Annotated in this window: 53 protein-coding genes and 1 pseudogene (2 of these 54 running past the window's edge); 16 read left to right on the top strand and 38 right to left on the bottom strand. The window is 60.9% G+C overall.

Going from position 1 to position 57,029, the window contains the following annotated elements:
* The 21 genes from trbG to E0D86_RS17075 all read right to left on the bottom strand — a co-directional run.
* Positions 1-486: the 5' end (the start) of a P-type conjugative transfer protein TrbG gene (trbG, locus tag E0D86_RS17180; RefSeq protein WP_131651253.1), read on the bottom strand. It extends 507 nt beyond the left edge of the window; 486 of the gene's 993 nt are visible here — the first part of the coding sequence; its start codon is at positions 484-486; the stop codon falls past the left edge of the window.
* Positions 483-1,187, bottom strand: a complete 705-nt coding sequence (gene trbF, locus E0D86_RS17175) for a conjugal transfer protein TrbF (RefSeq protein ID WP_131651252.1) — start codon at positions 1,185-1,187, stop codon at positions 483-485. The genes trbG and trbF overlap by 4 nt, the downstream gene beginning before the upstream one ends.
* Positions 1,188-1,196: 9 nt before the next feature.
* Positions 1,197-2,381: a P-type conjugative transfer protein TrbL gene (gene trbL / locus E0D86_RS17170; protein WP_131651251.1), complete on the bottom strand. Its 1,185-nt coding sequence runs from the start codon at positions 2,379-2,381 to the stop codon at positions 1,197-1,199.
* The gene (locus tag E0D86_RS17165) at positions 2,374-2,679 is read right to left on the bottom strand and encodes a hypothetical protein (RefSeq protein ID WP_131651250.1); all 306 of its coding nucleotides are present in this window, start codon (positions 2,677-2,679) and stop codon (positions 2,374-2,376) included. The genes trbL and E0D86_RS17165 overlap by 8 nt, the downstream gene beginning before the upstream one ends.
* An 11-nt stretch (positions 2,680-2,690) precedes the next feature.
* Positions 2,691-3,422 (bottom strand): P-type conjugative transfer protein TrbJ, encoded by a 732-nt coding sequence (trbJ, locus tag E0D86_RS17160; RefSeq protein WP_131651249.1) that lies wholly within the window; start codon positions 3,420-3,422, stop codon positions 2,691-2,693.
* A complete protein-coding gene (trbE, locus tag E0D86_RS17155; protein ID WP_131651248.1) occupies positions 3,422-5,863 on the bottom strand; it encodes a conjugal transfer protein TrbE in 2,442 nt (813 codons plus the stop codon). The genes trbJ and trbE overlap by 1 nt, the downstream gene beginning before the upstream one ends.
* 16 nt (positions 5,864-5,879) lie before the next feature.
* The gene (locus E0D86_RS17150; protein WP_131651247.1) at positions 5,880-6,149 is read right to left on the bottom strand and encodes a VirB3 family type IV secretion system protein; all 270 of its coding nucleotides are present in this window, start codon (positions 6,147-6,149) and stop codon (positions 5,880-5,882) included.
* Complete coding sequence (locus E0D86_RS17145; protein WP_131651246.1) at positions 6,146-6,529, bottom strand: TrbC/VirB2 family protein; 384 nt, start codon at positions 6,527-6,529, stop codon at positions 6,146-6,148. The genes E0D86_RS17150 and E0D86_RS17145 overlap by 4 nt, the downstream gene beginning before the upstream one ends.
* Positions 6,526-7,545 (bottom strand): P-type conjugative transfer ATPase TrbB, encoded by a 1,020-nt coding sequence (gene trbB, locus E0D86_RS17140; RefSeq protein WP_131651245.1) that lies wholly within the window; start codon positions 7,543-7,545, stop codon positions 6,526-6,528. Before trbB ends, E0D86_RS17145 begins: the two co-directional genes overlap by 4 nt.
* Entirely contained in the window at positions 7,542-8,000 is a 459-nt protein-coding gene (locus E0D86_RS17135) for a CopG family transcriptional regulator (RefSeq protein ID WP_131651244.1), read from the bottom strand. Before E0D86_RS17135 ends, trbB begins: the two co-directional genes overlap by 4 nt.
* A complete protein-coding gene (locus tag E0D86_RS17130) occupies positions 7,997-9,994 on the bottom strand; it encodes a conjugal transfer protein TraG (protein ID WP_131651243.1) in 1,998 nt (665 codons plus the stop codon). The genes E0D86_RS17135 and E0D86_RS17130 overlap by 4 nt, the downstream gene beginning before the upstream one ends.
* Positions 9,995-10,207: 213 nt before the next feature.
* On the bottom strand, positions 10,208-10,468 hold the full coding sequence (locus E0D86_RS17125; RefSeq protein ID WP_131651242.1) for an EexN family lipoprotein: 261 nt from the start codon (positions 10,466-10,468) through the stop codon (positions 10,208-10,210).
* Positions 10,469-10,600: 132 nt separating this feature from the next.
* The gene (locus tag E0D86_RS17120) at positions 10,601-12,580 is read right to left on the bottom strand and encodes a relaxase/mobilization nuclease and DUF3363 domain-containing protein (protein ID WP_131651241.1); all 1,980 of its coding nucleotides are present in this window, start codon (positions 12,578-12,580) and stop codon (positions 10,601-10,603) included.
* Between the two features lie 433 nt (positions 12,581-13,013).
* Positions 13,014-13,577: a S26 family signal peptidase gene (locus E0D86_RS17115; protein ID WP_256681252.1), complete on the bottom strand. Its 564-nt coding sequence runs from the start codon at positions 13,575-13,577 to the stop codon at positions 13,014-13,016.
* A complete protein-coding gene (locus E0D86_RS17110; RefSeq protein ID WP_131651239.1) occupies positions 13,574-14,107 on the bottom strand; it encodes a DUF2840 domain-containing protein in 534 nt (177 codons plus the stop codon). The genes E0D86_RS17115 and E0D86_RS17110 overlap by 4 nt, the downstream gene beginning before the upstream one ends.
* Positions 14,104-14,355, bottom strand: a complete 252-nt coding sequence (locus E0D86_RS17105) for a chromosome partitioning protein ParB (protein ID WP_126190214.1) — start codon at positions 14,353-14,355, stop codon at positions 14,104-14,106. Before E0D86_RS17105 ends, E0D86_RS17110 begins: the two co-directional genes overlap by 4 nt.
* Positions 14,352-14,990, bottom strand: coding sequence for a ParA family partition ATPase (parA, locus tag E0D86_RS17100; RefSeq protein WP_131651238.1), 639 nt, complete (start codon positions 14,988-14,990; stop codon positions 14,352-14,354). Before parA ends, E0D86_RS17105 begins: the two co-directional genes overlap by 4 nt.
* Positions 14,991-15,231: 241 nt before the next feature.
* The gene (locus E0D86_RS17090) at positions 15,232-16,065 is read right to left on the bottom strand and encodes a replication initiator protein A (RefSeq protein ID WP_177493063.1); all 834 of its coding nucleotides are present in this window, start codon (positions 16,063-16,065) and stop codon (positions 15,232-15,234) included.
* A gap of 11 nt (positions 16,066-16,076) precedes the next feature.
* Entirely contained in the window at positions 16,077-16,370 is a 294-nt protein-coding gene (locus E0D86_RS17085) for an AlpA family transcriptional regulator (RefSeq protein WP_131651237.1), read from the bottom strand.
* A gap of 61 nt (positions 16,371-16,431) precedes the next feature.
* Positions 16,432-17,250, bottom strand: coding sequence for a DNA -binding domain-containing protein (locus E0D86_RS17080; RefSeq protein WP_131651236.1), 819 nt, complete (start codon positions 17,248-17,250; stop codon positions 16,432-16,434).
* 678 nt (positions 17,251-17,928) lie between these two features.
* Positions 17,929-18,240 (bottom strand): DUF736 domain-containing protein, encoded by a 312-nt coding sequence (locus E0D86_RS17075; protein ID WP_126190209.1) that lies wholly within the window; start codon positions 18,238-18,240, stop codon positions 17,929-17,931.
* 573 nt (positions 18,241-18,813) lie between these two features.
* Here E0D86_RS17075 and E0D86_RS17070 point away from each other — a divergent pair.
* Both E0D86_RS17070 and E0D86_RS17065 read left to right on the top strand, forming a co-directional pair.
* On the top strand, positions 18,814-20,094 hold the full coding sequence (locus E0D86_RS17070) for a hypothetical protein (RefSeq protein ID WP_131651235.1): 1,281 nt from the start codon (positions 18,814-18,816) through the stop codon (positions 20,092-20,094).
* 412 nt (positions 20,095-20,506) lie between these two features.
* Positions 20,507-20,785 carry a hypothetical protein gene (locus E0D86_RS17065; protein ID WP_131651234.1) on the top strand — a complete coding sequence of 93 codons (279 nt, stop codon included), beginning with the start codon at positions 20,507-20,509 and terminating at the stop codon, positions 20,783-20,785.
* A 516-nt stretch (positions 20,786-21,301) separates the two neighbouring features.
* Here the strand turns inward: E0D86_RS17065 and E0D86_RS17055 are convergent.
* The gene (locus tag E0D86_RS17055) at positions 21,302-22,132 is read right to left on the bottom strand and encodes a DUF932 domain-containing protein (RefSeq protein WP_131651233.1); all 831 of its coding nucleotides are present in this window, start codon (positions 22,130-22,132) and stop codon (positions 21,302-21,304) included.
* Positions 22,133-22,719: 587 nt separating this feature from the next.
* On the opposite strand from E0D86_RS17055, the gene E0D86_RS17045 reads away from it, so the two are divergent.
* On the top strand, positions 22,720-23,523 hold the full coding sequence (locus E0D86_RS17045; protein WP_131651232.1) for a hypothetical protein: 804 nt from the start codon (positions 22,720-22,722) through the stop codon (positions 23,521-23,523).
* Between the two features lie 295 nt (positions 23,524-23,818).
* The gene (locus E0D86_RS17040; protein ID WP_131651231.1) at positions 23,819-24,328 is read left to right on the top strand and encodes a ProQ/FINO family protein; all 510 of its coding nucleotides are present in this window, start codon (positions 23,819-23,821) and stop codon (positions 24,326-24,328) included.
* A gap of 67 nt (positions 24,329-24,395) precedes the next feature.
* Here the strand turns inward: E0D86_RS17040 and radC are convergent, their stop codons facing one another.
* Positions 24,396-24,905, bottom strand: coding sequence for a DNA repair protein RadC (radC, locus tag E0D86_RS17035; protein ID WP_131651230.1), 510 nt, complete (start codon positions 24,903-24,905; stop codon positions 24,396-24,398).
* 623 nt (positions 24,906-25,528) lie between these two features.
* Between radC and E0D86_RS17025 the strand changes: the two genes are divergently transcribed.
* Both E0D86_RS17025 and E0D86_RS17020 read left to right on the top strand, forming a co-directional pair.
* Positions 25,529-28,087, top strand: a complete 2,559-nt coding sequence (locus E0D86_RS17025; protein WP_131651228.1) for an AAA family ATPase — start codon at positions 25,529-25,531, stop codon at positions 28,085-28,087.
* Between the two features lie 302 nt (positions 28,088-28,389).
* Positions 28,390-28,737 (top strand): AlpA family transcriptional regulator, encoded by a 348-nt coding sequence (locus tag E0D86_RS17020; protein ID WP_131651227.1) that lies wholly within the window; start codon positions 28,390-28,392, stop codon positions 28,735-28,737.
* A gap of 20 nt (positions 28,738-28,757) precedes the next feature.
* On the opposite strand, the gene E0D86_RS17015 is transcribed toward E0D86_RS17020, so the two are convergent.
* From E0D86_RS17015 to E0D86_RS16990, 6 genes are all read right to left on the bottom strand, one after another.
* Positions 28,758-29,282 carry an AlpA family transcriptional regulator gene (locus E0D86_RS17015; protein WP_131651226.1) on the bottom strand — a complete coding sequence of 175 codons (525 nt, stop codon included), beginning with the start codon at positions 29,280-29,282 and terminating at the stop codon, positions 28,758-28,760.
* Between the two features lie 4 nt (positions 29,283-29,286).
* Positions 29,287-29,562 carry a hypothetical protein gene (locus tag E0D86_RS17010; RefSeq protein ID WP_131651225.1) on the bottom strand — a complete coding sequence of 92 codons (276 nt, stop codon included), beginning with the start codon at positions 29,560-29,562 and terminating at the stop codon, positions 29,287-29,289.
* A 60-nt stretch (positions 29,563-29,622) separates the two neighbouring features.
* Complete coding sequence (locus tag E0D86_RS17005; RefSeq protein ID WP_131651224.1) at positions 29,623-30,879, bottom strand: tyrosine-type recombinase/integrase; 1,257 nt, start codon at positions 30,877-30,879, stop codon at positions 29,623-29,625.
* Positions 30,880-31,179: 300 nt separating this feature from the next.
* Positions 31,180-32,760, bottom strand: coding sequence for a glutamine-hydrolyzing GMP synthase (guaA, locus tag E0D86_RS17000; RefSeq protein ID WP_131651223.1), 1,581 nt, complete (start codon positions 32,758-32,760; stop codon positions 31,180-31,182).
* Between the two features lie 117 nt (positions 32,761-32,877).
* On the bottom strand, positions 32,878-34,347 hold the full coding sequence (gene guaB, locus E0D86_RS16995) for an IMP dehydrogenase (RefSeq protein WP_131651222.1): 1,470 nt from the start codon (positions 34,345-34,347) through the stop codon (positions 32,878-32,880).
* Between the two features lie 126 nt (positions 34,348-34,473).
* Complete coding sequence (locus tag E0D86_RS16990) at positions 34,474-35,025, bottom strand: sugar ABC transporter ATPase (protein WP_131651221.1); 552 nt, start codon at positions 35,023-35,025, stop codon at positions 34,474-34,476.
* A 148-nt stretch (positions 35,026-35,173) separates the two neighbouring features.
* On the opposite strand from E0D86_RS16990, the gene xseA reads away from it, so the two are divergent.
* Entirely contained in the window at positions 35,174-36,550 is a 1,377-nt protein-coding gene (gene xseA, locus E0D86_RS16985; RefSeq protein WP_131651220.1) for an exodeoxyribonuclease VII large subunit, read from the top strand.
* 42 nt (positions 36,551-36,592) lie between these two features.
* Here xseA and E0D86_RS16980 read toward each other — a convergent pair whose 3' ends face one another.
* A complete protein-coding gene (locus tag E0D86_RS16980) occupies positions 36,593-38,167 on the bottom strand; it encodes a TerC family protein (protein ID WP_131651219.1) in 1,575 nt (524 codons plus the stop codon).
* A gap of 334 nt (positions 38,168-38,501) precedes the next feature.
* Here E0D86_RS16980 and E0D86_RS16975 point away from each other — a divergent pair, with 334 nt between their 5' ends.
* The 3 genes from E0D86_RS16975 (at position 38,502) to E0D86_RS16965 (ending at position 41,293) form a co-directional block, all read left to right on the top strand.
* Positions 38,502-39,326 carry a peptidoglycan DD-metalloendopeptidase family protein gene (locus tag E0D86_RS16975; RefSeq protein WP_131651218.1) on the top strand — a complete coding sequence of 275 codons (825 nt, stop codon included), beginning with the start codon at positions 38,502-38,504 and terminating at the stop codon, positions 39,324-39,326.
* Between the two features lie 24 nt (positions 39,327-39,350).
* Positions 39,351-39,893 carry a hydrolase gene (locus tag E0D86_RS16970; RefSeq protein ID WP_131651217.1) on the top strand — a complete coding sequence of 181 codons (543 nt, stop codon included), beginning with the start codon at positions 39,351-39,353 and terminating at the stop codon, positions 39,891-39,893.
* Between the two features lie 110 nt (positions 39,894-40,003).
* Complete coding sequence (locus tag E0D86_RS16965) at positions 40,004-41,293, top strand: mechanosensitive ion channel family protein (protein WP_131651216.1); 1,290 nt, start codon at positions 40,004-40,006, stop codon at positions 41,291-41,293.
* 123 nt (positions 41,294-41,416) lie between these two features.
* Here the strand turns inward: E0D86_RS16965 and E0D86_RS16960 are convergent, their stop codons facing one another.
* Both E0D86_RS16960 and E0D86_RS16955 read right to left on the bottom strand, forming a co-directional pair.
* Positions 41,417-43,519, bottom strand: a complete 2,103-nt coding sequence (locus E0D86_RS16960; RefSeq protein ID WP_131651215.1) for a TonB-dependent copper receptor — start codon at positions 43,517-43,519, stop codon at positions 41,417-41,419.
* A 53-nt stretch (positions 43,520-43,572) separates the two neighbouring features.
* Positions 43,573-43,965, bottom strand: a complete 393-nt coding sequence (locus E0D86_RS16955; RefSeq protein WP_131651214.1) for a DUF2946 domain-containing protein — start codon at positions 43,963-43,965, stop codon at positions 43,573-43,575.
* Between the two features lie 303 nt (positions 43,966-44,268).
* Here E0D86_RS16955 and leuA point away from each other — a divergent pair, with 303 nt between their 5' ends.
* From leuA to E0D86_RS16930, 5 genes and pseudogenes are all read left to right on the top strand, one after another.
* Positions 44,269-45,939, top strand: coding sequence for a 2-isopropylmalate synthase (leuA, locus tag E0D86_RS16950; RefSeq protein ID WP_131651213.1), 1,671 nt, complete (start codon positions 44,269-44,271; stop codon positions 45,937-45,939).
* 416 nt (positions 45,940-46,355) lie between these two features.
* Positions 46,356-47,411 carry an NAD(P)-dependent alcohol dehydrogenase gene (locus E0D86_RS16945; protein ID WP_131651212.1) on the top strand — a complete coding sequence of 352 codons (1,056 nt, stop codon included), beginning with the start codon at positions 46,356-46,358 and terminating at the stop codon, positions 47,409-47,411.
* 117 nt (positions 47,412-47,528) lie between these two features.
* A complete protein-coding gene (locus tag E0D86_RS16940) occupies positions 47,529-48,395 on the top strand; it encodes a carboxylate/amino acid/amine transporter (RefSeq protein ID WP_131651211.1) in 867 nt (288 codons plus the stop codon).
* Between the two features lie 86 nt (positions 48,396-48,481).
* Positions 48,482-49,207, top strand: a pseudogene (locus E0D86_RS16935) (endonuclease); the annotation flags it as partial.
* A gap of 208 nt (positions 49,208-49,415) precedes the next feature.
* The gene (locus E0D86_RS16930; protein ID WP_131651210.1) at positions 49,416-49,808 is read left to right on the top strand and encodes a DUF2784 domain-containing protein; all 393 of its coding nucleotides are present in this window, start codon (positions 49,416-49,418) and stop codon (positions 49,806-49,808) included.
* Here E0D86_RS16930 and E0D86_RS16925 read toward each other — a convergent pair.
* A complete protein-coding gene (locus E0D86_RS16925) occupies positions 49,805-50,599 on the bottom strand; it encodes an amidohydrolase (RefSeq protein WP_131651209.1) in 795 nt (264 codons plus the stop codon). The two genes, E0D86_RS16930 and E0D86_RS16925, sit on opposite strands and share 4 nt — an antisense overlap.
* A complete protein-coding gene (locus E0D86_RS16920) occupies positions 50,587-51,735 on the bottom strand; it encodes a pyridoxal phosphate-dependent aminotransferase (RefSeq protein ID WP_131651208.1) in 1,149 nt (382 codons plus the stop codon). Before E0D86_RS16920 ends, E0D86_RS16925 begins: the two co-directional genes overlap by 13 nt.
* Before the next feature lie 180 nt (positions 51,736-51,915).
* Between E0D86_RS16920 and cysE the strand changes: the two genes are divergently transcribed.
* The gene (gene cysE, locus E0D86_RS16915; protein ID WP_131651207.1) at positions 51,916-52,707 is read left to right on the top strand and encodes a serine O-acetyltransferase; all 792 of its coding nucleotides are present in this window, start codon (positions 51,916-51,918) and stop codon (positions 52,705-52,707) included.
* 44 nt (positions 52,708-52,751) lie between these two features.
* Here the strand turns inward: cysE and der are convergent, their stop codons facing one another.
* The 4 genes from der to hisS form a co-directional block, all read right to left on the bottom strand.
* The gene (gene der, locus E0D86_RS16910) at positions 52,752-54,233 is read right to left on the bottom strand and encodes a ribosome biogenesis GTPase Der (RefSeq protein ID WP_131651206.1); all 1,482 of its coding nucleotides are present in this window, start codon (positions 54,231-54,233) and stop codon (positions 52,752-52,754) included.
* A gap of 105 nt (positions 54,234-54,338) precedes the next feature.
* Positions 54,339-55,487 carry an outer membrane protein assembly factor BamB gene (gene bamB, locus E0D86_RS16905; protein ID WP_131651205.1) on the bottom strand — a complete coding sequence of 383 codons (1,149 nt, stop codon included), beginning with the start codon at positions 55,485-55,487 and terminating at the stop codon, positions 54,339-54,341.
* A gap of 4 nt (positions 55,488-55,491) precedes the next feature.
* On the bottom strand, positions 55,492-56,133 hold the full coding sequence (locus tag E0D86_RS16900) for a tetratricopeptide repeat protein (protein WP_131651204.1): 642 nt from the start codon (positions 56,131-56,133) through the stop codon (positions 55,492-55,494).
* A 40-nt stretch (positions 56,134-56,173) separates the two neighbouring features.
* On the bottom strand, positions 56,174-57,029 hold the 3' portion of the coding sequence (gene hisS, locus E0D86_RS16895) for a histidine--tRNA ligase (protein ID WP_131651203.1). It continues 428 nt past the right edge of the window; the window shows 856 of its 1,284 coding nt (coding positions 429-1,284); its start codon lies off the right edge, out of view; its stop codon occupies positions 56,174-56,176.

Raw genomic sequence — 57,029 nt, 5'->3', positions numbered from 1 at the left:
GACGCGCAACGCGTCGCCTGCACCGCTGGACGTATCGCCGACGATCCAGCGCACGGTATCGCCGGCGGCCACCGTCACCAACTCCTCTCCTTCCTGCAGCCCGATCACCGTGACTCGCCCCGGCGCGGCATATACCTGATATAGCGCCCCTTCGCTGTAGGGCCAGACTTGTATGGCATCAATGTACCCCTCGCGAGTAGGCGGCATTCGGGCCTCGCGGTTCGCTTGGGTGACGCGTCGCTTTTCATCGACCGGGTCCGGCGAGGTCTGGTTATTGGCGACACCCGATAGAGGCTTCATTTGCGCAGGCATCGGCAACACTTTCGGCACCTCGACGACTGCGATGGGCTTCGGCGGCTCGGGCAGCGGTTGCGCCTGCACGGGCTCGTCGAGCGAGATGCGCGGCGCCGGCTTGCCTTGGGTCGCACAACCGGCCAACGCCAGTACGATGGCCGACAGCGTAACCGCGGGGCAGAACAGGTTCATGGCTTTGCTCCTTCAGACGCATCCAGTTCGCGGCTCCAAGACAGCCCGTTGACGTAAATACCCAGCGGGTTTTTGCGCAGACGTTGTTCGGTGCGCGGGGTCTGCTGAACAATGGAAATCACTGCGTTCCAGCGTTCGGTGCCGGCGGACCCACCGTTGACGAAGCGCTGCTCGGTCCAGCGCACGTTGAATGAAGCATCGCTGGCCCGCACTACGCTGATCACCTGCACCGTGACAGACTCCTTGCCGACGAGGGCAAACGGATCCTTGTTGCGTGCGTAGTCGTTGAGCACGGCGGCACCGCGATCAGTGGTGTAGTTGTATGCGTCTAGCCAGTTCTGCCGAACGACAATCGGGTCAATCGACAGTGAGCGCACCAGGGTGACGAAGCGCGCCAGGTGGTAGGCCACCTGGGCATCGGATGGCCGGTAGGGCGTGGCGGCCTCGCCGACCGTCCGCACCTCGCCGCTGGTAGCGACCTCCACCACATAGGGCGTGACGATGGACTGTGCCGAGCGCCAGACCAAACCACACGCCATCAGCAGGGCAAGCGATAGGCAACCAAAGGCCATGAGGCGCCAGTTTTTCGCCTGTACGCGCGCCGAGCCAATGCGCTCATCCCAAGCCTGCCCAGCGGCTTGATATGGCGTAGCAGGTTGCGGCGTCTCGGCGTAGCGCACACGTGGTCGTTTGAAGCGCATGACTCCCCCTTATCCATCTGCATCGCGCAGGTTCGGCCCACCGCCGGAGCCACCGCCGTCACCGCCGCGTAACGTGTGCGCAACGGTGGCAGCGGCATGGCTGATTTGCTGACGCTGCTGCAGGCGCCTGGCCCAGGCAGGTTGCGCCTTGGTATTGGTGAAGGCGTTTGCGGTGTTGCTCGGTGCAGCCGCGTGACCTGCGGCTGATCCTCCGCCTGCTGTTGCAAACTGGCCTTCAAGCGAGCGCGCGCCTGCTGCGAGTTTTGCGCCGGACGCCATACGCGCCCCGGCGGCAACTGCGGTGCCTACACCGGTCGCTGCGGCGCCGACGCCCGCCGCCAGCCCGGCTGTGCCAAGGGCAGCGCCGGCCATGGCCCCAGCGCCTAATTGTGGTCCTCCGGAGATCAACCCGGTCGCGATGCCAGGGCCGAAAATTCCCAGAGCGAGTAACGCCAGTGACGCCAGTACTACGACCAGCGCGTGATCAATGGAAGGGTCATCGGGATGTAACTGGAACTCAGCGAACAGACCTGTGCCGATGCCGACGATTACGGCCAGCACCAGGACCTTGACGCCCGAGGACACCACATTGCCGAGCACCTTCTCCGCGAGAAACGCCGTCTTGTTCCACAGCGCGAACGGCACCAGCACGAACCCGGCAAGCGTGGTCAGCTTGAACTCGATCAGAGTAATGAACAGCTGCACGGCCAAGGTGAAGAAACAGACAATGACCACTAGGTAGGCCAGAAACAGGATAACGATGGGTTCGAGGTTGACGAACACTTCGGGGAAGCCGGTCAGTTTGCCGATCTGCTCGAGGATCGGCGCACCGGCATCGATACCCGCCTTCGCCAACTGCCCTGGCTGGAGAAAGGTCTCCATGTTGAGCGAGCCGGTTGCCGTCAGACCCAGCCCGGCAAAGGAGTTAAAGACGATGCCAGCCAGCCGGTTGAAGTTGCCAATGATGTAGGCGAAGGCACCGATGTAGAGCACCTTGCGGATCAGCTTCGCCATGACATCCTCGCCCTGGCCTGAGGCATGACCGAGCGCCCAGTACAGGCCGGCGATCGTCATGTCGATGGCCACTAGCGTGGCGGTCAGGTAGGCAACTTCTCCTTGCAGCAGCCCGAACCCCGAGTCGATGTAGCGGGAAAACGTATCGAGGAACCGGTCAATGACCGTGACGTCATTCATGGGCAACCCCCTGACGCGCAAGCGGCCTACGGCTCTCATCGAGATAAGCCTCAACGGGCCCATCGAATGTCGGCGGAATCGCGGGCAGTTGCCTTAGGGTTCCGAATTCGTCGGAGCCACCCTTACCGCTGAAAAAGCGGTGTCGATACACCTCGGCTGTAGCCATACTCGGCCCGCCGCCGACAGCGATGTGCAGTGCGTGCTGCGTCTCGCGCCGAATTGGATCGCCTCCCAGCCCATCCCAGTATTGGTCGCAGGCGACCAACACTCCGGTCCACAACACCAAAACATAGCGCATGGCCATCTCCGTCAGTTCCCGTAAAAACGGACGGGAAAGGGTGTATACGGCGTGCCGTCGCCCAAGAACCGGCGGCGGATTTCGCGGGCACGCTCGGTGGCTGCCGCCTGCCGAGCAAGCTCCAAAGAGGCGGCACGGTCCTGGGTAAGCTGAAGCTGCTGTGCCTGGATGGACTGTTTTGCCTGCAGCGCCAGCAGTTGGTTGGTGGCCTGCATGGCCTGCAGCGCGCCGTTGGCCGACTGGCTCTGCCCCACCAGATTGGCTAAATCCCTCTCGTCGTCGGCGAGGTTGCCCGATACCTGGGCCTGTAACCGCATGGCGGTGTGCAGCCCATCGAGCGCGTACGTCCAATGTTCATGCGCGTCCCGGTACATCTGATCACCGCTGATGGTGGTCGCGTACTCTTCCGGATACAGCCGGGCAAATTCGCTGTCGAGGTTCTGCACGTCGTAGGCCAACCCTCGTGCCTCTGCGATCAGCTGCTCGCTTTTCGCCAGTGACGCATGCAGACGGCTGAGGACGTTGTAATCGAGACTCGCCAGGTTGCGTGCCTGATTGACCAGCATTTGCGATTCGTTCTGCAGCTGCTCGACCTGGTTATTGATCTGCTCCAGCGTGCGAACCGCTGTCAGCGTGTTCTGCACCAGGTTGGTGGGGTCGATGACCGTCATGGCTGAAATTGGCTGCACTGTCAGCAACGACCATGCAACAGCGAGGGACCAGAAATGCACGCCTTTGCTCATCAAGCGTCCTCCTCCGGTTCTGTAGAAACAGCCGGCGGAGGTGCAGATGGCAGCAAGTCAGCCGCCCAGCCGAGGCCACGATGACGCAGCCAGGCGCCGACGAACCCTGGCAGGCTGGCGTCGCGAAGCATCTGATCGATTGCTTGCTGGTCCTGTGGCGACGAGGCGCCGGCAAACGCAAGCGCAACCGGCCCAAGATCGAGGTCGAACAGGCGATTGCCTGCACGGGACTGGTAGTAGTAATCGCGCTTGGGCTGAGCATTAGCGACGATCTCGATCTGCCGTGCATTTAGGCCGAAGCCTTCATAGATGCTGCGAATCTGTGGCTCGGTTGCCTGCGAATTGGGCAGAAAAATGCGGCTCGCACAGCTCTCGATGATCGCCGGGGCGATGCTTGAATCCTTGATGTCGGCCAGAGACTGGGTGGCGAAAATGACGCTGACATTCTTCTTGCGCAGGGTCTTGAGCCACTGGCGGATGCGCGCGGAGAAGATCGGGTCGTCGAGGAACAGCCAGGACTCATCGAGGATCAGCAGCGTCGGCGCGCCATCGAAGCGCTCCTCCAGACGCGCGAACAGGTAGCCCAGCACGGCCAGAACCGCGGCCTTGCTAGGCATCAGTTCCTCCATTTCGAAGCACTGCACATCGGCCGTACTTAGGTAGTCGAGGTCGGAATCGAGCAGCTTGCCGTGCGCGCCACCGAGCACATAAGGCACCAACGCCTGGCGTAGCGTGTTTGACTGCAGTAGCAGCGACAGACCGGTGAGAGTGCGCTGTTCGACAGGAGCCCCCGCGAGGCTGCCGAGTGCCGACCAGATAGCCACCTTTTCATCGGGGCCTATGGCCACTCCTTCTTGCAGCAGACGCCCTTCGACCCACTCAGCGGCCCGACTACGACTGCCCTCCTCGTTGATACGTGCGAGCGGTTGGAAGGCAATCGCGCCATTACCGCCCAGGTCGTAGTGTTCGCCGCCCAGACCCAGCACGGTCGCTCGCATCGAGCGCCCCATGTCGAAGGCAAAAATCCGTGAATCCTTGTAGCGACGGAACTGCATCGCCAGTGTGGCGAGTAAAACCGACTTGCCCATGCCGGTCGGACCGACGACCAGCGTGTGACCGACATCACCCACGTGAGTGACCAGCCTGAATGGCGTCGCACCCTCGGTACGGGTCACGATCAGGGGTGGCCCGTCGAGGTGGGCGTTGCGCTCCGGTCCGGCCCATACGGCGGACAACGGCATCAGGTGCGCGAGGTTCAACGTCGACACAACCGGCTGACGCACGTTGGCGTAGGCGTTGCCCGGGATGGACGAAAGCCACGCTTCCACTGAGTTGAGGCTTTCTGCAATGGTGACGAAGCCTCGTCCCTGGATGACGCGCTCCACCCTGCGAAGCTTCTCGTCGGCCAGGTCGGCGTCTGCATCGAGCACCGTCACGGTGGAAGTCAGGTAGCCAAAGGCAACCTGATCACTGCCCAACGCCTGGAGGGCAGCGTCCGCATCTGCCGCTTTATTACTGGCGTCGGTGTTGAGCAATGGGCTCTCCTGCTGGAACAGGGTCTCGCGCAGCAGCGCCAGCACGCTCTTGCGTTTGGCAAACCATTGGCGACGCAGGCGGCCCAGCTCCCCTTCCGCCTCGTCCTTGTCGAGACAAACAAAGCGTGTACTCCAGCGATAGGCAAAGCCCAGCCGGTTGAGGTCATCGAGGATCCCCGGCCAAGTTGAGGTCGGGAACCCACGCAGCGTAGTCACACGCAGGTGCTCATCGCCCAGCATCGGCGCCAAGCCACCTAGTAATGGTACGTCCGTCAGCAGCAAGTCGAGGTGGAACGGAACCTCCGGAACCCCGACGCGATGACGCCGCGTCGAGACGGTCGTATGCAGGTAGCTCAGCGTCTCACCATCATCCAACCAGCCGATTTGCGGCATCACGCCTGCGAGTAGGTCGAAAATGCGCTCCGTCTCGGCAATGAAAGCCGTGAGACGCTCGCGCCAGTCCACACCGGCCGTCGAGGTGTTTTCATAGATCAGCTTGGCGGCGCGGGCACGCGACTCTTCTGGAGGCAGGTACTGCAGCGTGAGGTGGTAGCAGCTCTCGAAGTGGTTGCCACCTTCTTCGAACGCCGCGCGGCGCTCCTCGTCCACCAGCCACGACAACGGCTCGGGGAAGTCCGAGTGCGGATAACTTGCCGCCTGACAACGCTCGGCTTCGACGAACATCGCCCAGCCGGTGCCGAGCCGGCGCAATGCGTTGTTCAGCCGCGCCGTGGTGGAGACCAGCTCGCTCTGCGTCGCGCTATCGAGATCAGGGCCGCGAAAGCGTGCCGTGCGTTGGAACGAACCGTCCTTGTTCAGCACGACGCCGGGCGCCACCAGCCCGGCCCAGGGCAGCCAGTCGGCGAGCAGCGCTGGGCGTTGACGGTATTCGGTGAGATTTAGCATTGCAGCGCCCTCCCTTTCACACGTCCAGCAGCGGCTTGTGCTTGAGATGCCGGGCAAACACCTGCATGAACTGTGGATCGACGCGCGCGCCCCAGACCCCCAGCGAGTGGCCAATCAGCCACAGCACCAACCCCGGCAGCCAGAGCTGCAAACCCAGCCCGACGGCCGCCGCCAGCGTGCCGTTGGCAATGGCCACGGTCCGCGGCGCCCCACCCAGCAGGATCGGCTCAGTCAGTGCTCGGTGCAGCGGCACCTCGAAGCCCGGCAAGTCGACTCCGGCGCTCATACAACCGCTCCGCCAGCGAAGCTGAAAAACGTCAGGAAAAACGACGACGCGGCGAAGGCAATACTCAGGCCGAACACAATCTGGATCAGCTTGCGGAAACCACCCGAGGTGTCACCGAATGCCAGCGCGAGGCCTGTGGCGATGATGATGATCACCGCCACGATGCGCGCGACCGGTCCCTGGATCGATTCGAGAATGGATTCGAGCGGACCTTCCCAAGGCATCGAGGAGCCGGCCGCCCTCGCCGTACCGACGGTCGTCAGCATGATGGCTGCTAGCAACAGGTCGCTCTGGACAGACGCAGCCAGGCGACGCAAGTGCGTGAGGCCCAACCTCAGGTTGGCGACCGGGCGGGAAACAGGGGCATATGCGGCTTTCATGGCAGTTCTCCAGGCGTGGTTGAGGGTAACGAAGCAGAAGCGTTTGGGACGGCATTAGAGGCGTGCTGCGCATCCGCCAGGTGATAACCCGCGCCGTCGTAACCGACCACGCAGGCGATGCTCTCGATTCGGCGAAGCCGGCCGCGCCCGGCGATGACGATCACCACGTTGACCGCCTCGGCGATCAACGCTCGAGGCGGATTTACCGCGACCTCCAGCACCAACTGTTCCAATCGCAGCAGCGCGCCCTGAGCGGAGCTGGCATGGATGGTAGCGATGCCGCCCGGATGACCGGTGCCCCAAACCTTGACGAGGTCCAGCGCCTCCCCACCGCGCACCTCTCCCACCACCACGCGGTCGGGACGCAGCCGCATCGTCGTGCGCACCAGTTCGCGCATGGACACCACGCCTTCACGGGTGCGAAGCGGTACGTGGTCGCGGGCGGCACACTGCAGTTCGATGGTGTCTTCAAGCACCAGCACCCGATCGCCAGTGCAGGCAATCTCGGCGAGCAGTGCATTGGCCAGCGTGGTTTTACCGGTACTGGTGCCGCCGGCGATCAGGATGTTTTGCCGTTCACGCACCATCTCGCGCAGCCAGGCGGCTTGGGCTGCGGTCATCATCCCGTCTGTCACGTAACGCTCCAGTGGAATCACGCCCACGGCCCGCTTGCGTAACGCGAAGGCGGGACCATGTGCCGCGGGCGGCAAGATGCCCTCAAAGCGCTCGCCGGTTTCCGGCAGCTCGGCGCTCAGCAGCGGTTTGCCGCGATGCACCTCCACGCCGACATGCGCGGCGACCAACCGGATGATGCGCTCGCCATCCGCTTCGGAGAGCTCCGCGCCGAGCGGCGCGCGCCCTGACGACAGCCGGTCCACCCACAGCGTCCGGTCAGGGTTGAGCATGACCTCGACGACATCGGGGTCTTCAAGGGCAGCTGCGATGACCGGACCCATCGCGGTGCGAAGCATGGCGATACGCCGGTCCAGCGAGACAGCCTGGCTAGCAGCACTCATCGGCCTCGCTCCCGTGTTTCGTCCGCCGCGCTATCCAAGTGCCGTCCCTCCGGGTAGAGCTCCTCCACCACGTCGCGCACCAGACTGCGGCCACGCAAGAGGTGGCGACCGAGCTGCTCGACGAACCGCTCGAAGCGCGCCTTGCCCTGCGCTTTGGCTGCCTCTTGATGCGCCTCCGGCACGGGTGTGCTGACGGTCAGGAAGTAGCGCACAAACAAGGCCAGCGTCTCGATCTCGATGGCCTGGTCGCGTTCGAGACGCTCGAACTGCCGGGACAGGCGATCCAGTCGCTTGGCGATGGCGGCCTCGCGCTGGTCTCCGGCTTCGGGCGACAGCCAGGATGCCAACGCTGCGGCGACGATGGAGGATTTGGAAACACCCTTCTTAGCGGCGAGTTCGCCCAGTCGTCGAGCATGTTCAGGTTGAATGAACAGGTTGAGGCGGTACTGGCTCATAGCTGGATACCGTCGTCGGGGTCGAGTGCAGCCTGCCGAGCAACACGTTGCATGGCAGGATCAAACTGGCGAGGCAGAACGGGCGGCGCGTCGTCGTCATCGAGCAGAGATAGATCGTTTCCGACAGGCACCTGCTCGGGATCGTAGGTAACGGGTGCGGACAGTTCGGCCTGTCGCCGCGGACCGCCCTCATCGGCGAAGCCGAATGCTAGGCTGTCGCCACCTTCCGATGGCACAGAGGCTACGGGCGATGCCAGGTTGGTCCAGTCGTCTTCGCGCCCTGGCGGAACGTCGGCGTAACGCCCCGCCACGAGGACCGGTGGAGGCAGCACACGCTGTTTGAAGTTGGCATCGTTGTAGTAGCGCAGCTTTCGAGCCTTGATTGGTGCGACGCTGGCGACCATCACCACGGCCTCGTCCGGTGGCAGTTGCATCACCTCGCCAGGCGTCAGCAGTGGCCGGGCCGTTTCCTGACGCGAGACCATCAGATGCCCCAACCATGGCGCCAGCCGATGGCCCGCGTAGTTGCGCTGTGCACGCAGCTCCGTTGCGGTACCCAGCGTCTCGGAAATGCGCTTGGCGGTGCGCTCGTCATTGGTGGCGAAGGTCACGCGCACATGGCAGTTGTCGAGGATCGAGTGGTTCTGCCCGTAGGCCTTGTCGATCTGGTTGAGCGACTGCGAGATCAGGAAGGCGCGCAAACCGTAGCCGGCCATGAAGGCCAGCGCCGACTCGAAAAAATCCAGCCGGCCCAGCGCAGGGAACTCATCGAGCATCAGTAGCAGCGTGTGACGCCGCTGTACACCGTCGCTGCCGTCGAGCGATTCGGTGAGGCGTCGACCGATCTGGTTGAGGATCAGGCGGATCAGCGGCTTGGTGCGGCTGATGTCTGAAGGAGGCACCACCAGGTACAGCGAAACCGGGTGTTCGGCAGCAATCAGATCGGCAATTCGCCAGTCGCAGCGTGAGGTTACCTGAGCCACCGTAGGATCGCGGTACAGTCCTAGGAACGACATGGCGGTGCTCAACACACCCGAGCGTTCGTTCTCGCTCTTGTTGAGCACTTCACGGGCAGCAGACGCCACCACTGGGTGGGTCTCGTCACCCAAGTGCCGCGTCGTCATCATCCGGTGCAGCGTCACCTCGAAAGGGCATTGCGGGTCGCTCAGGAAGTTGGCGACGCCACGTAAGGTCTTGTCCTCACCGGCATACAGCACGTGCAAGATAGCGCCGACCAGCAGCGCATGGGAGGTCTTCTCCCAATGATTGCGCCGCTCCAGCGCGCCTTCCGGGTCGACCAGAATATCGGCGATGTTCTGTACATCGCGGACCTCGTGCGCACCCCGGCGAACCTCCAGCAGCGGGTTATAGGCGGCCGAAAGCAAATCGGTCGGATTGAACAGCAGGCAGTGCGAAAACCGCGCGCGCCAACCGGCGGTCAGGTTCCAGTTCTCCCCCTTGATGTCATGGATCACCGCCGAGGCAGGCCAACTCAGCAAGGTAGGAACAACCAGACCGACCCCTTTGCCCGAGCGAGTCGGTGCAAAGGCAAGAACATGCTCAGGGCCTTCATGACGCAGGTAATGGTCGTCGTGCAGCCCGAGAAGCACACCGGTCGGGCGGGTGAGCCCCGCCTTACGGATGTCTTCAGGTTCGGCCCAACGCGCCGAGCCGTAAGTGGTGACCTGACGCGACTGACGGGCGCGCCATATCGACATGGCGATGGCGACGCCCACCGCGACCATGCCGCTTGCACCGGCGATCGTACCGCCGGTGTCGAACACCTCCGGCGCATAGGCACCGAAAAAAAACCACCAGTCAAACAGTCGCCAGGGGTGATAGATCGGCGTTTCGAAAAGCTCGAACCAGGGCAAACCCAAACGAGGCTGATAGCCCAGCGCAGCAGCCGTCCATTGCGTCGCGCTCCACACCCCGGCGATCACGACACCGAACACAACGGCAATTTGTCCGAACAGTACGTTGGTACCGAGCATGACGGCGCTCCCCCTTTTGCGTGCAGCACGCTTGAGCTGGCTGCGTGGGGAAGCTTCGGTGCCGTTCCGGTGCCGGTCAAAGACCGTTATCGGAACAACAATGGACCAAAATGCACCAATGAAGGCTTGGGCTAGTGGCAACGAAACGCCGCAAGCGTGAACGCGTTGCGGCGTATCGGTGGGACCGTTGGAGATTTTGCGGAGGGGTAACGCCTAGAATTTGGGCACCTCTTTCGACGGCGTATAAGGCACCCTTCCGTCCCCGATGAAGCGCCGGCGCGTTGCTTCGGCCACTCGATTGCACAAGGCATCACCGAGCTTGGCGCGGTCCAGCTTGCATTGCGGGCGCAGCTCTTCCAGCCGCGCAGGGTCGGCGGCCAGCTCGTCAACTGTCGGCAGCGGCACCTCAGGTTTCCCGGTTTCGCCGCAGGCGGTGAGTGCCAGTGCACAGAGTATCGGTGTCAGGGTTCTCATGGCTCGTTCCTCAGGGTTGCGGTTGAAAATCGAAAGGGGCAGGCCCGCTAGCCTGCGTGCGTAGGCGACCAGATAGACGGTTGCGGAGGTCGCCCGAGAGCAGCCGACAGACAGAACAGCGTGACGAGGCCTTCAAATCCCAACACCGCGGGACCTTCCAAGCTCCCAAGAAACCGAATTACCCCGTGCCGTCGCGGCAAGCTGCTGACCCAGGCGCGGCTCAATGACAGGTTTCCACGGCACCAAGCTGAACGCCTTGGCATCCTCCAACAGGGCGTAACGGCCACTGGCGAGCATGACGCTACGGCGATAGAGGCCGGCCACGCGCTGGCCTTCTTTCAGCGGCCGGTACGTCAATCCAGTTTCCGTGGCGACCTGCTCAGCTACCCGGGTGAGCTCCCGGTTACGTAGCGTCGCCAAGAGATTGCGCGACAGAACCACGCGCTGAGCCTGACGCTCGGCCAGCCCCTGCTCCACGAGGAAATCGGCGCGTTGGTGCAAGGCCTGCTTCACCTCATCGGCAAAGCCGAGGTCACCCAGCCCTCGCTCGCCGCCGATCAGTTGCTGATCGAGCCAGGTGGCACCGATCACGCGAGCTTGCCGTTCAATCGGCAGATGGGATTTCAACTGGATGACCACCCCACCCAAGCGCTTGGCGTCGTACTGGCGGCCGCGCTCGGGTAGATCGGCCGGCACTTTCCACAGTCCGTCCGCCAAACGTTCAACGATGCCCGCCCGACGCAGCGCTTCGAGTCGCCGCACATGGGCTGCGACGAGTTCCTGTGGGTCACGGTTACCGTTCGCCTGGCCCTTGGTGATCGCCAGATGATGGTCGCAACGGTACAGACCATCGCCCGCGAGTGCGGCGATGGTACGGTCCGTCTCCCGTATCTTGGCCGAGCCGCGTACGCTCACCACCGAGCCGGTCGGGTAGTTGGCCAGTTCGTCGCTCGCACTGAGGGAGACGTAGTGCGCTTTGCCATCCAGACCATCGACGACCAGATAACCTCGGTCACCGAGCTCATCGGATAAGCCTTTGGCGACCACCCGCCCTGTGACTGCAACCCCGTCCTCTTTTGGCGCGAACACGGCCAACTCGCGCGACCGTCCGCTCATGGCACGCTGCAGGGTGCGAATGATGTCGCCTCGCTCACCCAGGGTGCGCAAGGTTGTCTGCGCGTCGGCCTGAATGGACCATGTCCCGGGCCGGACCTCTTCAGCCAGTCCCATTTGCTGTAGTCGCTGGAGACGGCCAATCAGCGCCAGGCGCTGGCGTTGCAGCGGCGGCTGGTTAAAGCGTTCGATTCGCAGCGTCCGCTCAGGCCCGGCTTCCAGGCACAACGTGCGATCCAGGCTCGTCCAACGCTCCTGGTTCACCTCACGTTGCAAGGATTGCTGAAGTTCCAACTCGGTGCGGGGGCCGAGCCATTCGGTGGCCAGTTCGGCGGCCCGACGGCGGAAGCCGTGGGCGATGTAGTCGCTGGCAATGATGAGGTCCTTGCCGGTGTCATCGCGTCCTCGAACGACGAGGTGTGTATGCGGGTTGTCGGTGTTCCAGTGGTCTACCGCCACCCAGTCCAACCGCGTACCCAGGTCAGCCTCCATACGTCCCATCAGCTGTCGGGTGTAGGTGCGCAAGTCGTCAAGTTCAGCCCCGTCCTCCGGTGCGACAATGAAGCGAAAGTGATGGCGATCATCAGCACAGCGCTCCCGGAACGCGCCCAAATCAACCTCATCCGTCTGTGGTCCGTAGGCTCGGCCTGCTTCGCCGTCGCGGCCCGCGCCATCACGCTCGATATAACCCAGGTGCTTGGCCAATGATTGCGGGCTAGCCTGGCGCTGGTTGACCAGCAGGGTCTTGATGGTCACCCGGCGTGAGAACGGTGTGAGCGAGGCGCCTGCGAAGCGCGCTGCCGTGTGCCCTCGCCCCAGCCGCGAGCCGGGCCGCTGACCAGCGTACCGGCCCTTGCCACTGGCCAAAGCCGGACGGCGTACAGCCGACTTTCCGCCAGCCTTGCCAACCTGCTTGAGCACCTTGGAAACGAAGCCCTTATCGCGACTCTTCGGCGCACCAGGGCGAAGGCGAAAGTCATCATCGCGGCGGTCGGTCATGACGGTGACCTCAGCAAGCAGAGGCGAAGCCCGGCGTGTGAGGCACGCAGAAAGGCCAGCATTAGTGCGCCTTGCACGCCATATACGGCACGGCGAAGACGCAGCCGCGTGCCGCACCTCCCCCACGTGCAGACTGGCGTTGCGACCGTCCGGGTGCCGCCCCCTTTTGTCTTGCCTTCCGCCTTTGCCAGCCGCATATGCTCCAGGCGTCGGTGGTCTGTCGCAACTGTGTTGCTCGCGGCGAGGTCGCCGACGGACATCGCAACGGCCGCTAGCTGCTTATGCTCAAGGCAAGACAGCTGCACGCAGGTTGGCTGCGCCGGTTGCAATCCGTAGCGCGATGCGAACACGTCCGTGCTCGCACGACGATACGAAGGCAGGCGCAAGTCCTGCACACGACTTGAGGCGACAGGGAATAGCGAGTCGGCACGCTTCATTGTTCCGACCCCAGCCCAAGCGAATGCGCAATACCGAGCACGGCGGAGGTATCAACGGGTCCGAAATAGCGACTATCGAACGACGCCGGGTTGGTCGGACTCAGCAGAAACAGCTCACCGGGTCGAAGCCGCCGGCATCCCGACCAAGCCTGCAGGCGCCGACCCACCCTGTCTGTATGCAGCGCTACAGCCACGGCAGCGTTGTCGATGTGCACGGTGCGGTCAGCGATGCACACGTGCTGTCCTGCCACTGCGGCCACGCGCTTGAGCAAAGGGACGTCTGTCGGCAGGTAGCCGCGCTGCGCTGCAAGCGTGGCGGCGGCGTCCGGGAGGCGAATCAGCACGATGCGGCCAACAGGCCACGCGTTAGCCTGCCGTCCTGCTGGATCGATTCGATACCAGCCAACCGGCACGCTGTCCGAAGCGTTGTAGACGAACCGGGCATCGGGGCGCATGAAGGCCGACCACGCCAGTGCCGCTAGCCCACAGGCGCTAAGCGCTGCGATTACGAGGCGACCACGGCCTCGGCGAGACAGATGTGCAGTGGCATTGCTTATCACTGCAGTCCCCTCCTCGCCAGCCAGGCACCATGGCGCTCAGCGCTGTAGACGGGAATGGCCAGGCGTGCGGCGAGTCGGTTGTTCAGCATGCGCCAATACGCTGGTGACACCGTCGTCGGATCGATGCCCTGCGCCTCGATGGCATCAATCAGCGGCAGTACCGTGCGCACTGCCGGCTTGCCGATGGCGTGCAGCAGCAACCGAGCCCCTGGCACCACGCCGGCAATACGCTGCACCGCGTCCCGTTGCGTGCATCCCTGCATCACCGTCAGTTGCCAGCTGACCGTGCCGTACTCGTTGGCTTGCCAGCGAACGCGGCAGAAGATGGCGCCGGGCAGAAACACGGCTATACGCCGCATAGGGTCCAGGCGGGTAATACGCACCGGATCACCGAAGCGCAGGTAGGCCTGGATGTGCTGCGGCGCGTGGACGAGGGACACGCGTGTCAGCGGCGCCGCGTCGCTCTGCCCGCAACACATGGCGAAAACGGAGTTCGTCGCCGGCGTGGCAGTAATTGTCTGTACAGTCATCCTGTTTTCTCCGGAAATTCGCGCTCCAAGAGCCCCCGCAGCAACTCGGCCACCGTCATGTCTTGGGTGAATGCCGATACCTTGATCCGGGCGCGCAACGCCGGGGTGATGTCGAGGGTCAGGCGCGCGCTGTAGAGGTCGCGCCTGTGCACGACGTTGGCGTCCCTCTGACGAACCCAGGCTTCGGCATGCGGGTCCGCGTGAGGACGCACGCCGATGGGCGTGCGTTTGTCGCCAACTCGGGTCATGCCGACCACCCCAGCAGCTCGTCCACCAGGGCAGTGATTTCGCGCGCGGCGGCGCTGTCGGGTGCCGTCTCGCAGGCAAGACGGCCCGACGCCACACTGTCGGCGAAGACAATGCGCTGGCGAACCTCAGCACGTAGCGCCGGTATAGGCTGCTCCGCCAGCGCCTGACGCGCTTCACGGCCGATGATGGTGGTGCTGATGCGCCGGTTGATGACAAACGCTGCCGCCAGCTCAGGGCGAAAAAGCTGCGCCTCGCGGATCAGTGCGACCATTTCGTCGCTGGCCCACAGGTCATACGGGCTGGGTTGTACAGGGATGATGACGCGGTCAGCGGCCAGCAGAGCAGAGCGTGCAAGCGCCGCGATCCGGGGTGGTCCATCAATTACGACGTGATCAGCGCGGCGGGCCAGCTCAGGCGCTTCCTGGTGCAGTGTTTCACGGGCTAGTCCCACGGCACTGAACAGCCTGGGCAGGCCCTGTTGCGCGCGCCGTTGCGCCCAATCCAGCGCTGAACCCTGCGGGTCGGCGTCGAGAAGAACGACATGCTGACCGCGCAATGCGAGCTCGCCTGCGATATGTGTCGCTAGGGTGGTCTTGCCCACCCCTCCTTTCTGATTGAGCAGGGCAACGATCATGGTCGGCCCCTCCTCTCCCTGGAACGGATCAGCCCGTGCCGTCTTACGCTTGTCCACCGAAACGGCAGCCCTTTACAAAAAGTTAGAGCTTTTAAGTTAGAGAAGTTAAGGGACGCTGGAGACCTCGCCAGCCCTGGCCTACAGCGGATTTGACACGCCTGATAGCACGATAGGGACACGCCCGATAGCACGATACCCGACACGCCTGATAGCACGAGTCCGTCCACAGGTTGTACCGCGACTATCCCCGTGCCGTAGACGGCACGGGCCGGAACGTAAGCAGTTCCGTTCCGCTCTCCGGGATCCGCTCGATGCCCAGCACATAGCCCGGCAATGACTGCCGCGCCACCAGCGCACGCAAATCGCAGGCGAAGTCGTAGGGCCTCGCGGTACTGCCTGACTTGCGATGCAGATGCCTGAAATCGAATTGCCAGCCGTCCGGCTGCTTCCCACCATGCTTGCGAACCAAGCGATATAGCCAACGTTCGATCCCTCCGGTGAGCCGGAAGTAGGCGGGATCGATGGTCAACACCAGCGCTGCATCCAACACACCCGCGAAGAACCAGTCCGGCAGGATCATCTCTATGCCCAACGGCGCACCGCGAGCGTCGGCCAATTCCTTCCACTCGTTGATCCACGAGAAGCGATGCAGCCGCCGCCCGGTTGTCTCGCGAATAGACGTGGCCACCGTGGTCGACTGCAGGCGATCCAAAGCCGCCTTTAAGCGCTGATAGTCGCGCAGCGACACACCGCGCCCGATGAAGCGCAAGATCTCGTAGGGCGTCGCGCGCATCAGCCGTGACGGAGCGATGCCGGCATCGCGAGCCGCCACGATCTGGCTGGCCGCCCAGATCAGGATGTCGGCATCCCAGATTGTCGCAATGCCATATTCCTGAGTGCCCTCCACGCGCACCGTGACGCCAGCCGTGCGGAAGTCGATTGGCGTCGTACGCCGCGACTTGGATAGCGAGAAGAACGGATGTGCCATCAAGTCCTGGCTGTCGCGCGGCGCCATGTCGCCTGGCAGCGCGCGGAACAGGTCGAGCTGGGCACGCTCGTGCTCCGAGCTGGCCATACGGCCGCCAATCAACGCGCACGGCTGTCAGCCGAGTGCTGCTCGGCGTACTCGGGATCGGAGGTGGCCTCGAAACTGTGCTGGTCAGCCCAGGCATCGAGGTCGGCAATGGCATACATGACGCGGCGACCGAACTTGCGAAAGCGCGGGCCACCGCCGATCACACGTTGCTTTTCCAGCGTACGTGGCGACAGGCGAAGGTAGGTGGCCGCCTCTTCGTTCGTGAGGTAGCGCTGCGGCTGGACAGCAGCAAGTTGCATCGATGTGCCGGGCGCAGCAGCAGGCTGCACAGGAGCAGGTCGCATAAGGTAAACCTCCAGCATTCAGGATAGCCAGCCGCATTAGTGCAGCCGGATGGAGCCAGTCTCAGACAGCTGGGCTCCCCTGTTCAGGGTCGTTTTGGTGATGGTTCGGAACGGCCCTACCCTGCAGGTCGAGCCGTGCCAGACGCCGATAGTCATCGAGCATTAACCTTCGGCCTCGGCGGACCAGGCGGCGGACCTTCGAGCGCAGACTAGCGTCGGCATGCCAGCCCTGTGTTACCGCCGCAGAACCGAAGAGGCACAAGGCGACCTCGCGTAGAGAGGCACCCGCCAGGCTGGCATCCAACGCCTGCAAAGTGTGCAGTTCAAGCAAGGCGGTGGCGCTCGGCCTAGAAAAGCTCTGTGCCAGTGGCGTGGTATGGGAGCCGGCGGCCAGTTGGTTCAGCGCTTCAGTCATGACGCACGCACGAGACCCCGGTCGGCGGCCTGTGCGCATGGCGACAACGAACGCGTCGCCATCTTTCAGGCCAGGCGCCATTGCCAGCCTGATCCGGCAGCCGGAAATACTGGTGGCCACGCGTAGACACCGACCGTCATGGACTAGGCCCTTGCGGCCCGGAATGTTCCAGAAATCCAATGCTGCCGCGTCGGGCGTGGAATAAACGTCGGGGTGGAGCTGGACCAGCCCTGGATGCTCCACAAGCCAGAGCGGATGCGCGTCGCGGGCGTCCAACCCCGGATCTTCCAGCACGCGCAAACCCCAGCGGTGCGCGGCCGCAGCCCGGCGCACGCAGTCTTGCCAGTCACGCCGGTACTCCGGGTTTCTGCGCAGGTACTCCCAGGCAAGAGCATGCTCATCAAGGTGCAGAAGGTAGAGATAGGCCGCGGTGGGACACCTCTGCTCGGCGTTGCGATGAGCCATCGGCCAACCTCCCTGCTTCGAGATAGCCGCCCCTGGCTCGCAACGGAAAAACGACGGCCGCTATGCGAAGACCAATAACGCCGGAGCGCCAGCCGAACCATCTGTTCGCGACACGAAACAAGGACGTGCAGTGCTGAGCCATCCTGCATCGTTCGGGGGTTAAACAATGACCCGATAGGTCAGGCTTACGTCCGTAGAAGACAGAAACACCGATTCAGACACTGCCGGTCTGACCGCTTACGGTTAGTCACAAATACGCTTTTGCAGGGATGGGTTTGTGCACGAAACCGCCGAGCTGCCGATACGGGTTTGTGCATCGCTCCAAATGAACGAACCCGCCTACGGACGAAACCGTAAAAGAGCAAAAGCGGAAACCCGGCTTTGCATGTTTCTGTAAAGATGTAAAAAGCGCTTTGACGTTTCTGCCCGAAACGGCCACCAATACTTTCTGAAAAAGCATGGAAACATCATTGCAATAAAACGATTTTTCTCCATTCAGGCGCGACCGATCGAGCCAGGCCTGAGAAGAGCCAGCTAAGAAGCGGCCAGAATCGAGTTCGCCAGCGTGGCCGAGCTCTGGGACGGATTGCGCGCTGGATAGCATTGTTCACGACGCCGGCACGTTCGGCTGTAGTTCCGTAACAGTGCCCCGCCACAACGGGCGGGGCGATGAGGTGGTCAGGCTACCGACTTGCTGCGCGACCAGATCAAGTTGTGCGTACCGTTCTCGTCTTCTATCAGACGGGCGTAGATCGTTGCCGGAAACGAAGGATCATCCAGGGTCACGGACAGGTATGCCCGATCGGCCTGGCTGACTTTCTCCCATGCCGCGCCGATGTCGTAGCCACCGGCCGTCTGGATGCGATAGTCGGGGGCGTTTTCGCTGCTCCTGTCGTTGGGAACGAACTTGACCTTGACGTTGAGCGTCAGGGTGCGAACAGTGCCGGTGAAGCCGTCGTTCTGTGCGGTGAAAGTGCCGATGTTGGCCATGGTGATTTCTCCTTTCGGGGTACCAAGGTCGCGCCCATCGCGTCCTTGTTGTGAACCGGCAGACGGAGGTCGGGCTGGCCGCACCGCACAGCGGCCGCAACAACGTGGAGGACCGAGAGGCGCACAGAATTTGTGGGTGAGGAATCCGCACAGCGGAGGGGAAATTGTTTGCGCCGAACGGTTGCTGCCATGAAGCCCGAGGCACAGCCGTACCACCGTCAGGATTCACGACAAGCCAAGGACGCAGCGGGGCGAACTTTCCCGAAAGGAGTGCGGCCAACTCGGACCTACAGCAGGACGCTTCACCGGTTTGCTCCCTGAAGCGGGCAAAAAAGGCCTGCATCGCAGACGACAAGCGAGAGCGCCTTTGCGCACTGCAGGAACTTGCTTGAGGCGTGATGCCCATGTTGGCTGGCGGGCAAGACGAGGCCACCCCTCCTTCTTGGTTTTTTCGATGAATAATGCGACGCCCCGTCTTCGAAACAAAGGATGCAGATTAATGGCTGATTATAGGAACAGCTGGAAGCAGGAATCGAACCTGGACCCGTATAAAGCGCCCATGGTGTGAATTTAATGAATAATAACCCTAAACATGCCTTGGCAATTTGGGCCAAGCAGTACGAAATCAGCAGGGATGACATTCAGGAGAGAAAAGAGACAGCTTTAAGGTTAGCTATTGAAGGGATCGCTGACGGCTCAATAATTTCACTTGATGGCGTAATATCACCGCTTTCACAAAAAATCAAAGCGCATCATGGAGTTAGTCTCTTTGAGATGAACGGCAATTGGATCGAAACAGCACAGTATTGGACGTGCCCCTGCTGCGCACGAGGGAAGTTTCAAATTTCTAGATTGGGCGGCAAAGGACAAATCCTTGCGAAACTCGTAGAGCATCACGACCATATGTCTGATGCACTAAAAGCCGCATTCAGAAAGGTTTTCATCGAGAGCGGTACCGATAAACCTACTAGTACCGGGTTAGCGCTAATTGAGCGAATGGCACCAGCGTTTTCGGCCTACCCATCCGTTTTGATCTGCGAAGACTGCAACAACGCAGATGCTGCTGCAAAGAAGGTCATTTCGGATACAGGCCGAAAAGTTGATTGGCATTCTTTCTCCATTGGGCAGATTAGCCAGTTCATTATCGCCCGCAACCATGCCCCGCACATTATAGACAAAGTAAAAGTTCTAGAAATTTGGAATCTCGCTCGCCCTGCTTACGTTGCACGAATGAACTTAGTATACGAAGTAGCAAAAGCCGCAGTGCTACATGATTATTGGTTCGAGAGATATCAAGGGGAAACGACCCCGGTACCTACCTTATCTAACGGATTTAGCAGATTCAACGGACTAGAGCTAGTTAATGGCGAAGCGCTAGTTCATGAGATGGCAAGAAGCACCTTTAAACACAAATCTAACTACAGTAGATGGCGCTCAGGAGAACAGAGCATCGGAGACATACCACCTCCTAATTTCTTAGCAATCATACAATCACTGCCGGGATGCGCTCGTATGTGGGCTGCACTTCCGGACCAATGGAAATGCCCTATATGTGAGCGCTCCAAGTATCAGATCGTCAATTATAAAAAAGGAAAAGTTAGCTTCCATACCCACGGACCGACTCGATACAGCCCGGCCTGGAAATCTACTGGGCAAATCTGCATAGGATGCTTCAATGTAGTGACGGCTCTGAAGCGTGAACTGCAGATAGATTACGGCGTAGAGGTCAACTCTCCTTTTGACTGTATTACACCTGGCGAAATGCGAAGCATCATTCGGGCTATAGCCCATTCATCACATTTAGTGGATCCGGAAATGGCAGAAACACTCGTGACTAAATGGCAACCGCGTTAATTAAAAGCGACAGAACTGTCTTCAATATGCCTCAATCGCGAGTACGCCCCAGCATGTTTGCCCTCCCTCAACCCTCGCGCTAGACTGGCCCGGTCGCGGTAAATCCCGCGACCGGGCGTGAGAACCCGGCGTGTTTGTCCAAGGCGCGGTTGCGCCGTAGCGCACAGCCAGTGTTTGCACTGTGCTGTAGCGACGCTATGGCGGGCCGTGTGAGGCAGGTTTCGGCCTGGCCGGTTCCCTTGGACGCCGGTTCTCACCCTTGCACGGTCCGCCACCCTTGCTCGTGAGAAGGCTGGATGGCGGCTCCTTAACTGTCCAAGGAGCACCAGCAACATGCGATACGTCCTTTTTATCCCCGCGCTCCACCTCGATTCAGCAGTCCAGTGTTGTGTCACCTACTGGGAGGTGGGCAATGGCTGATCTTGAATCCAGACTTCTACCCTTCCCTCACCGCCCACGAGCGCCGTCGCCGCTTTCATCCGCTGCGTGCGCCTCTGCACGACAGCCTGTGTTGTCTGAAGCCGAGCTGCGGGCCTATATGGTCAAGGATTTACTGCAGCAGATAGGCGGACCTGATGGGTTTTATCCCCAGGACCTGCGGCTAAAGATGACGCTGTATGCCGCCGAATCGCTGCTCGATGAGATGGTGGTGCTGTATCGGCGAGCCGTATCTGGGGTGGCTTTAAGCTGAGTTAGTTGGCAGGCCGCTGTAACAGCGGCCTGCCAGCTAGCGTTTCGTTGCGGCTCGTTGGCTGGACTTCCAACACGCCTAATGTTGGCAGTTATGTTTGCTGTTCACGGACCGCTCGAGTTCTTCCTTCCTCCATGGATGTGGCTAGATGTAAAATACGGCCGCGTTACTTCGCAGCTCAAGCGAGATATTTGTGACCCTGACTGATGCGACGATCGCACTTCTTCTTACCGCCAAGCTCCACGGCACGAATGCGGCAGTAAAGGCCACTGCCAAGCGTTGCTCCCAAGCTCTCCCCCGCAGCAAACGCGACCTCATGTTTACCGTGATGAACAGTCGCGAGCCCCTGAAGCTCGTCGGGCACATCGCTCAAAACTTGGACCAATAGCGTCTTCGGTAGCAGTCGGCTGATCCGAGGTCTCGATTCAACTCTCCGTGGCGGAACACCACGCACGGTTACGACAACGTTCGAAATATATGAGGGGCCGACCGCCCGACGGCCCCTCCGGGTGGGCTTCAGGCTTTCAACTGGCGCAGGCCATCGGCCAGAAGCCACAGGGCACGGTTCAGGCGTAGGTCCTGGTCGATGCCCTGCACGGGGCGGGTACGCTGACGGCGTCCGCTATTGCTGCGCCCGACCAGACCGCCACGAATGAGGTTTTCCTGGGTTCGGTTGAACACGCTCCAGAGGTCGGCTCGGTTGTCGTCGAGACGGCGCGGGGCCAGCACCTGCCGTTCGGTGATCGGCGCCGGCTTGGCGTGATCGCCATACTTGAGAGCCAGCGCGGCACGGGCGAAGACTTCGGCCTCGCCGCCATCCAGGGTGACAGCGCGCATGGCCTCGCGCGACACCTGCGCCTGCTCGAAACCGTGCAGTACTTGGTAAGCGCCCTCTATCACCTGGGCGGCCACGTCGCCTTTATGCGGCACGCGCGCGTCCGCTACGGTGTCGCCGCAGACTAGGCCGTTCTGGCAGACGAAACGGAACATGCCGGCCAGCATCTGGTAGCTGCTGGTGCCGTCGTGCGAATTCAGCAGGATGATTTCATTGGCCTCGCCTCGGGCATCAATCTGGCTGGCATGACGCAGGCGGATCATGTGCTTGGTGAAGTCGCGCCGGTCGTCCCGGCGCACCCGGGTCTGACACACCATGAAGGGCTCGAAGCCCTCGCCGCGCAGATCCCGCAGCACAGTCGCGGTGGGAATGTAGCTGTAGCGCTCGGAGCGGCTTTCGTGCGGTGCATCGGCGAAGATGGACGGCGCCACGGCGCGAATCTGCTCATCCGACAAGGGGGATTCCGAGCGCAGCACCGGGGAGCGGTACGAGAAGTTGGAAGCAAGTTGCATGGTCGTTCTCCTGACAAGGTTTGCCGTTCAACCCCCACCGGATTCCTAGATTCGGAGCCCGCTTTCGGCTCCTCCGGTGGGGTCGGCACGAACACCTGGGCTGGCCTCGTTGCCACCGTCTTTCCTGAGTTCATCGCCCGCGACGGTCAGGAGCGCGCGGACAGGTGCCATCAAGGAAGCAAGCGCCGGGATGGTGCGGCCCGCAGGCGCAGCCGAGGACACGGCCCGGCGCGCCTTGAAGGCGCGAGGCCGCGCGCTACAGTCGCGACAAGGTGATGAAGTCAGGGAAAGACGGATTGACAGGCAATGGCCGCAGCATGGGCGGCGGCCCCACGCAAGCGCAGCGCGCAGGCCCGGAGCAGCCGGGTCGAAGGCATCAGCCGAGCACAGCGAGGGAACGATGGAAGCCCAAAGGGCGAGACTTGCGCAGCGAGGCTCGATGCACAGCACGACAGCGCGCCCGGCCATAGGCGGGGGTGCCCAAACAGCTGAAGTACCTGAGAGCCGGTCAAGCAATGTGGTTTGGGGTACCGACACACCCAACAAGGTCAAATAGGCTGAAGCGACTTCAACATAAGGGATGACACATGCCTACAGCGCAGACCATGACCCCGCAGCAAGCCTGCGAAAACATCCTGATCGGCGAAAAGCGCTACAACACCGAGCGCAGCGTTCTGCGTAGCGAGAACGCCATTATCGATCGACTGCTCACTCGCGGCCTCGAACTGAAATCAGCCTACGGCGAGCTGTACGAGAAGCTGCACTCGCGTCCGCCGGACCTCAGGGTATTGCTGGGCCTTTTGCTGAGTACCGCAGCCTTTTGGAGCCCGGAAAAGATCGCCAAGTCCCGCGACCGGCGAGACGAACTCATCGAGACCAACCGTCAAATTGGGCGAAAGGCCGCGGAGTTAGCGCAGCTGCTGGAGCAGCGTACCTGGCTGCATGAAACATCCGGTTTCAGCAGCCGCACCCACTATCACGTTTGCGATGTGATCGAGGCGGCGGCCGGGAACCACTCACTGTTCAATGCCTATGTGAAAGACCGCCTGGACGCCCTCTGCGGCCAGTTCGACCTGAAATACTGGCCCTCGCCGGATCAGCTTGTCCGAGCCCTCGCAGCGGACGCAAATAGCGCCACTCTGGAGGCGACCGATCCGCTGACCCGCGCCGCGTCTACAGGAACGCGGCCTTCGCGAACCGACTTCTTCAAGGCATTGTTTGCTGCCATTGAGGAAAACAGCACACAGAGCGGCGGACCTCTGCCCGAAGATTTTCGGCTCAGCGATGGCGCGCTCGCCTCGTTGGCGAATTGCGCGTTGGACTTGGGGCCGGATGACCTTGCGGACAGCACCTACGTAAAACGACTTCGCCAACGCCTCCGCGACAAGTGATGTGTGCCGTGGCGCAGCACAAAGATGGCCGAAGCCCCCTGCGAAGCAGGAAGAGGCATTACGGGCACGCAGTTACCCCAAACGTTCTCACGGACGCAATCAACAACGTCTAGAGTCGTACCAGCGATGCAGGCAATACATATATCCGCCCAGGCACCGCCGGTTGTGGCAGCCACAACGATCAGTAGTCAGGCGGGTCAGATGCCGCGCTCACGCACTCTTAAGCAGGCTGTGTAAAACGTTTGCATGGGATACCCTATCGCCACGAATCAACGATGAAGCTGCGAACTGAACGATGGGTTTTGAACAACTAGCAGAGCTACGAGACCGCCTACGAGCTGAAAAGGTGCAGGAAAAGACTGATGGTAAGCAGCAGCGTATGCGGAAGCCTTCTCGGAAGACAGAGCCTCGCGAGCAAGATCCTGCGGTGGAAGCAATCTGGCGGTTGCAGAAGCGTTTTCCATTGGCTTTCCCGGTCAGTCCGGCCCCCAAGGTACCGCTAAAGGAAGGGATTCTCCAAGATGCTGAGCAACACCTGGATCTGCTCGGAATAACCAAGGAACAGCTCAAGCAAGGCGTCGCTATCTGGTGCCGAGGAAGTCGCTACTGGGCATGCATGACGGAGAATGCGCCACGCATGGACCTGAATGGTCAGGCGGTTGGCGTGGTGACGGCGAACCAGGCGCTGCACGCGAAGCAGCAAGCTAAGCGGCAGCGCGGCCAAGCACGACGTAGTCAAAAAAAGCCAAAAGAGCGTATGCCGGATAAGGCCGCCGATTCTGCTGTGGAACGGGTAGCGGATTAAAAACAAGTGACTCCATGCCGCCCGCATTCGACGGCGCAGCAAAAAAGGGGGCCGAAGCCCCCTGCGGCTAGAGCAAGCCCTGCTCTGCGAACGAAACCGTTGCCTCGCCGCCCACGATGATGTGATCCAGCGTGCGTACCTCCACCAGCGCCAGCGCCTCCTTGAGGCGCTGGGTCAGCACCTTGTCCGCCTGGCTTGGCTCTGGATTTCCGCTCGGATGGTTATGCGAGAAGATCACCGCCGCAGCGTTAATCCGTAACGCCTCCTTCACCACTTCGCGCGGATACACTGAAGCCTGGTCGATCGTACCCCTGAACAACTCCACGTACTCAAGCAACCGATGTTTGCTGTCCAGGAACAGCGCCGCGAACACCTCGTGCTCGAAACCGACCAGCTTGGTACTCAGGTAATCTTTGACCACATCCGGTGCGTCAAACAGCACCCCGCGCTGGTACTTCTGATCAATCGCCTGACGCGCCACGCTCAGGATCTGGTCTACAGATGCCGGCAGGTAGCGCCCCTGTGCATCACGCACCAGCAGCATGGCATCGAACGAGGAAAAGGAAAGTTGCGACATGGTCGTGCTCCGGTTGCTCGGGCGGAATTGCCCGGAACCGGCGCCAGCACGGCGCAGCGCAGCTGTCAGGGGTCACCGACGGCCGCCAGGACGCCAGCGTGCAAAGCACGCGCCGCCCTTGACGGCGAGAACGCCGTGATACGGTAAAGGGAACAGTAAGACCGCCCCCCACTCCACCCATGCCACGGATCGAGGCAAGCGGAGCGCGCAGGCCCTCAAAGGGCCGAAGACATCTGGGATCAAAGCCGGATGACCGCGACTCGGCACGAGGCGAGGGGCGCAGCCCGCGAGCCCGACGGCGGATCGCCGGATGCCTCAAAATGGGAATCCCTCAGACAACAGAGCGAAAACGTGAGGTCGGACGGCAGAAGATCATTTAGCAGCTTTCGGCCAGAAGCAGCCTCCGACTAGGCATGTGCTTCCGACCCAAGGCAGATAATGTGGAGGAGCGCTTGATGATCATTTCCACATTTAGGCAGAGCTGGCTCGGCTAAGTGCATACTGTCGCTATGCCGCAGAAATGGATTAGAGGTGCTTTGACCACCGTCCGTGTTCAGCGGGCATAAACTAGGCTGCTCTACCGTAAAAACTCCGATGAGCACTAACGTACAGGGACGCACGCAATGGCAACGCACAACGATGCTACCGGGTATCTCCTCGCCTATCGCGATACCGTCAATGAGGTGTGGTTCCACGCCATCTGTGACCACGCAATACAGTCTAATGGGGAGCCACTCGCTGACTCGGATCTCGAAAAGCTCTGGAACTACTTTATCGGAACCGAAGCGTTCAGCCCTGTGGCTGCCAGACCTCCTCAGCTAGCTTTACCTGCCAAGGCCGCCTCGCAGACTTACCACCTAGAGCAGCTAACCGCATTCCGAGACTTCAAGCGCCTGAGTCCATCTCTTACGCTCGACTTGCCTAAGAAAGTAACTTTGATTTTCGGTAAAAATGGCGCGGGGAAGTCCAGCCTCTGCCAGGCACTGAAAGTGCTATCTAATCCCGAAAAGCCAAAAGAACTCCTTACCAACGCCAGAAGCAAAACGAAGGTACTGGCCTCGTTTGGATATAAATTCAAAGACTCACCGAGTATGCAGAACTGGAGTGAGCTAGATGGCTACGGCGTGCAAGCACAAGCACTAAAGTATTTTGACTCAACCATTGCCATTAAACACGCGACAGGCTCGTTAAACCCCGAGGCTGTCGTTGAGATCTCTGTATTCCGGCTGGAGTGCTTCGAGTACGCAAAGAGTTACATCAAGCAATTTCAACAGTTTTGCCTGACAAAAATCAACTCAACACGAAATAGCACAAATCTGGCGATCACTGCTCTTAAAAACAGGGTCATTACTTCTATCGACATTGCCACTGGCGAGTTTGCCAGCTGGGAGGCGACCAATACGAGCCCCATGTTGAGGTGGATATCAAGCATACCCGCCTACGACCCAGCTACAAAAGAAACTAGAGCCCAGCAACAGCAGCGACTCCAGCAACTTACTGCCGCTACGAGCCAAGAAGGGAAAAAATCGCTTCAAGCAGAACAATCACTGTTATCTCAGTTAGAGTCCACCCTGCGTTTATTTAAGTCAACTTGCGAAAAATATTCCCCTGCCGAAGTAGTTCTGATCACGAACACACTTCATCAAAAGCAGGCCGCAAGCATAGAGCTAGGCCGCGCTGCTTTTCCTGAAGGAACTGACCCTCAACTGCACCAGAAGTTAATTTTTGCAGCAAATAACTCGACCCCGTTGTTAACGGCGCAGTCATGCCCGCTCTGCCTTCAGGAGGTTTCGCAGACACGCAGCATGCTCTTCAAAAGCTATCATGAGTTCCTTATATCTACTCTGCATGCGGAAATCGACCAACTCAAAGCGCGCCAAGATAGATTAAATGAAGCGTATGCTGTGGTCTACAATCTTCAAAAACCAGATACTCTGATTTATACATCTCACTTTTCGCCCGAGTTCATGCTAGGCTTGAATGCCACTTTAGATCGCGTTGACCGTGCGATTCGTGAGAAAACCATAACCGATGAAATGATCGACAATTACTCGCAATACCTGCAAATCGATAACTATATCGACAAAATCTCCGAGCGCCATACGCAAATTACTTCAGCTCTCTCGCTAGCCTCCGCCGACCTTGATAAAACAGAAGCCGAAATTAAGAGGCTGCAAAATGCGATAAACTTAGACATCGTCTATGAGGCCGCCTTTAGCATTAAGGAGGATGCCGTCGAGCTATGCAATGCAGCTATTAGCTTCGAGGAGGCAGCAGAAATTGTAAACGGCTTCAACTTCACTTCCCGCCAGGCTGCGGTGACTGCAAGGATGAAGGAAGCCCACACCGAGTTGGTTTTGAATTCGTTTATCCCTCACCTTGATAACGAATATAAAAGGCTGAGCGGCTCATCTTTAGAGCAGATGGGAGTCAAACTCGCCACCCAGGGGGCGGAGGCCATCGTTACACCTAAGGTTGGTGACAGCCCAGTACATCGGGTACTCAGCGAAGGTGAACAGAAGGTGCACGCACTTGCAGTATTTATGTGCGAGGCATCGACCACGGCACATCAAGTGCTAGTTCTGGATGATCCTGTTACTAGCTTTGACTACAACTACGTATCGAACTTCTGTGAAAGACTGAGAGACTATGTAAGGGACAACCCCAGCGCCCAACTTATCATCCTTACCCATAACTGGGATTTTTTCGCCAATCTTCAGTCAACGTTTAACCGCTCAGGCTTGGATCATTGCTTGTCAGTGCAGGTGCTTGAAGACTGTTCAACAGTGTCTGAGTACGTCGAGAAATGGGATGAATTGTGCACACAGATAGAGGCGTACACTAGCTCACCCGATGAGCCCTCCAGCGCCGAGAAAGAACAACTTTCCGGCCTCCTTCGCAGGCTGATTGAGCGCATCACTAATGGCTATGTATTTAACGAACAGCGCCATCAATACAAGCACAAGGGTCTGAATATTTCGACCTTCCATCAATTTACAAAGCTTGTCCCTCTTCTGCCTCAAGAGGCTGACAAACTCAGAGATCTTTATTCAAACCTCAGTCCCACTGAGCATGATGATATTCGCAATTTTTATTCAGGAAAGTCGCGAGACCAATTTAAATCTTGGTATGACGATCTGATTGCCATGAAGGCCGCCTTACTGGCGAGGAAGCCGAAATGAAAGTAAATAGTTGCGATGTATATCTTGAGCGTTACCGAATGTAGGAGTTGGTTTTCCCTAGTCTGAGCGTCCGCTTTTGGCCGGTAGCTGCCAGTCGTGACCGGCTGCAATTGTCCGTAAGCCTTCGTGGTGGTGTTGTCCTTCGCTCGCGGGCATCAACTGAATCCCGCGACTACAAGGGCATTGCAGATGGATCTAGGTTTCGCTCCTCTACGCTGCAACAGGTTGTCTCGATAGGTACCGAACCGCACCATGCCGCTATTCCGCAGACTCCCTTAGTCAACGTGGAGCCACAATCGCCTATGCCCAGCTTACTGATTTCTAAAAACAGCGAGCCACTGCCCATTCCAGAGACAGACGGCTACGACGTGCTACCACAGTTTCCGAAGCAAAGCCCCCTACCGTTTCGGCGCACCATCCGGCGACAAGAGCTAAGACAGATCATCCCTCTGTCCGAAACGACCATCTACGAGATGGAGCGTCGTGGCGAGTTCCCTAGACGCTTTAACCTGACACCGCGTTGCGTCGTATGGGACTTAGCTGAGGTGGAGGCGTGGATCGAGGAGCGCAAGCAGGCGCCTCGTAAAGACATCAGCGGCCCGGATGTCCGCCTACGGAAAACCCGTCCGGCTCGGTCGACCTCAGATTAGGTATGCGGCCGATGCAGGCCTCAGCCAACTAGAGCTTCCAGCTCTTTAGAAGTCGAGCGAGGTAGGCGCCGAGTTTCCTTCGCCAGATTGACCTGCAAGGCCACTTGAGCCACCTCCAGAACATCCCTCGCCAGCGAATAGCTACCCTTCGCCTGCAGCCAGGCCAGCACGTCCGCCAGGTGCCAGATCGACGCACTGCCCTCGTGCACCGGTGCCGGGAAGCTGCCCGGATTGGCCAGCATCAGCTTGCGCATGTTCTGTCGCGATACACCAACCATTTCAGCCACGTCAGTGAGGCCGACCAGATCCGGAGCGACCTCTATCAGCCTGGCCGAGGGCACCGCATGGCGCACATCGGCCAGTGCACTGCGCACAGCCGCATCCGCATTCTCCGCCTCTCGAGTGAACTCCAGAGCCAGCCGACCCGGCTGGCCGATGCCGACCAGAGCATCGTCGCAGCCCGCTTCACCAAGGCGCTCGACCAGAATATCCGGGGTACGTTCGTCCTCAGCGAGTTGGTATTTCAGGGTGAAGGTGTATTCCATCGTGCTACTCCTCTGCACCGTTGGCAGTATCCTGCTGCGTACGATGCGTGGTGCAGTTGTCCACCACGCGGCGTAAGGCGCGCGCATGGTTGCTGGGGTTCTTCGGCGTACTCCACACGCTGGTGATGCAGAACTCGCCGCAGCGACATTCCTCGTCGTTATAGGGACAGTAGATCCGTCCCCAGGCGTGACTGCCGCCAACCTCGATGCGCCACCCCTGCCCTTCGGCATGTTTAAGCGCTTCTTCGATCTCTTTCTTCGGATGTGAAGGACGGGCCATGGATGGTCTCCAGTATTCGTATGATTCGACAGGTTGTCAACTGACAACCTGTCCATTCCTTTATACGGCTGCACTCAATACCGGCACGGACACATTGTCCGGCAACAGCTTCGGAAGGTGAGTCCGACCATTGATCCAGGCATCAACCATGTCTGCCCACTCTTGCAACATGTGGCGCCGCTGCTCCGCATATTCGGCCTTGTTGTAGACGGAGCGCGAGGAACGCCCGTCCTCATGCGCCAGGCACTTCTCAATCCAGTCACCGTTGAAGCCCACTTCGTTGAGTAGCGTAGAGCCAGTCCTGCGCAGGTCGTGCACCGTAAACGGCTCCAGCGGCAACCCCGCCTCCTTGGCCCGCGATGCGATCAGTTGCGTGATTCGGTTCAAGGTCGCGTGCGACATGCAACGGTGGATGTCGTAGCGAGAGGGCAGGACAAACCTCGATCCTGCAGCACACGTATGCAGTGCCACGAAGATATCCAGAGCCTGGCGCGACAGGTGAACCACGTGGGGATTGCGTCCCTTCATACGCTGCTTGGAGATCGTCCACGTGGCGTTCTCAAAATCCACCTCATTCCAAGTAGCTTCTATCAGCTCGCTTTTACGCACCAAGGTCAGCAGTACCAGGCGCAAGGCCAATCGAATGGTGGGGTACGCCGCTATAGACTCCAACTGGTGAAAAGCCAGGCGAATCTCGGTCGGGGTCAGCGCTCGGTCTTTCGGCACGAAGGTGGCGATCGATGCCGCCTTCACATCGTCGGCCGGATTCTCCACCTTCTCGCCGTGCAGGATTGCGAAAGCAAAGACCTGCTTTACGATGTCGCGAATGTGGACGGCCGTTGCCGGCGCACCACGCCCCTTCACCTTGGCGCAGAGCATGCGGAGATCGTCTGCAGTGATTTCGGTCAGGAGACGGTTCTCGAAGACCGGCAGGATGTCGCGATCAATGATGCTCTTACGCATGGATCGCGTGCTGTCGGCCATACGCGCATCAGTCAGCCATCTCTTCAGCATGTCGCCAAACGACTTGGCAGCGGTCAGTCGCCGCTTGGCTCGCTGTTTTTCCAAGGAGGGAGATATGCCCTGGCCAACCATTCGCTTGGCATCCAGCAGCTTTTCGCGCGCCATGGCCAAGGAAATCCCCGCTGGCCCATACCGTCCGATGGTCAGCGTTTCCCGGCGTCCATTGAGACGGTAATCGTAGCGAAAGGTGACGGTACCGCCGGGCGATACCGTTACGTACATCCCGTCTCGATCGGAAGCCTTGTAGGGCTTGGCTTTGGGCTTTAGTTTGCGCAGTGCAGTGTCGGTCAGCATTGAGGTTTTCCTCCTGTTCAGGACGGCTTTTACCGTCCAAGCTCAGGAGACCTGCTGATGCCGGGAAAGCCGCATGAAAGAAGCTTTCCCAATGGGAGATTTACCGTCAAAGACCGGTTTGGTCTCGATAGTAAACGGGAGGGTCTTAATCTGGCCTTCAGTTCCTACCGTCACCCTTACCGCCAGAGCGTTCTGCTACTCGGCGATAGCCACCGATAGACGCCGTGACGTATCTTCTTCTAAATCAACACGTTACAGCAACTAATCGATAGGTATCGATAGTCCTCGAAGGACCTGATATCACTCCCACTCAATCGTCGCCGGCGGCTTGCTCGATACGTCGTAGGTTACGCGGGAGATGCCTTCGATTTCGTTGATGATGCGGTTGGAGACCTTCTCCAGCAGCTCGTAGGGCAGGTGTGCCCAGCGGGCGGTCATGAAATCGATGGTTTCCACCGCGCGCAGCGCGACGACCCAGGCGTAGCGGCGGCCGTCACCGACTACACCGACCGATTTCACCGGCTGGAACACCACGAAGGCCTGGCTGGTCTTGTGGTACCAGTCGAAGTTGCGCAGCTCTTCGATAAAGATATGGTCGGCGCGGCGCAGCAGGTCGGCGTATTCCTTCTTCACCTCGCCGAGAATCCGCACGCCCAGGCCCGGGCCCGGGAAGGGATGGCGGTAGACCATGTCGTAAGGCAGGCCGAGCTCGAGGCCGATCTTGCGCACCTCATCCTTGAACAGTTCACGCAGCGGCTCGACCAGCTTGAGGTTCATTTCCTCGGGCAGGCCGCCGACGTTGTGGTGCGATTTGATCACGTGGGCCTTGCCGCTCTTGGCGCCAGCCGACTCGATCACGTCCGGGTAGATCGTGCCCTGAGCGAGGAACTGGATGTTGTCGAGCTTGCTGGCCTGGGCATCGAAGACGTCGATGAAGGTGCGACCGATGATCTTGCGCTTCTTCTCCGGGTCGGCTTCGCCAGCGAGGTTCTCCAGGAACTGCGCTTCGGCATCGGCGCGGATCACCTTGACGCCCATGTTCTGGGCGAACATGGCCATCACCTGGTCGCCTTCGTGCAGGCGCAGCAGGCCGTTGTCGACGAAGACGCAGGTCAGCTGGTCGCCGATGGCCTTGTGCAGCAGTGCGGCGACCACCGAGGAATCGACGCCGCCGGACAGGCCCAGCAGTACGTTGGCGCTGCCCACTTGGGCGCGGACCTGCTCGACCAGGTCTTCGACGATGTTCGACGGCGTCCACAGCGCCTCGCAACCGCAAATTTCCAGCAGGAAGCGCGACAGGATGCGGCCGCCCTGCTTGGTATGGGTCACTTCCGGGTGGAACTGCACGCCGTAGTAGCGGCGGGCCTCGTCACCGATCGCGGCGATCGGGCAGCTCGGCGTGCTAGCGATGATATGGAAGCCTTCCGGGATATCGGTGACCTTGTCGCCGTGGCTCATCCAGACGTCGAGGCCGAACACGCCGTCGTCGTCCATGTGGTCCTCGATGCCGTCGAACAGCTTCGACTTGCCGACCAGGTCGACCCGCGCATAGCCGAATTCACGCACATCCGAACCCTGCACCTTGCCGCCCAACTGCTCGGACATGGTCTGCATGCCATAGCAGATGCCGAACAGCGGCACGCCCAGATCGAACACCGCCTGCCGCGCGCGTGGGCTGCCCTCCTCGTGCACCGACTCGGGGCCGCCGGCGAGGATAATGCCGCGCGGGGCGAAGGCACGGATGTCCTCGTCGCTCATGTCCCAGGGATGCAGCTCGCAATAGACCCCGAGCTCGCGCACGCGGCGGGCGATCAGTTGGGTGTACTGGGAACCGAAGTCGAGGATCAGGATGCGGTGGGCGTGAATGTCGGGATGAGACATGGGGCTTTCCTTCGGAAAAAGCTTGAAGCTGAAAGCCAGAAGCTGGAAGCAGAGGCCCGAAGTCGCGACTTCAAGCTTCCAGCTTCCAGCTCCCAGCGCCTATTAATCGAGGCTGGATCAACCGACCCGGTAGTTGGGCGCCTCTTTCGTGATCTGCACGTCATGCACATGGGACTCGGCCATACCGGCACCGGTGATACGCACGAACTGCGGCCGCGAACGCATCTCGTCGACGGTGGCGCTGCCGGTATAGCCCATGGAGGCGCGCAGGCCGCCCATCAGTTGATGGATGATCGCCGACAGTGAGCCTTTGTAAGGCACGCGGCCTTCGATGCCTTCGGGTACCAGTTTCTCGGCACCGGCGGAAGAGTCCTGGAAGTAGCGGTCCGAAGAGCCCTGAGCCTGGGACATGGCGCCCAGCGAGCCCATACCGCGATAGGCCTTGTAGGAACGGCCCTGGAACAGTTCGATCTCGCCCGGAGCCTCTTCGGTGCCGGCGAACATCGAGCCCATCATCACCGCGTTGGCGCCAGCAACGATAGCCTTGGACAGGTCACCGGAAAAGCGGATGCCGCCGTCGGCGATCATCGGCACACCGGTGCCTTCCAGCGCGGCGGAAACGTTGGCGATGGCGGAAATCTGCGGCACGCCGACACCGGCGACGATGCGCGTGGTGCAGATCGAGCCCGGGCCAATGCCGACCTTGACCGCATCGGCACCGGCCTTGACCAGGTCCAGCGCGGCTTCGGCAGTGGCGATATTGCCGCCGATCACCTGCACCTGTGGGAAGTTCTGCTTCACCCACCGCACGCGATCGATCACGCCCTTGGAGTGGCCGTGGGCGGTGTCCACCACCACCACGTCGACGCCAGCAGCCGCCAGCGCCTCGACACGATCAGCAGTATCCGCACCAGTCCCCACGGCAGCGCCGACACGCAGGCGGCCCTGCTCGTCCTTGGAGGCCAGCGGGTAGCTCTTGGCCTTCTCGATATCGCGGAAGGTCACCAGGCCGCGCAGATGGAAGTTGCCATCGACCACCAGCATCTTCTCGATGCGGTGCTCGTAGAGCTTGACCTTGATTTCTTCCAGCGGTGTGCCTTCTTCGACGGTGATCAGGTCCGCCTTGGGCGTCATGATCGCCGCCACGGTGTCGCCGGTATTGGGCGTGAAGCGCAGGTCGCGGCCGGTCACGATGCCGACCAGCTCCTTGCCGGAGACCACCGGAAAACCGGAGAAGCCCAGCTCGCGCGCCTTGCGCAGCAGCTCGCTGATCTTGGTCTCGGGCGTGACGGTGGCCGGATCATGGACGATGGCCGTCTCGTGACGCTTGACCTTGCGCACTTCGGCAGCCTGCTGCTCGATGCTCATGTTCTTGTGGATGATGCCGATGCCACCTTCCTGCGCCATGGCGATGGCCAGGCGGGCTTCGGTGACGGTATCCATGGCTGCGGAAACCAGGGGAATGTTCAGCTCGATCTCGCGGGTCAGGCGAGTCTTGAGGCTGACATCCTTCGGCAGAACCTCGGAATATCCCGGGATCAGGAGAACATCATCGAACGTCAGAGCTTCTTGGCTGATACGCAGCATGGCGGGGGCTCCCAGGCGGGAAAAAGGAAGCGCGGCATTATACCCACGCACACCATCACGCTCAATGCGGTTGTGAGGTCCGCCGTGCGCACTCCGCTTCGCTGCATTGGCAAAATGACCGATCGGTCACAACTGCTCGACCACTAGCGCCACTCCAAAACCAAGGCGTGCGGCGAACTCGTCAAGGAAGGACTGGCTGAAGCCGGCCTCACCCCAACCATTGAAGATGAACCCGAGATTGGAGAAACCGCAGGCCGGAATGAAAAGAAAGCCGTTGATGTCGTCTTCATAACCGCATTCCGGGCAGGTAAAGGTGTCGGTCTGCGCGGGCATCCACTCGTCGAGACTCTCGAACAACGCCTCACCGATCTCGCGGCGACATTCAGGGCAACCCGCCTCCTCGGCAAAATCGTGAGTCGGCGTATAGATGCAGCGCTTGGTCACAACCTCCAAACCATTGATCGGCTGGTCGAACGGCAGCCGTTCCGGATGCAGGACCACGGCGCGCGCGCCCGGCGCGATCGCATAGGCCATGCCGCTGGCACCGCGACCACAGGTGGTCGGCAGCGCCTCGACGATGCGCCTCTCGACGAGCCAGCGAAGGACCTTTCGCGCCCTGGCTTCATGGCCAGGAAAGGTGGAAATACGCGGCACGATGATCGCTTGGCTGTGGCTCATGATGGGCTTGGGTCGAAGGTGGAGGAAAGCCGCGCAGCTTAATACGCTGCCCGCTCAGGTCAATCGCGCCCGGTCGGAGCCGAGCGCGCGCGCCGTCCACCTTCAGCCTCCAGCGCTCTTCGGGGTCATTTCCCGTATCATCGCCGCCATGCTCAAAGATCCCTTTCAACGCTTGAATCTCGACCGCGAGATCCTCACCGTCAGCCAGCTCAACGGCCGCGCGCGGCTGCTGCTGGAGGACGTGTTCGCCCAAGTCTGGGTCGAAGGCGAGATATCCAACCTTGCCAAGCCGGCTTCCGGCCACATCTATTTCACGCTGAAGGACAAAAACGCCCAAGTGCGTTGCGCGCTGTTCCGGCAGAACGCCTTACGAGTGCGCCAAGCGTTGCGCGACGGCTTGGCCGTGAAGGTACGCGGACGGGTGTCGCTGTTCGAGGGTCGTGGTGACTATCAGTTGATCCTCGACAATGTCGAGCCGGCGGGCGACGGCGCGCTGCGTCTGGCCTTCGAAGCGCTGAAGGAAAAGCTCGGTGCCGAGGGCCTGTTCGATGCCGACAGCAAGCGCGCCCTGCCCGCACACCCACAGCGGATCGGCATCGTCAGCTCGCCGACCGGCGCGGTGATCCGCGACATCATTTCGGTGTTTCGCCGCCGCGCGCCCCATGTGGCACTGACGCTGGTGCCGACACCGGTCCAGGGCCGCGAAGCGACTACACAGATCGTCCGCGCCATCGAGCTGGCCGATCGTGGCGGTTTCGATGCGCTGATCCTGGCCCGCGGTGGCGGCTCGCTGGAAGACCTCTGGTGCTTCAACGAAGAGGTCATCGCCCGCGCCGTAGCCGCCTGCCAGACGCCGATCGTCAGCGCCGTGGGCCACGAAACCGACGTGTCCATCGCCGACTTCGTCGCCGATGTGCGTGCACCGACGCCTTCTGCCGCGGCCGAATTGCTGGCACCCAGCAGCACGGATATTTCCCAACGCCTGGCAAGCCTGCGCCAGCGTCTGTTGCTGCGCATGCAGGACCGGCTTCATCGCGACAGGTCACGGCTCGAGAACCTGACCAAGCGTCTGCGCCACCCCGGCGAACGCCTGCAACAGCAAGCCCAGCGCATCGACGACCTCGAACAACGCCTGCTGCGCGGTATCGACCGTCGCCTCTGCGCGGGCCAGGAGCGCTTTGCCCGCCTTGATACCCGCCTGGGCGCACAGCATCCGGGGCGCACCTTGAAGCTGCTGCGCCAGCGTCTTGAGCATCTGTCCGAGCGCATGCCGCGTGCCATGCAGGAAAGGTTAAAGACCCGCCGCCAGCAGCTGCAGGGCCTGGCGCAGACGCTCAATATCGTCAGCCCGCTAGCAACCCTGTCGCGCGGTTACAGCATTCTGCTGGACGAACACGGCCATGCCGTCCGCCGCGCCAGCCAGACGCAGCCCGGCCAGCGCCTCAAGGCCCGTCTCGGTGAGGGTGAGCTGGATGTGCGAGTGGAAGATAACCACCTCGAGCCGGTGACACTGCCGCTGCTTTGAACGAGCAAGCCCGGCGGGAAATACCTGCCGGGCTTTAGTTTCTTACCTCGCCGCGCCTTGCTCCTCGATCCGCTTGAGCAATAGCGCCGTGACGCGCCGGTCCTTGACCTCGGTGACGTGCAAGCGCCAATCGGCATGCTCCACCTGATCGCCGATCACCGGCAGGCGATCGAGCAGGCTCATCACCAGCCCGGACAGGGTCTGGTAGTCGTCGGTCGCCACCGCGCGAAAACCGAGGCGCTCGCGCAGCACGGCGAGATTGACCGCGCCGTTGATGCGGTAGCCACCCTCCACCGGCTCGATATCCGGTCCCTCCACCTCGCTGGCATCCGGCAGCTCGCCGGCGATCGCTTCGAGAATATCGGTCAAGGTCAGCAGGCCTTCGAAGCCACCGAATTCGTTGACCACGAAGGCGATGTGGGTCGAGGCATGGCGCATCTGTTCCAGAGCGCTAAGCACCGTACAACTGTCGGGCAGGTTGATGGGCGCACGCACCAGCGGCTCGATCTCTGGCGCCTCGCCATTGAGCAGCGTCTTGAGCAGCTCCTTCTTGTGCACATAGCCCAGCGGCTCATCCGGCGAATCGCCACGGGCCACCACAAGACGCGACTGCGGCGAGTTGAGCAACGCCGTCTGGATAGTCGCGGGCTCGCCGTCGAGGTTGATGCGGTCCACTTCCATGCGATCGGTCATCACTGTGCGGATGGACTGCTCGGCAAGATTGAGCACGCTGCTGATCATCACCCGCTCGCGGCGGTTGAACAGCGAACCCGGCTCCGTCTGACCGCTCCGATCCACCATGTCGGCGATCTCGTCATCCACTTCGTCGGCTTCCAGTTTGCCGCCGAGCATACGCAGCACGGCGTGGGCGGTGCGTTCGCGTAGCGGGCGGGCGCCCTGCAGGCTGCGCTTGCGACGCGAACGGGCCAGCTGGTTGAAGAACTCGATGGCGATGGAAAAGCCGATGGCCGCGTACAGGTAGCCCTTCGGAATGTGATAGCCCAGACCTTCGGCGGTGAGGCTGAAGCCGATCATCATCAAAAAGCCCAGGCAGAGCATGATCACCGTCGGCCGCGCATTGACGAAGGCGGTCAGCGGCTTGCTCGCCAGCAGCATCAGCGTCATGGAAATGACCACGGCGATCATCATCACCTGCAGATGCTCGACCATGCCCACGGCGGTGATCACCGCATCGAGGGAGAACACCGCGTCGAGCACGATGATCTGCGCTACCACCGGCCAGAAGCGGGCGTAGGCCTTGCTGCCGGTGTGCTGGTGCATACGGCCTTCCAGCCGCTCGTGCAGTTCCATAGTCGCCTTGAACAACAGGAACAGGCCACCGCCGAGCATGATCAGGTCGCGCCCGGAGAAACTTTTGCCGAAGAGTTCGACCAACGGCTCGGTGAGCGTCACCAGCCAGGCGATGCTTGCCAGCAGGCCCAGGCGCATCACCAGCGCCAGGCTCAAGCCGATGACGCGCGCACGGTCGCGCTGCTCGGGCGGCAACTTGTCCGCGAGGATGGCGATGAAGACCAGGTTGTCGATGCCCAGGACGATTTCCAGGACGATAAGCGTGAGAAGGCCCAGCCAGGCCGTAGGATCAGCGATCCATTCCATGTTTGCGGTCTCCTGTGGTGGACAGGTGGCGCACTACGGCGCAAGCGGTGCACGCGTGGGATAACGCGACATCGGAGGTTGGAATGATCGAAAAATAGCAGCTGGAGAGCGCCGCGATCGTCATGGCCGACGATCGCGGCTGGGTACAGGGAATGTTCATGGAGCCCTTGGGGTAGATACGGGACCGAGAGAATAGTCAGCAGCGAGGAGCGCGTCACGACCGATTGGTTACGAGTGTTTTCAGACGACCGCGCCGTGGAGCCCTACGCCGTATACCCTTCCCCCCGCCAAGCGTTTACGCGAGGATGGCCATTTCTCCAAGCGGATCCCGCCCATGCCACGCGTCATCGTTTTTCTGCTTACGCTCGTGCTCACTATTCCCGCCCACGCCGAGGGCTTCATCACCCGTCTGTTGAACAAGCCGGTGCCAGGCGGTGTGGCAGTGGTCGAACTGGGCGACGGCGTCGCCGCGCCGCAGGTGCGCTACCAGGGCAAGCCGGCATTGGTGATCAGGGAGGACGGCCAGCGCTGGATTGCCATTCTCGGCATCCCGCTCACGATCAAACCCGGAGCGCAGCAGGTGGACGTCAATGGCAGCCCACGCAGCTTTCAGGTCGAGCACCGCAAATACCGCGCCCAGCACATCACATTGAAGAACCAGCGCCAGGTCAATCCGAACCCCGAGGACCTCAAGCGCATCGAGCGGGAATTGGCCGAGCAGACCGAGGCCTATCGTCAGTTCAGCCCCAACCAGCCCAGCAACCTGTTGTTCGACAAGCCCGTCGAAGGCCCGCTCTCCTCGCCTTTCGGCCTGCGTCGTTTCTTCAATGGAGAAGAACGCAACCCGCATTCAGGTCTGGATTTCGCCGCCAAAGCCGGCACACCGATCAAGGCACCGGCGGCCGGCAAAGTGATCCTCACTGGTGACTATTTCTTCAATGGCAAGACGGTCTTCGTCGACCATGGCCAGGGGCTGATCAGCATGTTTTGCCACCTGTCCGAGATCGGGGTGAAGGTCGGCGACCCGCTCGGTCGCGGCGAAATACTGGGCAAGGTCGGCGCCACCGGCCGCGCCACCGGGCCGCACCTGCACTGGAACGTCAGCCTTAACGACACACGTGTCGATCCGTCGATATTCATTGGCGCGTTCAAACTCTGAACCGCAATAAAAGGAGCTACCGACATGCGTATCAAAGCCACCGAGTCCACCCTGCTGATCATCGACATCCAGGAGCGCCTGCTGCCGGCCATCCTGGACAGCGCCGCCATGATCGAGAACACCGCCTGGCTGCAGCAGATCGCCCGACGTGTCGAGGTGCCGGTGCTGATCACCGAGCAGTACAGCAAGGGGTTGGGGCCGACCGCAGCCGTACTTCGCGAAGGCGTGGACGCCGACTCCATTCTGGAAAAGATGGAATTCTCCTCCGCCGCAGACGGCGAACTGTTCAAGCGTCCCGGCGGGGATCGCAAGCAGTTCGTGGTCTGCGGCTGTGAGACCCATGTCTGCGTCATGCAGACCGTGCTTGACCTGTTGGAGCACGGCTGCCAGGTGTTCGTGGTCGAGGAAGCGGTCAGCTCGCGCCGCGCCTCCGACAAGGAGCTGGCGTTGCAGCGCATGCGTCAGGCCGGCGCGCAGATTGTCTCACGCGAGATGGTTGCCTTCGAATGGATGGAGCGCGCCGGCACCGACCTGTTCAAGTCCATCAGCCGTGAATTCATTCGCTGAGCCGAACGGCAGCTCGTACCCGTCCACTGCCGGGACTGCATTGGCGGATTTTGTTAAGGTCCGCCTCCTTGCAGCACGTCCCGCTGTATCAAGTACCGATGGAGTATTGAATGACTGACGAGTTTGCCGGCTGGCTGGACTGGCTCAGAGCCCACCCCGAACTGCAAACGCTGGTCGCCTGCGCCGCGCTGATCTTTGCCGCCTGGCTGTCCAACTGGATCGTCAAGCGGATTCTGGTGCGTGGGCTCTATGGCCTGCTGCGCCATGCGCGCGATGCCGAACTGCAGGATTTCGGCATCATCAAACGGCTGTCCAATATCGTCCCGGCACTGGTGCTGTCGATCGGCGTGAGCGCCGTTCCAGGCCTGCCGAAAGCCGCCGTGACCGTGGTGCAAAACGTCTGTGGCGGTTTTATCGTGCTGACCATCGCCCTCGCCCTGGGCGCGGTGATGGACATCATCAACCTGCTCTACCAGCGCCGCTCCGACGCCCATCTGCACCCGATCAAGGGCTACCTCCAGGTGGTCAAGATCGTGCTCTACGCCATCGCCACCATACTGATCATCGCCACCCTGATCGACCGCTCGCCGCTGATCCTGCTGTCCGGCCTCGGTGCCATGGCGGCGGTGCTCATGTTGATCTTCCAGGACACCCTGCTGTCGCTGGTGGCCAGCGTGCAGATCACCTCCAACGACCTGATCCGCGTCGGCGACTGGATCGAAATGCCACAACTCAATGCCGATGGCGACGTGATCGACATTGCGCTGCACACGGTCAAGGTGCAGAACTGGGACAAGACCATCACCAGCATTCCGACCAAGCGCTTCATTTCCGATTCGTTCAAGAACTGGCGAGGCATGCAGGAGAGTGGTGGCCGCCGGATCAAGCGCAGCCTCTTTCTCGACCAGCAAAGCGTGCACTTTCTCAGTGAGGAGGAATGCAAACACCTGCATCGTTTCAGCTTGCTCGAAGACTATCTGGGCGAGAAGCAGCGCGATATCGACGCCTGGAACGCCAGGCTGGCCGAGCGTGGGCAGGAGCCAGTGAATACCCGGCGCATCACCAATATCGGCACCTTCCGCGCTTACGTCGAACGTTATGTACGCAGCCACCCGGGCATTCATCAGAACATGACATTCATCGTGCGTCAGATGGCACCCACAGCCGACGGGCTACCGCTAGAGATCTACTGCTTCACCAACACCGTGAGCTGGGTGCCGTACGAGGCGATTCAGTCGGATATTTTCGATCACCTGCTATCGATCCTGCCGGAGTTCGGCCTGCGGGTGTTCCAGCACCCGAGCGGGGCGGACATGAGGGGTTGGAGCGAGTCGCTGACGCAGGGTGGCGCACCGGCGCTGCCGCAGCCAGAAAGGCATCCGGCTGAAGCGGCCGGCTAGCTGTAGCGTCACGAAGACTCAGGCGCTGCCCATGCATCATCCCTGATACATGGGCAACAATCCGCTTCACAACCCCAGCCTACGTCCAAGGCGGAAAAGCCCCGCCCTCCTCCAAGCGACCAATCAGAAGCTCATATCGACCCGCGCCCACCAGGTGCGGCCCGGCTCGTTGATGCGCTCATCCGCCGACAGGCCGATACCGGCATTGCCAGCCTGGTTGAGGTGCTCGCTGTAGGCCTTGTCGAACAGGTTGTCGATACCGGTGCTGAGCTTGAAGTTCTGGTTCAGGCGATAGGCGCCGTTGAGCGAGAACACGCCGAAGCCCGAGCTTTCGTCGAAGTCCTTGCTGGTCACGTTACCCTTGTTCTCGGCCACGCGATTCTGCGCCGCCACCACACGCCAGAGACCGGCCGCGCTCCAGTCGCCCTGCTCGTAGGTCAGGCCCAGCCGCCCCTCCAGTGGCGGCATCTGTGGTAACGCCTCGCCATCGGAGCTGTTCTTGCCCCAGGCGTAGGCCAGGCTGGCATCGGTTTTCCAATTGGAATTCAGGCGATAGCTGGCGCCCAGTTCGCCGCCCATGATGCGCGCGTCGATGTTGTCGGCGCTCGATGTGGACATGCCCATCATGTTGGTCTGGTAGCTGAACAGGATGTAGTCGCGAACCTGGCCGACATAGGCCGACGCCCAAGCATCGAGCGGGCCCTGGCTGTACTGCAGACCAAAGTCCAGCTGGGTGGTCTTTTCGGGCTGCACATTGGCGAAGGCATCGGCACCGCCCGAGAACAGTTCCCAGTAATCAGGGAAGCGCTGGGTATGACCAAGGCCAACATAGGCCGTTGCGGGAAGCGATTGCAGATCATGCTCGTAGCGCAGGAAGCCGCTCGGCAGGTTGTCGCTACGGCTGTCGCCTGCCGACGGGCCTGTGCTGCGGTAATCCTTGGCGGCGGCATGATCCAGGCGTGCGCCGCCGATCACCCGGCGGTCGTCACCCAGCTCACGGGTGAGTTCGCCGAACAAGCCGTAGTTGTGGAAATCGGCATCCTTGTCCCAGGCGAAGCGGTCATGCTCGGTGAGCGTGCCGGTCATCATGTCGTAGCTGGAGTTGCGCTTGCGGTGCTCGTTGCGCTGGGCATCCACACCCGCCACCAGCTCGAAGTCGCTCCACTGCCAGGTCGCGGCGAGCCGCCCGCCCAGGGTACGGCGGTCGACGTTGCTGGCCATGGGATTGGCCATCATGCCCATGCCTGAAGGCGTGCGCAGGCTGTAGTTGTCCATCACGTGATCGGCGTAGTTGTAGTAGACCCGTGCCTCGATCTTCTGCAGCACCTCGCCGATGTTGTCCCGCTCGAAACGCAGGGCGATGCTCTCGCGCTCGAACTGGCTGCCATCCATACCGCGCCCCGCGTAGCGAGCTTCGCCGTCGCCGCGACCGACCGTCAGCTCCAGCAACGTGTCTTCGTCCGGCGTCCAGCCAAGCACCAGGTCGGTACTCCACTTGTCCCAGCGCGAATGAACCCGGTCGCCATTACCGTCCTGGTAATCGTCCGAATCCGAACGATTGGCCAGTAGGCGGATATAGCCCCGCTCGCTGCCCGTGGCGGCATCGATAGTGCGATCGAAACGACCATCGGAGCCCACTAGAAAGCTGGCATTGATGCGCCCGCCCAGCTCGCTGAAGCTTTCAGGTTCGCGCTCGAAGAGAATCGTCGCCGCCGAGTTGCCAGCGCCCCAGAGCACGGTCTGCGGCCCCTTGATGACAGTCAGCGAATCGTAGTTCTCCGGGGTGATGTAGGAGCTGGGCGAGTCCATCCGGCTCGGACAGGCACCGAGCATCTCGGCACCATTGGCCAGCAGCTTCAGGCGCGAGCCGAACATGCCGCGAAACACCGGATCGCTGTTGGAGCCGCCGCCACGCACCGCCGAGAAGCCGGGGATGGTCTGCAGGTAATCCCCCGCGTCGCTGGCCGGCACCGGCTGGCGCGGAATCTTCGGATCGGTAACCACCGTCAGCGGCGACTGCTGGGCGACGCCTGTGATGACCATCGGCGTGAGTTCGGCGGAGCTATGATAATGAGCGTGATCGCCCCGCTCGGCCGCCAGCGCACCACTGGCCAGCACTCCCAGCAGAGCGGCATGGGCGGTCTGCCAACGCAGGCGGGATGATCGGATCGAAAAGCTAAAGGACAGGCAAGCACGGGCCTGACGGCCACGAGTATTACGGGTCATGTGAATTCCCACTTCAATGTTTGGGTATAGCCGTGGCGACACGGCTCCAGGCATCAGCTGTGGAAAAACGGGGGAGCGCGTGCGTAGCCGCTGCTGCGACGCAGCGCCGGGATCAGCGGCGCGTCGGGCAGGGAGAGGAAATGCTCGGGCTCATGCCGAGGCAAGGCCAGATCGAGGGCAAGCGTCAGCGGCGGGTTGAGCGTCAGCAGTTCGCAATAACCGCAGAGCTCCAGCGCCGCCAACCAGGCGGGTTCAGTGCCCGATGCCTGCCGGTGATGACCGTGTGCCGGCGAGGACTCATGGCCGGCATGCTGATGGTGCTCGCCGATCGGCGCAGCGGCGGTTTGCGCCGTCTGTATCGCCGAGTACAACGGGCCGACATGAATCATCAGCATGGCGAACAGGCCAAGCCAGATACTTGATGTCGAAAGCCGTTTGCGTGTCACCGGCAAATCCTTGGTTAACAGTGCCTGGCTCTGCTGAACCGGTACCTGATGATCGCACGCTCGGTTTGCCGAAGCGGCTGCGACATGAAGCCGCAAAGTTTCGAGCAAGCAAGCGCAAGCAAGCGCAAGCAAGAACGAAATTATCGGCAGTAAATCTCGCACAACTTACCAAGTAGAGCAGTTCATACCAATTTTCTGGCAACTGTTGCACGACTCAACCAGAAAGGACTAAGTTTTCACCATAACCAGCCGGCAAAACCGGTCCCGATTGCTGTCGCCACGAGCGAGCCCCAAGGAAACGCCATGACCATGCTCAAAGATCCGTCGAAAAAATATCGCGCCTTCGCCCCTATTGATATCCCTGATCGCACCTGGCCGTCGAAGACCATCACCCAGGCGCCGATCTGGCTCAGCTCCGACTTGCGCGACGGCAATCAGTCACTGATCGAGCCGATGGATGCGGCGAAGAAGATGCGTTTTTTCAAGACGCTGGTCGCCGTGGGGGTCAAGGAAATCGAGGTGGGCTTCCCCTCCGCCTCGCAAACCGATTTTGATTTTGTGCGTGAACTGATCGAAGGCGGCCACATTCCCAATGACGTGACCATTCAGGTGCTGACCCAGGCACGCGAGGACCTGATCACCCGCACCTTCGAATCGCTCAAGGGCGCCAAGCAGGCCATCGTCCACTACTACAACGCCACCGCACCGAGCTTCCGCCGCATCGTCTTCAATCAGGACAAGGCCGGCGTGGTGAACATCGCGGTCAGCGCGGCGCAAGTCATCAAGCGCCTGGCCGCCGCGGCGCCAGAGACCAACTGGCGCTTCGAGTATTCGCCGGAGGTATTCAGTTCCACCGAGACCGATTTCGCCATCGAGGTGTGTAACGCGGTGATCGAGGTCTTCCAGCCGACGCCCGCGCAGAAGCTGATCCTCAACCTGCCGGCCACCATCGAGGCGGCCACCCCGAATATCTATGCCGATCAGATCGAATACTTCGGTCGCCGTATTGCCAAGCGTGACAGCGTGCTGATCAGCCTGCACACCCACAACGACCGCGGCACCGGCGTGGCGGCCACCGAACTGGGCCTGATGGCCGGCGCCGATCGCGTCGAAGGCTGCCTGTTCGGCAATGGCGAGCGCACCGGCAACGTCGATCTGGTGACCGTGGCGCTGAACATGTACACCCAGGGTGTCGATCCGCAGCTGGATTTCTCCGACATCGACGCCGTGCGCAAGGTGGTCGAGGAATGCAACCAGTTGCCGGTGCACCCGCGCCATCCTTACGTCGGCGATCTGGTACACACCGCCTTCTCCGGCTCGCACCAGGATGCGATCCGCAAGGGCTTCGCCGTGCAGAAGGCCGACGAGCTGTGGGAAGTGCCTTACCTGCCGATCGACCCGGCGGACATCGGCCGCAGCTACGAAGCGGTGATCCGCGTCAACAGCCAGTCCGGCAAGGGCGGCATTACCTATCTGCTTGAGCAGGAATACGGCATCAGCCTGCCACGGCGCATGCAGATCGAGTTCAGCCAGGTGGTGCAGAAGGAAACCGACCGCCTCGGCCTGGAGATGAGCGCCGCGCAGATCTATGCACTGCTGGAAGCCGAATACTTGCAAGCCGTCACGCCCTACGCGCTCAAGGGTCATCGCCTGCAGGAAGAGAATGGCACCAGCGCGCTTGAAGTGGAGGTGATCAACGAAGGCGCAACCCTGAACCTGCGCGGCATCGGCAAGGGCCCGCTGGAAGCGCTGGTCGCGGCACTGCCGGTCAAGCTGGAAATCATGGACTACCACGAGCACGCCATAGGTGCCGGCAGCAATGCCAAGGCCGCGGCCTATATCGAAGTGCGCCTGGATGGTGAGCGCCCGTTGCATGGCATAGGCATCGACGAGAACATCACCACGGCGAGCATCCGCGCCCTGTTCAGCGCATTGAACCGCGCGGTGCGTGAGGCCGAGGCGAAGGCAGCCTGAACCAACGCCGCGAGCCCCAGCGGGCTCGCCACTGCCCACGGAGTGGGCTCCGCGCATCGCATTTATCCGAGCCCAGTGGTGCGCAGAGCGCACCCTACGAGACGCGGGGGTATGGGTGGCCGGCGTCGCTATCAAAATGGTGCGAGAAGGTTTCGTCCGGATCTTCCCGCCTTCCAACGAACCATAACCGTGCGGCAACCCGCTTCCGTGTATCCAGCTGCTCGTAAAGGGCGCTCCGCGCACCACATTCAGCCGAGTCCGGGGGTGTACAGCGCACACCTTATGAAACGTGTCGCTTCGTTGCTTCAATCCTTTCGACAGTAATCTGTCATTCATCGCGAGAATCGTGCAAACGACGCCGCCGCCATCGGTATAAGCTTGGCCTCTAGCCCGGACATGCAAACACAGGAGCTGCCATGAGCAACGCCAACGGTTACGCCGCCCTTGACCCGAGCACACCGCTCGCCCCTCATTCGTTTTCGCGCCGCGCAGTCGGGCCGAACGACGTGCAGATCGACATCCTTTACTGCGGTGTCTGCCACTCCGACCTGCACACCGCACGCAACGAATGGAACAACACCCTTTATCCATCCGTACCAGGCCACGAGATCGTTGGCCGCGTTGTCGCGGTCGGCTCGGCCGTATCGCGCTTCAAAGCCGGTGATCTGGCCGGCGTCGGCTGCCTGGTCGACAGCTGCCGTAGCTGCTCGTCCTGCGCCGAAGGGCTGGAGCAGTACTGTGAGAACGGTTTCACCGGCACCTACAACGGGTCGGCCTTCGGCGGCAGCGAGAACACTTTTGGTGGTTACTCAGACGTCATCGTGGTGGACGAAAAGTACGTACTGCGCATTAGCCACACCGATAATCTTGCCGCCGTCGCGCCGCTGTTGTGTGCCGGCATCACCACCTATTCACCGCTACGCCAGTGGAAAGTCGGCCCGGGGCAGAAGGTCGGCGTGGTCGGCCTCGGCGGCCTTGGCCACATGGCGGTGAAAATCGCTAACGCCATGGGCGCAAAGGTCGTGCTGTTCACCACATCGCCGGACAAGCGGGAAGACGCCCTGCGCCTGGGTGCCTCGGAAGTCGTGGTATCCAAGAACAAGGACGAGATGGCCGCACATCTGAACAGCTTCGACTTCATCCTCAACACCGTGGCCGCACCGCACAACCTTGATGCCTTCATGGCGCTGCTCAAACGCGATGCCACCATGACCCTGGTGGGTGCACCGGCTTCTCCCCACCCGTCGCCAAACGTCTTCGGGCTGATCTTCAAGCGCCGCCGACTGGCCGGCTCGTTGATCGGCGGTATCGCCGAGACTCAGGAGATGCTGGATTTCTGCGCAGAGCACAGCATCGTTTCGGATATCGAGATGATCCGCATGCAGGACATCAACGAAGCCTACGAGCGCATGCTCAAGAGCGATGTGAAATACCGCTTTGTCATCGACATGGCCTCGCTCAAGTCCGCCTGAGCCTACCGCTGGCGCGCCGGACCCGAGCACGCCAGCCACCGCCACCGAACGCACGCCGGGTCTTCCCTCTTTGCAGCCGAGCCGCTAAGGTCGCCGGCCTTCTGCTGAGGAGCCGGCATGCTTTACCTGATCTTCGTAACCCTGCTCTGGGCGTTTTCTTTCAACCTGATCGGCGCTTATCTGGCCGGCCAGGTGGACAGCTATTTCGCGGTGCTTACCCGCGTGGTTATCGCCGGGCTCGTGTTTCTTCCGCTCACCCGCTGGCGCGGCGTTGCGCCGGGCTTCATCGCAGGCGTAACGCTGGTCGGTGCGCTGCAGTTCGGCGTGACCTACTTGTGCCTGTATCTGAGCTTCAACGTCCTGACGGTAGCCGAGGTATTGCTGTTCACGGTCCTCACACCGCTGCACGTCACGCTGATCGACGACGCGCTCAATCGACGCTTCAATCCTTGGGCGCTGCTGGCCGCGGCGGTCGCGGTACTCGGTGCGGGCCTGATCCGCTATGACGGGATTTCCAGCGATTTTCTCGGCGGTTTCCTATTGATGCAATTGGCCAATTTCACCTTCGCCGCCGGGCAGGTTGGCTATAAGCACCTGGCGCAACGCTATCCATCGGATGTCCCGCTCTATCGGCGCTTTGGCTATTTCTTCCTCGGTGCATTGGTAATCGTGCTGCCGGCCTGGCTGCTGTTCGGCGATGCCGACAAATTGCCTGGAACGGCAAGCCAATGGGGCGTACTGGTATGGATGGGTGTACTGGCCACGGCGTTAGGTCAATTCTGCTGGAACAAGGGCGCAACCCTGGTGGACGCCGGCACGTTGGCAGTGATGAACAATCTGGCGGTACCGGTGGGGCTGGTTCTGAATCTGTTGATCTGGGGTACGGACACAAATCTGCGGCTACTTGCCATCGGCGGGCTGATCATCCTCGCCTCTCTGTGGATCAATCGGCTGGGTCGAAGCAGGCTTAATGCCATCATGTAACTTATTGTTCTATATAGATTTTTCACAACTTGGTAACATGACGCGCCCCGCATGGATGCGACTCTCAGCCAGTCGTCGAGATTCCCATGCGTCGTTACAGCCTGCTTCTGCTTGCCCTTCTTTTATCCACTGTCGTTCATGCCGAAGCGCCGCGAACCTTCTACGCGGCGAAGAAGATCGCTTGGACCATCTATGCTGAGCGACCAGTGGATTTCTATTGCCGCTGCGCCTTCAAGGGCAAGCAGATCGACCTGGCGAGCTGTGGCTACATTCCACGCAAGCAGCCCAAGCGCGCCGCACGCGTCGAATGGGAACACATCGTTCCCGCTTGGGTGATCGGCCATCAACGTCAATGCTGGCAACAAGGCGGTCGCAAGCGCTGCACCTCGACCGATCCGGTTTTCAGCAAGGCCGAGGCCGATTTGCACAATCTGGTTCCGGTGGTCGGCGAGGTCAACGGAGACCGCAGCAACTATGGCTTCGGCATGCTCAGCGAGAAGCCGAGCCAGTACGGCGCGTGCCGGTTCGTGGTTAATTTCAAGCAACGCACCGCGATGCCGCCGGACTATAGCCGTGGCACCATCGCCAGAACCTATCTCTATATGAGTGAACGCTACGGTCTGCGTCTGTCGAAACAGGACCGGCGCCTCTTCGACATATGGAATCGCCAGTACCCGGTGAGCGAATGGGAGCGATGGCGTAACAACAGCGTCGCGTGTGTACAGGGCAACGCTAATCGCTATGTCGGCACCGTCGACCTACGTCGCTGCGCGAAGTCGATTTCTCGCTCGGCAACGGTAAGCGGCAAAAAGAGGCTAGATCAGCGCGGCGTGCTTGGAAGCAAGCGTTATGTTCGCTGGAGCGAACAGTACGCATATTGCGCGCCGCCACGCGGGCACTGCATCCTCTGGCCCTGTTCGACTGGCGCTGCTCGGTGCGCTGCTACCGGTTCCGTGCTCGGCGCCTCTACAACCATGAGATTGCGTGCCTCAAACATCCGGAAACGGCTGGATAAACGTCATGCTTTATCGACTCGGCGCCGATGCAGTGTTGCTTCTGCACCTGGGGTTCATCATCTTCGTGTTGTTAGGAGGCCTGCTGGTAGCCTGGAAGCGCGGCTTCCTGGTGCTGCATTTGCCGGCGGTAGCATGGGGCATTTTCGTAGAGCTGACGGGGGGCCACTGCCCTTTGACCCATTGGGAGAATCTGCTGCGGCGGCTAGCGGGCAGTGCCGGGTATGAGGCGAGCTTCGTAGAGCATTATTTGCTGCCGTTGATCTACCCGGATTGGTTGAGCGTACCCGTGCAATACCTGCTGGCTGCCGTGGTACTGCTGGCCAATGTGCTGATCTATGGCTGGTTGGTGGTGCGCTGGCGGCGCAGCACCACGAAGACGCCGGGCCCGCGCTGCTAGAACTTCAATTCGAACACGTCGCCGTCGTGATACGCCGGGAATTTCTTTCGGAACGCCGCCAGATCTTGTGCGCGCAATGTCGTACGGAATACGCCATCGGAGTCACCCGCCTCCAGCACCGGATCGCCTAGATAATCCAGCACTTGGCTGTCGCCGCTGTACGGATAGCCATTGCCGTCTTTTCCAACGCGGTTCACCGCCGCGACGTAGCAGAGGTTTTCGATGGCGCGCGCCGGAAGCAGCCGATTCCAGGCATTGCGGCGTGCGGCAGGCCAGTTGGCCGTGTACAGCAGCAGATCGGTATCGCGCGGATCGCGGCTCCAAACGGGGAAGCGCAGGTCGTAGCAGATCAAGGGCCGCACACGCCAACGCTTGAGCTCGAATAGCGCCTGCTGGTCGCCAGCGGTGTAGTGCTTGTGCTCGCCAGCCATGCGGAACAGATGGCGCTTGTCGTAGTGCGATATCTCGCCGTTCGGCCGCGCCCAGAGCAGACGATTGCGGTGACTGCCGTCCGTGGCCTCGATGATGACGCTACCGGTGATCACCGCATCCATACGTGCCGCCTGCTCTCGCAGCCAGGTATAGGTCGGCCCTTCCTCAGGCTCGGCCAGCTCCGATGAATTCATCGAGAAGGCCGTCGTGAACATTTCCGGCAACACGATCAGATCAGCACCGCGCGCCTGCTCCAGTAACTCATCGAAGCGCGCACGATTGGCGCTGGCGTCCTGCCAGACGAGTGTGGTCTGGATCAGCGCCAGTTCGAGATCGGGCAAGTCGTTCAGATCGCGCATAGTCGTTCGGCTGCCTGGCGCAGCGTCTCCTCTCGTTTGGCGAAGCAGAAGCGGACCAGCCGCGATTGGGCTGGAGGCGTCTGATAAAAAACCGAAATCGGGATGCTCGCCACACCGTGTTCACGCGTGAGCCATTCGGCCATGGCCACGTCGTCGAGATCCGGACGGATCGCCGAATAGTCGGCAAGCTGGAAATAAGTGCCCGCCGCGCGGGTGAAGCTGAACCGCGAGCCGGCCAGCAGATCGCAGAACAGATCGCGCTTTGCCTGATAAAACGCTGGCAGCTCACTCAGGTGCTCGGGATGGGCGGCCATGAAATCCGCCAATGCCCATTGCAACGGCGTAACGCCGGTAAAGCTGACGTACTGATGCACTTTGCGTAGTTCGGCGCTCAATCCGGCTGGCGCCACTACGTAACCAGTCTTCCAGCCGGTGACGTGGTAGGTCTTGCCGAAGGAGCTGACGACGAACGCGCGCTGATACAGCTCTTCATGGCGCAGCACACTGGCGTGCTCGCGACCATCGAATACCAGATGCTCATAGACCTCGTCGCTGAGCAGATAGATATCCCTGTCGCGCATCAACTCGGCCAGACGGTCCAGATCTGCGGCTTCGATCAGCGCGCCGCTCGGATTATGCGGCGTATTCAGCACGATCATGCGGGTGCGTGGCGTGATCGTATCGGCCAACTTCTGCCAATCGATGGTGAACTCCGGCAGGCTCAGCGGCTGATGAATGCAGATGCCACCGGCCAGTTCCACTGCCGGCTCGTAGCTGTCGTAGCAGGGATCGAAAACGATGACTTCGTCGCCCGGGCGCACCACCGCGTGAATAGCGCAAAAGATCGCCTGGGTCGCGCCCGGCGTAATGGTGACTTCGCTATCGGCGCTCACCTGCCGTCCATACAATCCCGCGATTTTCAACGCCACCTGCTCACGTAATGCCGGCAAACCGGTCATCGGTGCGTACTGGTTATGTCCGGCCATAACGTGACGAGCCACCGCTTCGCGCAGTGCATCGGGCCCATCGAAATCCGGGAAACCTTGAGACAGATTCAACGCACCGGTCTGAGCCGCAAGCTGCGACATAGTGGTGAAGATGGTGGTGCCGACATTGGGCAATTTACTGATGAGCATGACGGGCTTCCAACAGGCCTGCCGTACGGGGCTTCGACAGGGGGAAACAGCATAGCCGATCAAGGCCGCTTGAGACGAGGGTGTCCAGAATGACAACCTCGGCTGTACAGTTGGTGCGACCGCGCGTAACGCCAGCCCCACAGCGCCCGTTGCCTGCTGATACTCACCAAGGAGTCCGCTATGCCTATCCAACCAGCCAGCCATTCCTGGAACGACCTGCGCGACCAGGCCGAACGGGCGCTTAGGAAGGAGCCGATCCTGGAAAGCATTGTTCAGCAGGTCGTGCTCGATCATCCGGATTTCGGCTGCGCACTCGCCTATCGCGTCAGCCGCACGCTGGCAGACACGTCGGAACAAGCGAATGCGCTGTTCGACCGCTTCGCCAGCGAACATCGAATGGCCCCGCTGCTGGGCGAAATGGCCTGGCGCGACCTGCAGGCGATCGTCAATCGAGATCCTGCTTTCGACACCGAGCTGGAAGTGCTCCTGTTTTCCAAGGGATTCCTTTCCCTACAGGCCTACCGTATCGGGCATAGGCTGCATCAACAGGATGAGCGGATGCTGGCGATGTTCATCCAGGCACGCTGCAATGAACGTCTGGGCATCGACATCAATCCGGCCAGCCGGCTGGGCAGCGGAATCATGCTCGACCACGGCACGGGAATCGTCATCGGCGAAACGGCCGAGGTGGGCGACGACGTTTCAATCCTGCAAGGCGTGACGCTGGGCGGTACCGGCAAGGAAAGCGGCGACCGTCATCCGAAGGTGCGTAGCGGAGTGCTGATCGGCGCGGGCGCTAAGATCCTGGGCAATATTGAAATTGGCGAAGGCGCCAAGATCGGCGCGGGCAGCATCGTGCTGCACCCCGTTGCGCCCCACACAACCGTGGTGGGCAACCCGGCTCGCCAGGCTGGCAAGCCGAGGCACGCACGACCAGCCCTGAATATGGACCAGACGTTCGACGAGGGCTAGGGTCCGTTGCCATATCGTGCGCGACCGCGCCGGAGCCTATGGAATCAGCGCTTCTTGTCCCGACGCTTCTTCTCGGCCTTCTTGTGGTGCGACATGAGGCGGCGCTTCTTGTTTACCTGACGATCGGTGAGGGTGTTTTTCTTACCCTCGAACGGGTTTTCACCGCCCTTGTATTCGATGCGGATCGGCGTGCCGACCAGCTTCAGAACGCGCCTGTAGGTATTTTCCAGGTAGCGCGTGTAAGACTTGGGAATCGCGTCGACCTGGTTGCCGTGAATCACGATCAGCGGCGGGTTGGCGCCCCCCAGATGGGCATAGCGCAGCTTGATTCGACGGCCAGCGACCATCGGCGGCGCGTGCTCGCGCACAGCATCTTCGAGAATCTGGGTCAAACGGCTGGTGGGCCAACGCGTAACGGCAGAAGTGAACGAGGCCTGCACAGACTTATATAGATTGCCAACGCCGGTGCCGTGCTTGGCTGAAATGAAGTGGATATCGGCGAACTCGACAAAAAATAGCCGGCGCTCCAACTCTTTCTTCACGTAATCCTTCTCGCCGGGCTCCATGCCGTCCCACTTGTTCAGTGCGATGACCAGTGCCCGACCGCTGTCCAGCACGAAACCGAGCAGGTTGAGGTCATGCTCGACCACGCCTTCGCGCGCATCCATGACGAAGATCACCACGTTGGCGTCCTGGATCGCCTGCAGTGTTTTGACTACGGAGAATTTTTCCACCGCCTCGAAGATCTTGCCGCGACGCCGCACGCCTGCGGTGTCGATCAGGGTGTACTTCTCTTCACCACGCTCGAAGGGAATGTAGATGCTATCGCGGGTAGTGCCGGCCTGGTCATAGACGATGACCCGCTCTTCACCAAGCATGCGGTTGACCAGTGTTGATTTGCCGACATTGGGGCGCCCGATGATGGCGATCTTGATGCCGTCCTTTTCGCTTGGCCCGGGAATACGCTTGAGCTCCTCGCCCTCGGCAACCGTCTCGCCCTCACCCTCGTCGCCCTCGGTTTCTTCTGCGTTGTCCTTCGGAAACGCGCCGAGTGCCTGTTCCAGCATATGACTGATACCGCGGCCATGAGCTGCTGCGATCGGCAGCGCATCGCCGAGACCCAGCGGGCTGAACTCGGCCCGTGCGATGTCCGGATCGATGCTGTCGACCTTGTTCACCACCAGGAAGTGGCGCTTGTTCATCCTGCGCAGATGCTCGGCGATCATCTGGTCGCCCGGCGTCATGCCGGCGCGCGCGTCGACCATGAACATCACCGCATCGGCTTCCTCCATGGCTTGCAACGACTGCTCGGCCATCTTGGCATCGATGCCTTCTTCGTCCCCGGTCAGACCACCGGTATCGATAACGATATAGGTGCGGCCCTGCCATTTGGCCTCGCCGTACTGGCGATCCCGGGTAAGACCGGCGTACTCCGCGACGATGGCATCACGGCTTTTGGTCAGGCGATTGAAGAGGGTGGATTTACCGACGTTCGGACGGCCCACCAGGGCGATTACGGGAACCATACGGCTCTCCACTGCGATATTTCAGAAAACACGAAGGCCGCTGCAAGGCAGCGGCCGAATATTAAGCGTTCCGCCCAGGCGGAACAGCAGGCTATGACGGGGCGGTCAATCCGCCTGGCGAATGGTCAACGCGACCAGCTTCCCGCCATTGCCGTAGGCATACAGCCAATCACCCTCGACAACAGGCCGCGCACGCACACCATCGCTATCGATGCGAGTACGTGCCACGAAGCGACCATCGACCTGACTCAGGAAATGCAAATAACCTTCCTTGTCGCCGACCGCCACATAACTGGAAAATACGGCTGGCGCGGATAGCTGGCGGCGAGCGAGCTGTTCGTTCGTCCAGAGCACCGTAGTCGAACGTTCATCGATTCCGATAACCGAGCCATCGGCCTGACTGAGATAGACGCTACCGTAGCCCATCGCCACACCGGACGAGGTGGAGGCATCGCGCTGCCAGAGAATACGGCCACTTTGCAGATCCAGCGCAGCGACGCGTCCCTGGAAGGAAGCGACATACAAGGTTTCGCCTGAAAGCAGCAGACCGCCGTCGATATCCACGACGCGTTCGAGTTCGGAACGGCCTTGCGGAATGGCTACGCGCTGCTCCCAGACCGGCAAACCACGACGAGTATCCAGCGCCACGACTTTGCCGCTGGAAAGCCCGGCGATGGCCAGTTGATTGGTCAGTAGCGGAGCGCCGGTACCGCGAAGAGTCAGCACCGCCGGAGAGCTTTCGTAACTCCAACGCTGCTCGCCGGTGTCGATATCCAACGCGATGACGCGGTCATCCTGAGTCTGAACGACCACCACGTCTCCATTGACTGCAGGTGCGGCGAGAATCTCGCTGCTAACCCGACTGCGCCAACGCTCTTCACCGGTCGAGACATCGAGCGCCAGGACTTCGCCGCGCAGGGTGCCTACCAGTACCAAGCCGTAACCAGCACCCACCGCGCCGGAGATCGGCATTTCCAGATCACTTTTCCAGTTGACCTTGCCGGTCATGCGATCCATCGCTACGACGAGCCCTTCGACGTCAGCGGCGAATATCTCGTCGCCGTAGACGACAGGTGTTAGCAGATTGTAGGTCTCACCCTGGCCTTCACCGATCGAACGATCCCACTGTTTGCTCAGCTCGATCTCGGCATCGAACTTGACCAGCTCGGCGGGTTCGGGTTCTTTCTTGTCATTGCTGCTGCAACCAGCAGCCAGGACGGCCAGGGTCAGCAGTGCGGCAGTTTTCCAACGCATCAATTCATGCCTCTCCACGAGCCAGGTCGTCCAGTTTCAGCTGCAGACCGCCGATTGCGGCATCTTGTGACAGCACTTCTTTGGCCTTGGTATAGGCCGCATGGGCTTCGTCATATCGCCCCAGCCTGACCAGCAGATCGCCTCGCAACTCTTCACGACTGGCGGCAAATGCTTTCAGAGCCTCACCTTCCAGCAACGCGAGCCCCTCTTCGGCCTTATCCTGTGCGGCCAGAATGCGAGCGAGGCGCTGGCGGGCCAGTTCTTCGAGCGTCTTGTCGGCGGGCTTGTCTAACACACTTCGCAACTCTGTTGCGGCTTCATCGAGACGGCCGGATTCTACCGCCACTTTGGCTACGAAGAGGCTGCCGTACTGCGCGTACTGCGTGCCGGCAAATTCTTTCTGCAGCAGATTGCCCAGGCGCGAAACTTCGGCGGTATCCACCGCCCCCTCATTCAGCGCGGCATTGAGCAGCTGTTGATAGACGGCCGAGGCGTTATGCGCCTGATTGAGTTGATGTTTTTGCCAAAACTGCCAACCAAACACCAGCACCAGCGCGAGTATGCCTCCCAGTAGCAAAGGCTTGCCGTTACGCTGCCACCAGTCCTTGATTTGCGCCAGCTGTTCTTCTTCGGTACCCGAGGTCACACCGTCACTCCTTTCAATCGCTGAATTCAGATCTGTCCGATCAATCCAGACAGGCAGCCAGACGCTCGGGTAGAGCATCCCAGGCAATGCTTTGTTGTTCGCTGTCGTCGCGCAGCGGCTTGCAACCTACCACGCGCGCGGCCAGTTCGTCGTCACCCAGAATCAGCGCGAAACGTGCCCCGCTCTTGTCAGCCTTCTTGAACTGGCTTTTGAAGCTGCCGCCGCCGGCGTTGACCAGCAGGCGAAGACCAGGCAAGGCGTCACGAAGGCGCTCGGCCAGAGCCAGCGCGGCAATCTCAGCCGGCTCGCCGAACGCGCAGATGAATGCGTTCGCCGGCTGGTTGAGCTCTTCAGGGACCAGCTCAAGCGTTTCCAACAGCAGCACCAGGCGTTCGATGCCCATTGCAAAGCCCACGCCCGGCGTTGGTTTACCGCCAAACTGGCTAACCAGGCCGTCGTAACGGCCACCCGCACACACCGTGCCTTGCGACCCCAATTTGTCGGTTACCCACTCGAATACGGTGCGGCCGTAGTAATCCAGGCCACGCACAAGCTTTGGGTTGATCTGATAAGCGATGCCTGCTGCTTCGAGACGGGCCTTGAGCCCTTCGAAATGAACACGAGACTCATCGTCCAAATAGTCATGCAATGTCGGCGCATCGGCCAGCAAAGCCTGAGTCTGAGCATTCTTGCTATCCAGAATGCGCAAGGGATTACTGGTCAAGCGACGCTGGCTATCTTCGTCAAGCTGTTCGAAATGCTGCTGCAGGTAGGCGACCAAAGCATCACGATAGGTCGCGCGTGCCTCGCTGGAGCCCAGGCTGTTCAGCTGCAGCGTGACCGCATCGGACATGCCGAGCTTCTTCCACAGTCGGGCCGTGAGTACGATCAATTCG

This window comes from Pseudomonas sp. IC_126 (assembly GCF_004331835.1).
GTDB lineage: Bacteria > Pseudomonadota > Gammaproteobacteria > Pseudomonadales > Pseudomonadaceae > Stutzerimonas.
Note: the sequence above shows the minus strand (reverse complement) of the source record. Positions and strands in the feature narration are given on the sequence as shown.

Excerpts from the sequence above, each read along its gene's own strand:
- trbF (WP_131651252.1), bottom strand. The coding sequence starts at position 1,187 with ATGCGCTTCAAACGACCACGTGTGCGCTACGCCGAGACGCCGCAACCT.
- trbL (WP_131651251.1), bottom strand. The coding sequence starts at position 2,381 with ATGAATGACGTCACGGTCATTGACCGGTTCCTCGATACGTTTTCCCGC.
- E0D86_RS17165 (WP_131651250.1), bottom strand. The coding sequence starts at position 2,679 with ATGCGCTATGTTTTGGTGTTGTGGACCGGAGTGTTGGTCGCCTGCGAC.
- trbJ (WP_131651249.1), bottom strand. The coding sequence starts at position 3,422 with ATGAGCAAAGGCGTGCATTTCTGGTCCCTCGCTGTTGCATGGTCGTTG.
- trbE (WP_131651248.1), bottom strand. The coding sequence starts at position 5,863 with ATGCTAAATCTCACCGAATACCGTCAACGCCCAGCGCTGCTCGCCGAC.
- E0D86_RS17150 (WP_131651247.1), bottom strand. The coding sequence starts at position 6,149 with ATGAGCGCCGGAGTCGACTTGCCGGGCTTCGAGGTGCCGCTGCACCGA.
- E0D86_RS17145 (WP_131651246.1), bottom strand. The coding sequence starts at position 6,529 with ATGAAAGCCGCATATGCCCCTGTTTCCCGCCCGGTCGCCAACCTGAGG.
- trbB (WP_131651245.1), bottom strand. The coding sequence starts at position 7,545 with ATGAGTGCTGCTAGCCAGGCTGTCTCGCTGGACCGGCGTATCGCCATG.
- E0D86_RS17135 (WP_131651244.1), bottom strand. The coding sequence starts at position 8,000 with ATGAGCCAGTACCGCCTCAACCTGTTCATTCAACCTGAACATGCTCGA.
- E0D86_RS17130 (WP_131651243.1), bottom strand. The coding sequence starts at position 9,994 with ATGCTCGGTACCAACGTACTGTTCGGACAAATTGCCGTTGTGTTCGGT.
- E0D86_RS17125 (WP_131651242.1), bottom strand. The coding sequence starts at position 10,468 with ATGAGAACCCTGACACCGATACTCTGTGCACTGGCACTCACCGCCTGC.
- E0D86_RS17120 (WP_131651241.1), bottom strand. The coding sequence starts at position 12,580 with ATGACCGACCGCCGCGATGATGACTTTCGCCTTCGCCCTGGTGCGCCG.
- E0D86_RS17110 (WP_131651239.1), bottom strand. The coding sequence starts at position 14,107 with ATGACTGTACAGACAATTACTGCCACGCCGGCGACGAACTCCGTTTTC.
- E0D86_RS17105 (WP_126190214.1), bottom strand. The coding sequence starts at position 14,355 with ATGACCCGAGTTGGCGACAAACGCACGCCCATCGGCGTGCGTCCTCAC.
- parA (WP_131651238.1), bottom strand. The coding sequence starts at position 14,990 with ATGATCGTTGCCCTGCTCAATCAGAAAGGAGGGGTGGGCAAGACCACC.
- E0D86_RS17090 (WP_177493063.1), bottom strand. The coding sequence starts at position 16,065 with ATGGCCAGCTCGGAGCACGAGCGTGCCCAGCTCGACCTGTTCCGCGCG.
- E0D86_RS17085 (WP_131651237.1), bottom strand. The coding sequence starts at position 16,370 with ATGCGACCTGCTCCTGTGCAGCCTGCTGCTGCGCCCGGCACATCGATG.
- E0D86_RS17080 (WP_131651236.1), bottom strand. The coding sequence starts at position 17,250 with ATGGCTCATCGCAACGCCGAGCAGAGGTGTCCCACCGCGGCCTATCTC.
- E0D86_RS17075 (WP_126190209.1), bottom strand. The coding sequence starts at position 18,240 with ATGGCCAACATCGGCACTTTCACCGCACAGAACGACGGCTTCACCGGC.
- E0D86_RS17070 (WP_131651235.1), top strand. The coding sequence starts at position 18,814 with ATGAATAATAACCCTAAACATGCCTTGGCAATTTGGGCCAAGCAGTAC.
- E0D86_RS17065 (WP_131651234.1), top strand. The coding sequence starts at position 20,507 with ATGGCTGATCTTGAATCCAGACTTCTACCCTTCCCTCACCGCCCACGA.
- E0D86_RS17055 (WP_131651233.1), bottom strand. The coding sequence starts at position 22,132 with ATGCAACTTGCTTCCAACTTCTCGTACCGCTCCCCGGTGCTGCGCTCG.
- E0D86_RS17045 (WP_131651232.1), top strand. The coding sequence starts at position 22,720 with ATGCCTACAGCGCAGACCATGACCCCGCAGCAAGCCTGCGAAAACATC.
- E0D86_RS17040 (WP_131651231.1), top strand. The coding sequence starts at position 23,819 with ATGGGTTTTGAACAACTAGCAGAGCTACGAGACCGCCTACGAGCTGAA.
- radC (WP_131651230.1), bottom strand. The coding sequence starts at position 24,905 with ATGTCGCAACTTTCCTTTTCCTCGTTCGATGCCATGCTGCTGGTGCGT.
- E0D86_RS17025 (WP_131651228.1), top strand. The coding sequence starts at position 25,529 with ATGGCAACGCACAACGATGCTACCGGGTATCTCCTCGCCTATCGCGAT.
- E0D86_RS17020 (WP_131651227.1), top strand. The coding sequence starts at position 28,390 with ATGCCCAGCTTACTGATTTCTAAAAACAGCGAGCCACTGCCCATTCCA.
- E0D86_RS17015 (WP_131651226.1), bottom strand. The coding sequence starts at position 29,282 with ATGGAATACACCTTCACCCTGAAATACCAACTCGCTGAGGACGAACGT.
- E0D86_RS17010 (WP_131651225.1), bottom strand. The coding sequence starts at position 29,562 with ATGGCCCGTCCTTCACATCCGAAGAAAGAGATCGAAGAAGCGCTTAAA.
- E0D86_RS17005 (WP_131651224.1), bottom strand. The coding sequence starts at position 30,879 with ATGCTGACCGACACTGCACTGCGCAAACTAAAGCCCAAAGCCAAGCCC.
- guaA (WP_131651223.1), bottom strand. The coding sequence starts at position 32,760 with ATGTCTCATCCCGACATTCACGCCCACCGCATCCTGATCCTCGACTTC.
- guaB (WP_131651222.1), bottom strand. The coding sequence starts at position 34,347 with ATGCTGCGTATCAGCCAAGAAGCTCTGACGTTCGATGATGTTCTCCTG.
- E0D86_RS16990 (WP_131651221.1), bottom strand. The coding sequence starts at position 35,025 with ATGAGCCACAGCCAAGCGATCATCGTGCCGCGTATTTCCACCTTTCCT.
- xseA (WP_131651220.1), top strand. The coding sequence starts at position 35,174 with ATGCTCAAAGATCCCTTTCAACGCTTGAATCTCGACCGCGAGATCCTC.
- E0D86_RS16980 (WP_131651219.1), bottom strand. The coding sequence starts at position 38,167 with ATGGAATGGATCGCTGATCCTACGGCCTGGCTGGGCCTTCTCACGCTT.
- E0D86_RS16975 (WP_131651218.1), top strand. The coding sequence starts at position 38,502 with ATGCCACGCGTCATCGTTTTTCTGCTTACGCTCGTGCTCACTATTCCC.
- E0D86_RS16970 (WP_131651217.1), top strand. The coding sequence starts at position 39,351 with ATGCGTATCAAAGCCACCGAGTCCACCCTGCTGATCATCGACATCCAG.
- E0D86_RS16965 (WP_131651216.1), top strand. The coding sequence starts at position 40,004 with ATGACTGACGAGTTTGCCGGCTGGCTGGACTGGCTCAGAGCCCACCCC.
- E0D86_RS16960 (WP_131651215.1), bottom strand. The coding sequence starts at position 43,519 with ATGACCCGTAATACTCGTGGCCGTCAGGCCCGTGCTTGCCTGTCCTTT.
- leuA (WP_131651213.1), top strand. The coding sequence starts at position 44,269 with ATGACCATGCTCAAAGATCCGTCGAAAAAATATCGCGCCTTCGCCCCT.
- E0D86_RS16945 (WP_131651212.1), top strand. The coding sequence starts at position 46,356 with ATGAGCAACGCCAACGGTTACGCCGCCCTTGACCCGAGCACACCGCTC.
- E0D86_RS16940 (WP_131651211.1), top strand. The coding sequence starts at position 47,529 with ATGCTTTACCTGATCTTCGTAACCCTGCTCTGGGCGTTTTCTTTCAAC.
- E0D86_RS16930 (WP_131651210.1), top strand. The coding sequence starts at position 49,416 with ATGCTTTATCGACTCGGCGCCGATGCAGTGTTGCTTCTGCACCTGGGG.
- E0D86_RS16925 (WP_131651209.1), bottom strand. The coding sequence starts at position 50,599 with ATGCGCGATCTGAACGACTTGCCCGATCTCGAACTGGCGCTGATCCAG.
- E0D86_RS16920 (WP_131651208.1), bottom strand. The coding sequence starts at position 51,735 with ATGCTCATCAGTAAATTGCCCAATGTCGGCACCACCATCTTCACCACT.
- cysE (WP_131651207.1), top strand. The coding sequence starts at position 51,916 with ATGCCTATCCAACCAGCCAGCCATTCCTGGAACGACCTGCGCGACCAG.
- der (WP_131651206.1), bottom strand. The coding sequence starts at position 54,233 with ATGGTTCCCGTAATCGCCCTGGTGGGCCGTCCGAACGTCGGTAAATCC.
- bamB (WP_131651205.1), bottom strand. The coding sequence starts at position 55,487 with ATGCGTTGGAAAACTGCCGCACTGCTGACCCTGGCCGTCCTGGCTGCT.